Raw genomic sequence first — 55,532 nt, forward strand, 5'->3', positions numbered from 1 at the left:
CCGGACACCTGGTGGGGCGTTCGGACAAGTTGTGCGGTGTCCGCACCCCCGACATCTTGTCCGAACCCCCGGCGACCTGCCCGAACCCGACTCGGGTCCCTGAACACCGACCCGGGTCCCTGAACACCGATCCGGGTCCTCGAATACCGACCCGTTTCCCCGGACACCTGGTGGGGCGTTCGGACAAGTTGTGCGGTGTCCGCACCCCCGACATCTTGTCCGAACCCCCGGCGACCTGCCCGAACCCGACTCGGGGTCTGAACACCGACCCGGGTGTCCGGACCCCCGGCGTACTGGCCGAACCTCTCCGGCAGGGGGGCCTGGGCCGGGGTGTGTTGGTGTTCACCCCCGGGTGGGGGTGGGGCTGGCACCAGGGTGGAGTCGGTGGCTTCCTGCATGGTGGGGGACCCCTGCTTTGGCGAAGGCTGAGACCTGTTAGCCAGTGCGGCGTCGGGCCGGGCTGGGAGGGTTGCGCCGAGGGGGCGCAGAGGGGCAGGAACCATGGCCAGGGGACAGATCACGGTGCGGGCGGCACGCTGGAGCGCCACCCATCCGTGGCGGGCGATCGCGATGTGGGTCGCCGTCGTGATCGCATGCTTCGCGCTCGGCTCGGTGACGGGCACGAAGCAGTCGGACAACGAGGGTGACATCGGCGAGGTGACCCGGGCCGACAACATCGTGAAGTCCGGCAACTTCGACGATCCGGACGTCGAGAGCGTGCTGATCACCGCACCCTCGGGCCAGCTGGACAAGGCGGCCGCCGACAAGGTGGCCGGCGTGGTGACCCAGCGGATGCGTGCACTCGGGGGAGTGGCCGACGTCGCCAAGCCGATGCTCTCCCCGAACAAGGAAGCCCTGATCGTCAGGGTCACCCTGAAGGACGGCGACTCCGCCGACCGGGTCCAGCCGCTGCTCGACACCACCGCGAAGATCCAGCAGGAGACCCCGGGCCTGCGCGTCGAGGAGGTCGGCGGCGAGTCGATCGACAAGGCGCTGAACGAGACGCTGGGCAAGGACTTCAAGCGGGCCGAGATGTTCAGCCTGCCGGTCACCCTGGCGATCCTCCTGGTCGCGTTCGGTGCACTGATCGCCGCGTCGGTCCCGCTGGTCCTCGCACTGTCCGCAGTCGCCGCAGCGATCGGCCTCTCCGCAGCAGCTTCACAACTGATCCCGGCAGTCGACGCGGTGAACAGCGTCATCCTGCTGATCGGTATGGCGGTAGGCGTCGACTACTCGCTCTTCTACCTCCGCCGCGAACGCGAGGAACGCGCCAAGGGTCGCGGCCACGTCGATGCGGTCGAGATCGCCGCCGCAACCTCCGGCCACGCGGTCGTCGTCTCCGGTACGGCGGTCATCATCTCGATGGCCGGCCTCTTCCTCGCTCGTGACGCCGTCTTCTCGTCCTTCGCCGTCGGCTCGATCCTGGTCGTCGCGGTTGCCGTCGTCGGTTCGCTGACCGTCCTGCCGGCCATCCTCGCCAAGCTCGGCCGTTGGGTCGACAAGCCGCGGATCCCGCTGCTCTGGCGCCTGACGGCGAACAACCGCAAGCCGCGGTTCTGGCCGACCATGCTCAAGCCGGCTCTGAAGCACCCGATCGCCACTCTGCTCGTCTCGGTGACCGCGCTGCTGGCAGTCGCTTCGCCCGCCCTGGGGATGCAGCTGAAGTTCCCGGGCACCGAGGACCTGCCGCGTGACACCGCGGTGATGAAGGCCTACGACCGGCTCACCGCTGCTTTCCCGAGCACCGGCACCAGCCACGAGGTCGCAGTACGGGCTCCTGCCAACCAGCAGCCGGCAGTGCAGGCTGCGCTGGCTGACCTGGTCAAGCGGACCCAGTCCGACAAGCTGTTCGCACAGGACGGCCTGGAGGAGCCGCGGGTCTCCAAGGACGGCACTGTCACCACGCTCGAGGTGGCTACTCCGTACGAGGGCGGTAGCCAGCAGGCGCGCGACTCATTGACCAAGCTGCGCAAGGACCTGATGCCGGAGACGGTCGGCAAGGTGTCGGGTGTCGAGTACGCCGTCGGTGGGTTCGTAGCAGCCGACGTCGACTATGCAGCGCACACACGAGACAAGCTGCCGTTGGTGATCGGTTTCGTCCTGCTGCTGACGATGATCGTGATGATGGTGACCTTCCGCTCGGTGGTCGTCGCGGTCACCGCGATCCTGCTGAACCTGCTCAGCGCCGGCGCGGCGTACGGAGTGGTCACGGCGGTCTTCCAGAACCACTGGGCCGAAGGCATCCTCGACTTCAAGTCGAACGGCGCAGTCGTCTCCTGGTTGCCACTGTTCCTTTTCGTGGTCCTGTTCGGGTTGTCGATGGACTACCACGTGTTCGTCGTCAGCCGGATCCGCGAAGCCGTACTGCGCGGCGTGCCGACCAAGCAGGCCGTTGCCGAAGGCATCACCGGTTCGGCGGGTGTGGTGACAAGCGCGGCAGCCGTGATGATCGGGGTCTTCGCGGTCTTCGCCACCCTGAGCACGCTGGACATGAAGCAGCTCGGCGTCGGCCTGGCGGTCGCGATCCTGATCGACGCGACCATCATCCGGGCGGTCGTCCTGCCGAGCATCATGACGCTCCTCGGCGACGCCAACTGGTGGGCCCCGAAGTGGCTCCGCGGCAAGCAGCCGAAGCACGCCGCTCCCACCGCAGCCCCCGAGGAGGAGCGCGAACTCACCCCGGTCGGCTAACCCGCCACCCCCGTACGACGTAACGCCCCGCCGCGGACCTCCCCGCGGCGGGGCGCTGCACGTCATCTCAGCTAGCCGGTTCCAGGCGGACTGTCAGACCCTTGGCAACGGGGGTATTGCTGCCCTTCGCCAAGTCGTCGGCGGACATCAGTACGTTGGTCTCCGGGTAGTACGCCGCCACGCAGCCCCTCGCCGTCGGGAAGGACACCAACCGGAACCCGGCGGCACGCCGTTCGACACCCCGGAACTCGCTGACGATGTCGACCTTGTCCCCGTCGCGAAGACCGAGCTCGGCCAGATCGTCCGGATTCACGAAGACCACCTCGCGCGTCCCGTTCACCCCGCGATACCGATCCTGCAGACCATAGATCGTCGTGTTGAACTGGTCGTGACTCCGCATCGTCTGCAACAGCAGGCGACCCGGCTCGGTCGGCAGCCATGACAAGTCGTTCGCACTGAACTGGGCCTTCGCGTCAGACGTCTTGAACTCCCGCTTGTCCCGCGCCGCATGCGCCAGCAGGAACCCGCCCTCGTTGGCCCGCAGCCGGCTCTCGAAGTCCTCGTACCCGTCGCAGACCCGCCCGATCCGCTGCCGGATCAAGCTGTAGTCGTCCGCGAAGTCCGCCCACGGAATCTCGCCGACCGACGGCACCACCAAGGCCGCGATCCCGCAGATGATCCCGATCTCCGACTTGATTTCAGGGGCTGGAGGCAACAAATTGCCGGTCGACAGGTGCACCGCACCCTGCGAGTCCTCCACCGTCACCGACTGCGGACCCTTGGCCGTGTGGTCGTGGTCCGTCCGCCCCAAGGTCGGCAGGATCAACGCCTCCCGCCCGGGCACGGTGTGCGACCGATTCAGCTTGGTCGACACGTGCACGGTCAGATCGCACTCCCGCAAACCCTTGTGCACAACGGCAGTGTCCGGCGTCGCCATCGCGAAGTTCCCACCCATCGCGAAGAAGACCCGGACGGCACCGTCGCGCAACCGGTGCACTGTCTCGGCAGCGTCGACCCCGTGTTCCCGGGGCGAGGTGAACGAGAACTCCGCGTCCAGCCGGTCGAGGAACGCGTCCGGCATCTTCTCCCAGATGCCCATGCTCCGGTCACCCTGCACGTTCGAGTGCCCACGCACCGGACACGGCCCCGCACCCGGCTTGCCGATATTCCCCTGCAGCAGCAGCACGTTGACGATCTCGGTGATGGTCGCCACCGCCTCGCGATGCTGCGTCAGCCCCATCGCCCAGCAGATCACCGTCGCCTTCGACTTGATGAACCGCTGCGTGAATTCCTCGATCTCCGCCCGGCTCAACCCGGTCGCCAGCTCGACCGCCGCCCAGTCCAGCTCCGCGTTGTGTTTCGCGTACAGCTCATACCCACTGGTGTGCGAGTCGATGAAAGCCTTGTCCAGCACGGTCCCCGGTGCGGCAGCCTCGGCCTCCAGCAGTAGGTGGCCGACGGCAAGGAACAACGCCTGGTCCCCGCCGATCCGGATCTGCAGATGCTGGTCCGCCAGCGCGGTGCCCTTGCCGACCCAGCCGGAGGGCCGCTGCGGGTTCTTGAAGTTCATCAATCCCGGCTCGGGCAGCGGGTTGACCGAGACGATGTCGGCGCCGCGCTTCTTGGCGACCTCGAGATGGCTGAGCATCCGAGGTGCGTTCGTCCCGGGATTCTGGCCGACAACGACGATCAACGAGGCTTCCTCGAGCATCTCGAGGGTGACCGCACCCTTACCGCTGCCGATCACCCGCGACAACGCCGTACCGGATGATTCGTGGCACATGTTGGAGCAGTCGGGCAGGTTGTTCGTGCCGTAGGCGCGTACGAAGGTCTGGTAGAGGAACGCGGCCTCGTTGCTGGTCCGGCCGGAGGTGTAGAAGACAGCGTCGTTCGGGTCGTCCAGGGCCTTGAGGTGCCGCGCCACCACATGGAACGCCTCGTCCCAGCCGACCGGTTCGTAGTGGGTGGCGCCCGCGCGCAGCAGGTACGGCTCGGTGATCCGGCCGAGCTTGCCCAGTTCGTACTCCGGGATCTCCTGCAGCTGATCGATCGAGTGCTCCGCGAAGAACTCCCGCGGAACCCGCTTCCGGGTCGCCTCCCAGGCGACCGCCTTGGCGCCGTTCTCGCAGAACTCGGCCGCGTGCTTGCGCTTGGAGTCCGGGTCCGGCCAGGCGCACGACGGGCAGTCGAAGCCGCCGTCCTGGTTCATCTTCAGGAAGACTTTGCCGGTCCGGGTCGGCCCCATCTCACGAAACCCGAACTTGAACGACGAGAGCACCGCCGGTACGCCGGCGGCCTTCTTCTTCGGATGTTCGATGTCGACCATGGTTCAACCATAAATCGTCCTATCACCAGAGGCAGGTTTGATAGGCGTCGAGGTGCCCACGTGGCAGCTGAGCCCACTCCTCAGCGGTCGACTGTGTAGCGCGATCCCATAGTGCGCGGCGGCGCGGATTTCTAGAGTCCTGGGCCATGGAGACCCGTCGAGCACTTGTCACCGGAGCCGCGTCCGGCATCGGCGCCGCCTGCGCAAGACGGCTCGCAGCGGACGGCGTACAGGTGATCGCTGTCGACTATGACGCCGACGGCTTGGCAGAGCTGGTCACACCCGGCATCGAGCCTCTCCAGGCCGACTTGTCGGATCTGGACGGCCTGAGCAAGCTCCCGACCGACATTGACATCCTCGTGAACAACGCAGGCGTGCAGCAGGTTGCCCCGGTGGAGCAGTTCCCACCGGAGCGGTTCGGCTACATCCTGCGCCTCATGCTGGAGTCCCCGTTCCGTCTGATCCGTCAGAGCCTTCCGTACATGTACGGGCGCGGCTGGGGACGGGTGGTCAACATCTCCTCCGTCCACGGGCTGCGGGCCAGCCCGTTCAAGGCGGCGTACGTCGCTGCCAAGCACGGACTGGAAGGACTCAGCAAAGTAGTCGCCCTGGAAGGGGCGGCCCATGGAGTCACCAGTAACTGCGTGAACCCGGCATACGTCCGTACGCCGCTTGTCACGGCCCAGCTAGCCGACCAGGCAGCCACTCACGGGCTGACCGAGGCGGAGGTGCTGGACAAGGTCCTGCTCGAACCGGTCGCAGTGAAGCGGCTGATCGAGCCGGCCGAGGTGGCCGAGCTGGTCGCACTGCTCTGCGGCCCCTCCTCGGCCTCACTCACGGGGAGCTCACTCGTCCTCGACGGCGGCTGGACCGCCCACTAACAAGGAGCCCGCCCATGGCAACCTCAACAGAACCCACCAGTACCAGGACTCCGATCATCAGGGTCGTCGGTGCCAGCCTGATCGGCACCACCGTCGAGTGGTACGACTTCTTCCTGTACGGCGTGGCCGCATCGGTCGTGTTCGGCGACCTGTTCTTCCCCAAGGGTGAGCAGCTCACCGGAACGCTGCTGAGCTTCGCTACCTTCGCTGTCGGGTTCTTCGCCCGGCCGATCGGTGGTGTCGTGTTCGGCCACTTCGGCGACCGGCTGGGCCGCAAGAACCTGCTGGTGCTGTCCCTGCTGATGATGGGACTCGCCACCTTCGCGATCGGGTTGCTACCGACGTACGCGCAGGTGGGAGCACTCGCACCGGTGCTCCTCACGCTGCTGCGGCTCGTCCAGGGCTTCGCGCTCGGTGGTGAGTGGGGTGGCGCAGTACTGATCGTGTCCGAACACGGTGACCCGGCGAGGCGTGGCTTCTGGTCGTCATGGCCGCAAGCGGGTGCTCCTGCCGGACAGCTGATCGCGAACGGCGTACTGGCTGGGCTGGCTGCTTTCCAGAGCGACGCTGCGTTCGACAAGTGGGGTTGGCGGATCCCGTTCCTGCTGTCCGCAGTACTTGTACTGGTTGGGCTGTGGGTGCGGCTGCGGATCGAGGAGTCGCCACTGTTCAAGCAGGCGAGGGCCAAGCAGGAGCCGTCGGACAAGCTGCCGTTCGTGGAGGTCATCACCAAGTATCCGCGAGAGGTGCTCACCGCGATGGGCGCCCGGATGGCGGAGAACGTCAGCTACTACATCTTCACGATCGTGATCGCGACGTATGCGAAGGAACACCTGAAGCTGGACAAGTCGTTCGCGCTGAACGCCGTACTGATCGGCGCCGCGATCCACTTCTGCGCGATCCCGTTGTGGGGCGCGCTGTCGGACCGGATCGGCCGCAAGCCGGTCTACTTGTTCGGCGCGATCGGCGTCGGGATCTGGGCGTTCGTCTTCGTGGCCCTGGTGAACACGAAGAACTTCGCACTCGCGGCGCTGGCCGTCACGGTCGGGCTGATCCTGCACGGCGCGATGTACGGACCGCAGGCGTCCTTCTTCACCGAACTGTTCGGCACCCGGGTCCGGTACTCCGGCGTCTCGGTCGGCTACCAGCTCGCCTCGATCATCGCCGGCGGACTCGCCCCGTTCATCGCGATCGCGCTGCTGAAGGCCTACGACTCCGGCTTCGCGATCTCGGTCTACGTCGCCGTCTGCGCGGTGATCTCGATCGTCGCGGTCACCTCGTACGCCGAAACCGGCCGCCGGGACCTGACCGCGCTGTGAATCTCTTGCGTCCGAAGAACCGGAGGGACGTCTCGTCCCCTTCTTCGGACGCAAGGGACGGAGGAGTGCGATGATCACGCAGATGGAGGATCTGCGGGCGTTACTGGAGGCGAGCAAGAAGCGCGAGGCCGAACTCTCGGCACTTGTGGACGTCGCGCGCGAACTCGCCTCCACCCGCGATCCCGGCCGGGTCCTCGACACGATCGTGCACCGCGCCCGCACGCTGATCGGCACCGACGTCGCCTACCTCACCCTGTACGACGCGGCGCACGGCGACACCTACATGCGCGCCACCGACGGGTCCGTGTCGGCAGCCTTCCAGCAACTCCGCCTTCCCCTCGGCGCCGGTCTCGGCGGCCTGGTCGCCGAAACGCACAAGCCCTACTGGACCGCCGACTACCCCGGCGACCACCGCTTCCGCCATACCTCGCCGATCGACAACGCGGTCGGCGAGGAGGGCCTGGTGGCGATCTGCGGTACGCCGCTCATCGTCGACGGCGCCTTCGTCGGTGTCCTCTTCGCCTCCAACCGAACCCGCCGCCCCTTCAGCCGCGAAGAAGTCTCCCTCCTCGGCTCCCTGGCCGCCCTGGCTGCCGTCACCATCGTCCAGGTCCGCGCCGCCGCCGAAACCGCCGCCGCCCTCGACCAACTGTCCATCGCCCATGCCGGCGTCGAACACGCCGCCGCAGCCCACGACCGCTTCGCCGAAATCATCCTCTCCGGCGGAGACGTAGACGCCATAGCCGCCGCCCTAGCCGAACTGCTCGGGGCCCAGGTCACCCTGGTAGATGCCCAAGGCAACGAACTCGCCAGCGCCGCCATCACCACACCCGGCGCCCCCGCCTCCACCACCGCGTCCGCTCCTACCAGCCCCGCCGCGCCCTGGGCTGACTCGACCGGGCGGTTGACCAGGGTGGGGGACCAGTGGGTAGTTGCGGCGACGGCGAAGGGAGAACGTCTTGGTGCGTTGGTGATTGGTGGGGTTGAGGAGCTTTCTGGAGCTGACCAGCGGATTGTGGAGCGTGCTGCTGTGGTGACGGCCCTGGTGTTGCTGTTCCGTCGGCAAGCAGCTGAGCAGTCCCGCCGGGCGCGAGCAGACATCCTCGCCGACGCCCTCACCGGTACGACGGACCCGCGCGCCCTAGCAGACCGCCTGCGCCTCCTGGATCCACCACCGCCCACGGGAAGCAGCCTGATTGTCGCCGTCTGCCGAGGCGACCACACCGCAGTACGCCTACCCGCCCGGCTAGAAGACAAGCTCGTACTAGCCGGCCCGTACTCCGGCGACCTCGTGCTCCTCCTCCAGCGCCCAACCACCGCAGCCGACCTCAGCGACCTGGCCCGTCGCGCGAACCTCACCATCGGCGTCACCGGCCCAGTCACCTGGGGACCGACGCTGGTAGAAGCACACCGGCAAGCAAGCAGACTCGTCACCACCATGCAACGCCTAGGCCGGTCAGCAGAGGCAGCGACTCCCGACGATCTAGGAGTCGCTGGCCTCATCGGTGCCGCACAGGTCGACGTACAAGCCCACGTGCGCCACCTGCTGGGCGCAGTACTCGACTACGACCAACAGCGCGGCACAGATCTCATCGGCACTCTGCAGGCGTACTTCGCTGCCGGCCAGAGCCCAACCAGAGCTGCCGGAGAACTCCACCTCCACCCCAACACCGTGCAGCAGCGCATGGACCGGATCACTGCCCTGCTAGGTCAAGGCTGGCAACAACCAGACCGGGCCCTGGACATCCAGGTAGCCCTCCGCCTGCTTCAAGTCCTCAAGGAATAAGCACCAGCCGCCCGCGAACGCCACCCTTAGCCAATCGCTCGTACGCCGTACGCGCGTTCTCCAATGAGTACGTTTCGGCAACCCTGGTAGAGATAACGCCTGCCTCGGCCAACCGCACCAGCTCCTCCAAGTCGGCCCGGTTGGCAGCGGCGAAGATCGGGAACACCGTGATCCCACGCAGTGAGGTAGGCGGCGTACCGGCGACTACATGTGCATGCACGCCACGGTTGCGCACCGACTCCTGTGCGCCCACTCCGATCACTGCAGCATCCACCAGCCCGTCCACACCAGCCGGAACTACCGCATGCACACCTGCAGTGAGGTCCGCTGAACGTGGTACGAAATGGTCCGCACCAAGCGACCCGACGAGCTGCTCATCGTCCTCACCCGCTGTGGCGATCACCGTCAGCCCCCGGTGTTTACCGAGTTCGACCGCGTAGCCACCGACGCCACCCGCAGCACCGGTGACGAGCAGCGTCTGCCCGGCGCTCAACGCCAGTGCATCCAGCGCCTGGTGAGCGGTCAAAGCGTTCAGCCCGAACGTCGACGCTGCTGCGAGGTCCAGTCCTTCTGGTGCAGCCGCAGCCGCCGATGCATTCAGTACGACGTACTCGGCGTGTGTCTTCAACGGTCGGCCGAGCAGATCGGCGACCCCGATGACCGCAGTACCGACTGGCAGGTCGGCACCGGGTCCGACGGCGTCGACGGTTCCCGCAACGTCCCAGCCGATGCCGAACTGCTCCCGCGGTGCGGAGAGGTTGTAGTTGATCAGGGTCCCGTCGGTGGTCGCGACGTCGACCGGGTTGACCGCTGCGGCGGTGACCTTGATCCGGACCTGACCGGCGCCCGGCTCCGGCATCGGGGTCTCGATCAGCTCAACGGTTGCCGGTCCGTCCAGGCGTCGAGCCACAAGTGCGCGCATCGCAGTGTTCTCCTCTGGTGGAAGTTGTTGGTAACACAACCCTTGGAGAGCTACTCTCTTTTCGGAAGTAGGCACTTCGAAGTGCGTACCGAACCCAGGGGAGAGCCATGCCGACGCGTAACGCCGCTCAGCAGCGCGAGGAACTGGCCCAGGAGTACGACGCCTATCTCGCGTCCTGCCCGGCGCGGCAGCTGGTCAGCCGGATCAGCGACAAATGGGTCACGCTGGTCATCTCCGCGCTCGCCGATGGACCGCAGCGGTACTCCGACCTGTCCCGCCGGCTCGCCGGCGTCAGCCAGAAGATGCTCACCCAAACCCTCCGCAGCCTGGAACGCGATGGCCTCGTCAGTCGCGAGGTCACCCCGTCGGTACCGGTCCGGGTCGACTACGAACTGACCGCGCTCGGACTGACCCTGATGCCGCTCATCGTGCATATCAAGCAGTGGGCCGAGTGCCACATGGAACAGGTCGCAACGTCGCGCGCGAGCTACGACGCCGGCAAGTAACCATCCGCTGCCGGATCGTGGATCGCGGCGGCTCGTCTGTAGGTCATTCGTAGGACAACGGTCGCCCGATCGGTCAACCGGTTGTCACCTTCTGTCACCCGTTCACCCGCTGTGACGAAATCTGGCCCGGTCCCACTCTTGAGGCGGGATCGACGCCTGAATCGATAACACAGAGTGTCGACTCCCTCCACAAGCGGCGGGGGGTGCGGGATGGCGAACGGGCAGATCATCACGGTCTTCGCGGCCAAGGGCGGCTGCGGCAAGACCACCCTGGCGACGAACCTCGCCACCGTCCTGCACGACCGCGGCACGCACCGGGTCTGCCTTTTCGACCTCGACCTGGAGTACGGCGACGTCGCCGGCGTCCTCGGTCTCCGCTCCGAGCGCAGCATGATCGACGCGCTCGCCAACCCGGCGGCGACCGGTGACCCGTCGTACCGGGACCCGGCGGCGACCGGCGACCCGTCGTACCGGGACCTGACCGCGGCCCAGGTCTTCCGGATGATGACATCGTACCGACCGGGACTCGATTGCTTGCTCGCTCCGACTCGTCCCGGTGAAGCCGCCCTGATCCCCGTCGCACTGGTCAGCCGGCTGCTGGAGCTTCTTCCGCTGCTCTACGACTTCGTCGTCGTGGACACCCCGAGCGGGTTCAGCACCCAGGTCCTCGCGGCCCTCGACGCCGCGGACCACCACGTACTGGTGACGACACCGGATCGCCCGGCCTTGAAGAACCTCCGGGCGACCATCGACATGCTCGACCTGCTGCAGTACGACCGGACCGCGCGCTCGATCGTGGTCAACCGATCGGACGCCGCGGCGGACCTGCCCGACGTCCTGGACCAATTGGTCAGGAACCCGATCGCCGGCTACCTCCCCAGCTGGAACGGCGTACCGGCCTCGATCAACCGAGGCGAACCACTCACGGCAGCCGACCGCGACCACCCGGTCAGCCTCGCCATCCGCCAGCTAGCCGCCACCCTCCTCCCCGCCGACGGGAGGTGCAGCCGCGACCCTCCACCCGGCTAGGCACCTTCCCAGCAAGTCCAAATCCCTTTGAAAAAGAAAGCGATCCATCATGCTTCAGCAACTACGCAGTGCCCGCAAGAACGAATCCGGCTTCACCCTCATCGAACTCCTCATCGTCATCGTCATCCTCGGCGTCCTGTCAGGCATCGTCGTCTTCGCCGTCCAGGGCATCAACGACCGTGGCAACGCGGCGGCCTGCAAGACGGACAAGTCGTCCGTCATCACGGCCGTCGAGGCCTACTACGCCAAGACCGGCGGCTACCCCACCGGAGCAGACTCGGCGGCCCGATTCGCCAAGTTGACCACGGCACCCGACCAGTTCCTGCGCACTGCGCCGACAGCGACCCTCGTCAACGGCGGCTACGTGATCACGTTGACCGACGACATCGGGACCGTCACCGCCGCGGGCGCCTGCACCTGATCGATCTCGGTGGTGGGGCAGCCCACCACCTACCGACCACTGCCGGGGAAGGCCGACCCCCCAATGGCCTCCCCGGCAGTGTTCCACCCGCTCACCTCGGAGGAGTTCTGATGAAAGGTCTTGCTCGCGGTAGCCGCGTCGACGTGCTGCTGGAGGAGCTGTGGAACGCCGGCGGCACCGACCTGCTGCTCACCGTGGGCATGCCGCCACAGATCCGCGTCCACGGCGACCTGCACTCTGTCATCGGTGCCGCAGTCCTGAGTCATGACGACACCGACGAACTGCTGGCCGAGCTCTTCACGCCGACACAGGCCGAGGCGTGGTGCAACACCTTCGAACTCGACTTCTCCTTCTCCTGGCGTGACAACGCCCGCATCCGCGGCAACGCCTTCAGCCAGCGCGGCGACAGCACGATTGCGCTCCGGATGATCCCGCGGACGGTCCCGACGATGGCCGGGCTCGGCCTGCCGCCGGTCCTCAGCGAATTCGCCAAGCAGCATCAGGGCCTCGTCCTCATCACCGGCCCGACCGGCTCGGGTAAGTCGACGACGCTCGCCGCAGTAATCAACCAGATCAACACCGATCGTGCCTGTCACATCATTACGATCGAGGACCCGATCGAGTACGTGCACGACCACAAGCGCTCAGCGGTCAACCAGCGCGAGGTCGGCAGCGACACCGCCTCTTTCCCGGATGCGCTGCGGTCGGCGCTCCGCGAAGACCCCGACGTCCTGCTGGTCGGTGAGATGCGTGACCTCGAATCGATCCGCTTCGCGCTGACCATCGCCGAGACCGGTCACCTCGTGTTCGCCACCCTGCACACGAACGACACCGCACAGTCCCTTGCCCGCATCATCGACGTCTTCCCGGCCGAGCAGCAGTCCCAGGTCAGGGTCCAACTCGCTGCTGCGCTGAGCGGAGTCGTCTATCAGCGCCTGATCCCGCGCGTCGGCGGCGGCCTGATCGCGGCGTACGAGGTGATGGTCGCGAACTCCGCGATCCGCAACCTGATCAAGGAAGGCAAGACACACCAGTTGCGCAACTCCGTCGTCACCGGACAACGGGAAGGCATGCTCACGCTGGAGCAGTCCCTGTCCGCGCTCGTCCAGGCGGGGACGGTCACGTACGACGATGCAGCCGCGCGCAGCCTCTATCCCAAGGACATCGAGACGCGGCCGAGGCTGCGGGCGGGAGTGCCGGCATGAGGCACCGTAGGCGTGAACAAGACGCGGAGGTCGTGACGCTGGCGACCCGGCCCGAGGTGCGGCCCGCAGCGACCGCCGACGACCTCCAGATCGAGCGGAACCGCGCCCGGCAGATCGCCGAGCAGCACGGACTTGCCCAGGTCGACCTTCGCACCGTCAGCCCGGATCCCGCGGCGACGGCGCTGATCGACGAGCAGACCGCTCGCGCCCTGACGGCGATCCCGTTGTCGGTCGACGCGGACCAGATCACGGTCGCCGTCGCCGATCCCGAGGTGCGGACCGAGCTGCAGACTGTGCTCGGGCTCCGGGTGGCTGTGCAGATCGCGGCACCGACCGACATCCTGAACGCGATCGGCAACAGCTTCCGTGCGCTCACCGGGATCGATTCGCGGGTCAAGGTGTTCGAGGCGCGCGATGTCATCCGCAAGGACCTGAACCGGGTCGACATCGCCACCGCCAACGACGATGCCCCGGTCGTCCAGGTCGTCCAGCTGATCATCACCCAGGCGTTGCGAGACCGGGCCTCCGATGTTCACATCGAGCCGCATGACGATCGGGTCCGCGTCCGGTTCCGCGTCGACGGTGCATTGCACGACCAGCTCGAGTTGCCGGGTTCGATCGGTCCGGCGGTGGTCAGCCGGATCAAGATCCTGGCCGACATGAACATCGTCGAAAGGCGTCGTCCCCAGGACGGCCAGATCGGGATGGATGTCGAAGGTCGCGAGGTCGACATCCGGGTCTCCACGACGGCGGTGGTCGGCGGTGAGAAGGTCGTCATGCGGCTGCTTGACAAGAGCCGACCGCTGCTCAAGCTGGAGCAGCTCGGCATGCCGCCAGAGATGGCTGAGCGCTACTCGGCCTTGCTCAGATCCCCCTTCGGGATGGTCATCTGCGCCGGCCCGACCGGGAGCGGCAAGACGACCACGCTGTACGGATCTCTCGGCGAGATCAACACCCCTGAGCGCAACATCATGACCATCGAGGACCCGGTCGAGTACACCTTCCCGTCGATCAACCAGATCCAGATCAACGAGTCCGCCGGCATCACCTTCGCCGGTGGTCTTCGGTCGATCCTCCGCCAGGACCCCGACGTCATCCTGGTCGGCGAGGTCCGCGACGTCGAGACGGCGCGGATCGCCGTACAGTCCGCCCTCACCGGCCACTTCGTTCTCTCGTCCCTGCACGCGACGGACGCTGCAACTGCGCTGCATCGACTTCTGGACATGGGCATCGAGAACTTCCTGATCGCATCCTCCGTGACAGCGGTGGTCTCCCAACGCCTCGTACGCCGGGTCTGCGACAACTGCCGCGAGTACTACCAGCCGCCCGCCGAGGAGCTCGCGTTCCTCGACACCTTCGGCGGTCATGTCCCGGCCGGCGGCTTCGTCCGCGGAGCCGGCTGTAACTTCTGCGCACACACAGGGTTTCTGGAGCGCACCGGCGTCTATGAACTGATGCCCGTCACCAACGCGATCCGCGAGTTGGTCGTGGACCGCGCCTCACACGACGAGATTCGCAAGGTCGCCCGGTACGAGGGCATGCGCACCTTGCAGGAAGAGGCGGTTCGGATGGTCGGCCAAGGAGTCACGACCATCGGCGAGGTCGTGCGTTCCATCTACGTGGTCGGGAGCTGAGATGACCAGATTTGCGTACGTCGCCGTCGCGCCCGACGGCCAGCGCGCCAAGGGCGTCACCAAGGCCGACAGTCGCGAGGAGGCCGAGCTGGCTCTGTACGAGCGTGAGCTCCGCGATATCCGGGTCACGGAGAAACGCAGCGTGCTCCAGTTCGAGATCACCGCTCGCCGGGTCAAGCGGGAAGAGGTCATGCACCTGTCCCGCCAGCTCGGCGCGTTCATCAAGGCCGGCCTGCCGCTGATCGACGCCGTGCACAGTCTGGGCCGGGAGGCCGACAACTCGTCGGTGCGCCGGATGATGGCCGAGGTCGAGGAAGGCCTGCGTGGTGGCGAGACACTCTCCGACTGCTTCGACCGGCATCCGCGGATCTTCCCGGAGTTCTACCGGGGAATCCTGCGGTCCGCCGAGTTGAGCGGCCAGCTCGACTCTGTCCTCGCTCAGCTTGCGAAGTACCTGGAACGTGACCTCGAGGCCAGGCGGAAGATCAAGCAAGCGATGATCTATCCGACCATCGTGGCGATGATGTCACTCGTCACCGTGGTCGTCCTGGCCGCCTTCGTACTGCCCCGCTTCAAGGACTTCTTCGGCAGTTTGCATGCCACCTTGCCACTCCCGACCCGCATGCTGCTGGCCGTCACGGACTTCCTCACCGCCTGGTGGTGGGCGATCGGTATCGGCGGTACTGCGCTTGCCCTGCTCGTGTTCGGAATCACCCGGACTCACGGCGGCCGCTACGCGCGGGACCGTCTCTTCCTGGCGTTGCCCGTGCTCGGTGGCACGATCCAGTTCGCTTTGGTGGAAAGGTTCTGCCGCATCCTCTCGTCGATGGTCACCGCCGGCGTACAACTGCCAGAGGCTCTGCGGGTCGCAACCGGGTCGCTGCCCAACCTGGTCTTTCGTCGGTCGCTCAGCGCAGCCGGTGAGGCCCTTCTCGAAGGACAAGGCCTTGCTCGCCCGCTGGCAGCCACGGGTCTGTTCCCGACAACTGCCGCGCAGATGATGCGGGTCGGCGAGGACACCGGAACCCTCGACACCCAGCTCGAGGTCACCGCGGAGTACTACGAGGGTGAGCTGGACTACAAGCTGAAGAAGCTGCTCGGACTGTTCGAACCCGCCGTCATCATCGTCATGGGTGTCGTCGTCGGCTTCGTGGCGGTCGCCCTGGTCTCCGCGATGTACGGCATCTTCCGTCAGGTCCAGGGCTGATGACGGGCCGCCACCGGATCGCCGACGAGCGAGGAGAGACCTTGGTCGAGATACTGCTGGCGGTCGCGATCATGGGAATCGTCGCGGTGGCGCTGATGGCCGGCCTGGCCACAAGTGTGCTGATGTCCGACATCCACCGCAAACAGGCCACCGCAGGTACTGCGGTCCGCGACTACGCCGAAGCCCTCCAGAACTACGTTGCCGACGGCCACTATGTCGACAACTGCCTCTCGCCGGCACCGTACGCGCTCAGCTCCATCGTCGATTCTCCAGGCTTCCATCATCTGGTGGTCCCAGGATCGATTCGTTACTGGGACGGCACCACCTGGCAGCCGACCTGCACGACAGACAAGGGTTTGCAGAAGCTCACCGTCCGGGCATACACCGATGACGGCCGGGCGAGCGAGCAGCTGGTCGTCGTACTGCGAAAGCCCTGCAAGCTGGGGGAGACGCTATGCAGCTAAGAGACCGGATCCGCTCCGAAGGCGGGTTCACCCTGGTCGAGCTGCTGGTGGCGATCGCCATCATCGGCATCATCACGATCCCGTTGTCCGGCACGATTGTGAGCGCGCTGAAGAACTCCGGCACCACCCAGGACCGGATGGCGTTGTCGCACGACGCGCAGCTCAGTTCGTCGTACTTCGCCCGCGATGTGGCCGGCGTCGGCATCCGGGACTACGACAACGTCAACGGCAACTCGCTGCCGTTCAAGGCGTCGATCCAGCTGAACGCGGCCTACAACCAAGGTGGTTACAGCTGTGGACCAGCCGGTACGCCGACCGCGGCGCTCCGGCTGTTGTCCGATGCCTGGGATCCGGCGCACTCGATGACAGCCCCGGAGACGGTGGTCGTCGCCTACTACCTGAAGACGGTTGCCGGCTCCACCGAACTGCATCGGCTGAAGTGCTCAGGGAGCGATACCCCGTTCGACGTCCTGATCGCCCACAACGTGAAGCCGGGCAGCGTCACGGCGACCTGCTCGTCGAGCTGCGAGGCGGCAGCGGTGCCGGATGAGATCACTCTTCGGCTGACGGCGACGAGGCCCTCGGTCGGCGACTACCCCATCACGCTCAACGGTCAGCGGAGGCAGTCATGACGTCCCGGTTCGCTCGCGCCCGCCGGGAGGACGGTGCCGCGCTGGTCCTGGTCCTGATCCTGGTCACGGTGATCGCTCTCGGGCTGGCCGCTCTGGTGACCAGATCCGATACCGGCCTGCGGGCAACGGTCGGACTCCGCGACCAGGCAGCGGCGACGTACAACGCCGACGGAGCCCTGCAGGCCTCGATCAACAACCTTCGCAACAGCACCTACAACGATGCGGCCGGCCAGAAGTGCTTCGGTGCCTCGAACACCCTGCAGCTGAACGGCTTCTACGGTGCCGACTCGGCCGCCGTCACCTGCTCCGCCGATCCGAAGAAGGTACTGATCCAGTGTCCTTCGTTGTCCCAGTGCAACCGCCCGGGCAACGCGATCCTCACCCTCGGCAAGGTCAGCGGTGAAGACGGGCTCAACATCCAGCAACCGACCGGCTCCACCTTCCGCGTCCGCGGCAACGTCTTCTCCAACTCGAACATCAACGTCGTCAACGGCGCCCTGAACACCAACGCCTCCGTCTGGGCCCGCACGGCCTGCGCCGGCACGATCCAGAGCACACCGGTGAAGTCCTGCAACTACGGCAGTACGCCGAACGTGCTCGGCGACGACCCCAACTACACGCCTGCGGCAACGGATCCGCCCGTGCACCGGGACCTGCCCTCGTGCACGGCGGCCAACTCCGTGGTGGCCTTCCTACCCGGCACCTACGACAACGTGGTCGGGCTGAACGACATGATGAAGGGCAACAGCTCCTGCAAGCACAGCACGTGGTGGTTCAAACCGGGCGTGTACTACTTCGACTTCCGCAACAATGGGGTGAACTCCAACCCTCTGCTTCCCGCCGGACCCGACGGCAACACCTGGACGGTCAACGACGGCCAGTTGGTCGCCGGCACACCGGTCAACTCGGCCGGCGCCGTCATCGCGAGTCCGCCCGTGCCCGCCACCATCCCAGGCTCGTGCGACAACCCGATCAAGAACGCCTCCGCCGTCGGCGTGCAGTTCATCTTCGGCGCCGACAGCAGGATGGCGGTGAAATCCGGCGAGGTGGAGATCTGCGGCACCTACCACGTCGACAAGGCGCCGGTCGCCATCTACGGACTGAAGACCGGAGTCGACACCACAACGAGCTGGACCGGTGCCAACGCGTTGGCGATGACCGCGGTCGACACCGCCGGGTCGTTCACGAACCCGGCCAACATCGCCAGTCCCGACGGGCAGCTGTCAACCTGGACGAAGAGCGGCACCAGCACCCAGACCGGTACGGTCACGGTCACGGGCTACCCGCCGTCGAGCGCGATTCCCGAGGGTTCGGTGCTGAAGTCCGCGAAGCTCGTCGCAGTACACGGCAACTCCGCCGGATCGACCCAGGACAGCCTGTCGGTGCAGATCAGCCCGACCGGCGGCACGCCGTACACCGTGACAGTTCCCAGCTACAACGACACAGCAATGCACACTGACTCGATCGACATCTACCAGAGCGGGACCGGAACGCTGGCCCAGCTGGCCAACAAGGGGACGTACGCCGGCGGCAAGCTCGCCTACTCCGCGGTCGTCAAACACGCCGGCATCGAGCGGATCGACTCGCTGCGGCTGGAGCTCGCGTTCATACCCCCGACCTTCCGAGGCGCCGGCGGCTGCGTCACGAACACCCCTTATCTCGGCGGCGGTGAGGCTGCGGCCAACTGCTCTCTGGTCACGGCAGTGAACAACTCAGGCAACCAGTTCTACGTGCAAGGGACGACGTACGCGCCGAAGGCAGCGCTCGACATCACCTTGAACAACGCGGCCGAGCAGGTCTTCCGGTTCGGGGTGATCGCCCGTTCCCTGTGGGTCAAGGAGACCGGCAGCTTCTCGTACACGGGCGTGGTGATCGAGGTGCCGGACGACTCACCGGGTTTCGTCTTCAGCATGTACCTGTCGGTCTACCTCTGTCCGAAGTCACCAACCTGTACGCCGGCCGGGTCACCCGCGCTGCGTTCCAAGGTGGCGCTGGTGGACAGCGATCCCACCACTCCGCACGCAGGCGCCCGCCAGGTGACGATCCTGAGCTGGTCCCGTCCGGGCTAGGTGACTCAAACGGATGATTCGTTACTTAAAGTGACACATTGGTGAGGAGGATCGTTAGGACGGCGGCGACCATGACGGTAGCGGAGGGTAGTGCGGTCTTCCGGGTCGCTCGGTCGGCAATGGCGAGGACGAAGGAGATGAGACCGCCGATCACTAGGGCGGACCAGGACAGGTAAGCCAGTACGCCGCCCAGCAGTCCGGCGAGTTTGACGTCGTCCCAGCTCCTCCTTGCCGGAGCGATCAGTGCCAGTAGTAGGTAGAGCCCGAGCATGGCTGCTCCGCCCAGACCGGCCCTTGCCAGGGGCAACCAATCGTGTTGCCAGGCGGCTGCGCCGGTCAGCAGGACCGCCAGCACCGGGTACGACGGCAGGACGATTGCGCTCGGCAACTTCTGCAGCTCCAGATCGATCAGCGCTAGAGCGATCCCGATCGCCGCGAAGCAAAGGTATGCAGGTACGGCGGGCAGGCGGTCGAGCCGGTCGAGTCGCCAGGTGAGGGCGGCGAAAAGCACGCCGGTGCCGAGTTCGACGAGCGGATAGCGCGCGCTGATCGGCGTACCGCAGTACGCGCACCGGCCGCGCAGGATCAGCCAGCCGAGGACCGGAATGTTGTGGCGGGCCCGGATCGGCCGGCCGCAACGGGGACAGCGGGAAGCGGGACTGACCACCGATTCACCGCGGGGAACCCGATGGATGACGACGTTGAGGAACGAGCCGACGGCAAGCCCCAGCAGCAACACGAGCACCAGCAGTGCGACGACCATCTGTGGCCTCCTCCCGCGATGACACTGGGTAACATCCGAGCCGGAAAGAGCGGTGGAAAACACCGGCCGTTCCGGGGTAACGGATCGTGGAGTTTGAGCGATGATAGTTACAGAAGGTTAATTGCGCGTTCACCCAACCTTCATCGCAGAGTCTGTCGCCATAGATTGCCCGTCCGGTCGTGGAGGGCAATGACAGCCGGGGGGAAACATGGCGAATTCAATCATGGTGGTGGTCATCGACGGCCACACGCTGACCCGCTACGGCCTGGTCGGGCTGGTCGCCGGGGCCGAGGACATCGAGATCGTGGGTGAGTGCGGTTCGGCGGCGGAAGCTGCTGCGGTCGTGGCCGTCGCGATCCCTGATGTCGTGGTTCTCGACGTGGCCTTGCCGGACGGCGACGGGTTGCGGGTTGCCGCGGAGTTGCGCGACCGGTATCCCGAGCTCGGGATCGTCGTACTGACCTCGAATACCGAGGACGACGTGCTGTTCAGAGCGCTGGAGACCGGTGTGTCGGCGTTTGTCTGCAAGACGGCGCCCAATGTCGAGGTGCTGGCCGCGATCCGCCATGCGTCGGTGGCCGCCTGCTCCTTCACCGCGACCGGGCTGGCCGGGGCGCTCGGTCGCCGGAGTTCGATCGTCACCGGTCTGACGCTGAGTCCGCGGGAACAGCAGGTGCTGGCACTGTTGACCGATGGGATGTCGGTGCCGGCCATCGCCCGGTCGATGTTCGTCAGTCCGTCGACGGCCAAGACCTACGTGGCGCGGCTGTACGAGAAGCTCGGCGCCTGCAACCGCGCCCAGGCGATCATGACCGCACTCCGCCTCGGCCTGATCGAACGCCAGTTGTCGATTCCGGCCTGAGTGTCTTTCTGACCGGCACCAGGCCGGTGCCAGCAAGTAACCAAGCGTTGCGCGGAGTGGTTGCGGAGTTGCCCCTCAGTCGGCGAAACGCTTGATCGATCCCTGTCGGCCGTTCGGTGGACAGGTGTCGGCCATCGGGCCGGTGACCTCAGCCGTTCACCCGCTGTGGCAGCGATCCCACAGGGGCAAGTCTGTGACGCGGCAGCTACGGCATTCCGGGGGGATGTGAGCGGGCCACGCTGGATTTACAGGGGTCGAGCGTGTGCCGGTCGTCCGCGACTGCCGCGCCTGCACGACCCCGTGTCTCCGTCGCCTGCCGGAGCATCTGCAAAGGAAGCAGCATGAACGACCGCCTTCGGGTCGCCGTCAACGGTGCCCGAAAAGTCCAGCACGCCCGCAATCAAGCCGACCCTGACCAATCCCGAAGGGTCCATCGCGTTCGACGGCGTACCGAGGCCGGCTTCACCCTGATCGAACTGCTGATCGTGATCGTCATCCTGGGGGTGCTGTCCGGGATCGTCGTGTTCGCCGTCAGCGGCATCCAGGACCGGGGCAACGCCGCCGCCTGCAAGACCGACAAGAAGACCGTCCAGGTCGCGGTCGAAGCGTTCTACGCGAAGAACGGCACGTACCCCAGTGCCGGTGACGCCGGCTGGCTCCAGCTCACCGTCGGCCTGGACCAGATGCTCCGCGAGAAGCCGGTCGGTGAGGGCTACACCATCACGCTCGGCGTCGGCGGCCTGGTCACGGCCAGCGGCGCCTGCACGTAGTACCCCGTTGACGGTGGACCGGCTCGGAGGAGGGCCGGTCCACTGCCTCGAACGTGACCTTGAGGAGGGTCGCAAAAACCGAACCCCGGAAGGGATTCCATGAAAGTTCCCGTGCAAGGTAGCCGGGTCGATCTCCTGCTCGAAGAACTCTGGAACGCCGGCGGTACCGACCTGCTCCTCACGGTCGGCATGGCACCCCAGTTGCGTGTTCACGGGGTCCTGCGCCCGGCCGGCGACAAGGTGAGGCTGACCCGGCGGGACACCGACGACATGCTCGCCGAGGTGCTCAACCCGCATCGCTCGAACGTCTGGCAGACGACGTACGAGCACGACTTCTCCTTCTCCTGGCGGGACAACGCACGGATCCGCGCGAACGCGTTCACCCAGCGCGGTGACACCGCGCTCGCGTTGCGGATCATCCCGCGCAGCATCCCGACCATGTCCGAGCTCGGTCTGCCGACCGTGCTCGGCAGTTTTGCGCGCTTGCATCAAGGCTTGGTTCTAGTCACCGGGCCGACCGGCTCGGGCAAGTCCACGACGCTCGCCTCGATGATTCACCAGATCAACACCGACCGGGCCTGCCACATCATCACCATCGAGGACCCGATCGAGTACGTGCACGAGCATCGTCGCTCGGCGGTGAACCAGCGGGAGGTCGGCAGTGATACGGCGTCCTTCCCGGATGCCCTCCGGGCCGCTCTCCGCGAAGACCCCGATGTCCTGCTGGTCGGCGAGATGCGGGACCTCGACTCGATCCGGTTCGCGCTGACGATCGCCGAGACCGGCCACCTCGTCTTCGCCACCCTGCACACCAACGACACCGCGCAGTCGCTGGCCCGGATCATCGACGTCTTCCCGGCCGAGCAGCAGTCGCAGGTCCGCGTCCAGCTCTCGGCCGCGATCAGCGGGGTCGTCCATCAACGCCTACTGCCACGCGTCGGCGGCGGCCTGATCGCGGCGTTCGAGGTGATGGTCGCCAACGCCGGCATCAGGAACCTGATCAAGGAGGGCAAGACCCACCAACTGCGCAACGCCCTGGTGACCGGTCGCCGCGAAGGCATGGTGACGCTCGAACAGTCGCTCTCGCAGCTGGTCCAGGCTGGCGACATCTCGTACGACGACGCGGTCGCGCGCAGCTCCTATCCGCGCGAGATCGAGGCCCGCCCCCGATCGGTGGTCCGGCCATGAAGCACCGCGGCCAGGTCAGCGCGGTGGAACCGGTGATCGAAGGCGGCAACGCGCTGGCCGGGATCGACGAGCGGGTCCGGATGTTCGAGGCCCGCGACGACGTCGTACGCCGTACGCCGGCCGCCGTGTCGGCCAACACCGAAGCGCCGGTCGTCCAGGTGGTCCAGCTGATCATCACCCAGGGCCTGCGCGATCGGGCCTCCGACATCCACATCGAGCCGCACGACCACCGGATCCGGGTCCGGTACCGGGTCGACGGGGCGCTCCGCGACCAGCTCGACCTGCCCGGCTCGATCGGGCCTGCCCTGGTCAGCCGGATCAAGGTGCTCGCCGATCTGAACATCGTCGAACGACGGCGCTCCCAGGACGGTCAGATCCGGATGCAGGTCGAGGACCGCGACGTCGACATCCGGGTCTCCACGGCGGCGGTGGTCGGTGGCGAGAAGGTCGTACTGCGGTTGCTCGACAAGAGCCGGCCGCTGTTCCGGCTCGAGCAGCTCGGGATGCCCCCCGAGCTGGCCGAGCGGTATGCGGAGCTGCTGCGTACGCCGTACGGGATGGTGATCTGCGCCGGGCCGACCGGGAGTGGGAAGACCACCACGCTCTACGGGTCGCTCGGCCAGATCGACACCCCGGAACGCAACATCATGACGATCGAGGACCCGGTCGAGTACTCCTACGCCTCGATCAACCAGATCCAGATCAACGAGGCGGCCGGGATCACCTTCGCGACCGGGCTGAAGTCGATCCTGCGGCAGGATCCCGACGTCATCCTGGTCGGCGAGATCCGCGATGCCGAGACCGCCCGGATCGCCGTCCAGTCGGCGCTGACCGGGCACTTCGTGCTCTCATCGGTGCACTCGACCGATACGGCGACGGCGGTACATCGCCTGCTGGACATGGGGATCGAGAACTTCCTGGTCGCATCATCGGTTAGTGCAGTGGTTTCACAGAGGCTTATCCGGAAGATCTGTAATAAGTGCCGCCAGTACTACGAACCGCCGGCCGCCGAGCAAGCCTTCCTCGCGTCGGCCGGAAGCGCGGTGCCGATCGGCGGGCTGATCCGGGGAGTCGGCTGCGACGAATGCGCCGGCACCGGCTATCTCGAACGGACCGGTGTCTACGAGCTGATGCCGGTCACCGACGCCCTGCGCGACCTGATCGTCGATCGCGCTCCGCTCGTCGAGATCCGCAAGACCGCCCGCCACCAAGGGATGCGCACGCTGCAGGAAGAAGCGGCCCGGCTTGTCCAGGCCGGCGTGACCACGGTCGCCGAAGTTCTCCGATCCATCTACACGGTGGGGGGCTGACAGTGACTAGATACGCCTACGTCGCGGTGGAACCGAACGGCAGGACGACCCGCGGCACGACCCGGGCGCAGAGCCGCGAAGACGCCGAACTCGCCTTGTACGAAAAGGAATTGCGGCAGATCCGGGTGAAGGAGAAGCCTGGCCTGCTGCAGATCGAGATCACCGCGCGGCGGGTCATGCAGGAGGAGGTCATGCACCTGACCCGGCAGCTCGGCGCGTTCGTCCAGGCCGGGATGCCGCTCACCGACTCGGTGCACAGCCTTGGCCGGGAGTCGTCCAATGCGACCGTCCGGCGGATGATGTTCGAGGTCGAGGACGGGCTCCGGGACGGCGAGAAACTCTCGGACTGCTTCGACCGGCATCCGCGGATCTTCCCGGAGTACTACCGCGGCATCCTGCGCTCGGCCGAGCTGAGCGGCCGGCTGGACACCGTGCTCGCTCAGCTCGCCCGTTACCTGGAACGCGATCTCGAGGCACGTCGCCGGATAAAACAAGCCTTGATCTATCCCTCGGTGGTCGCCGCGATGTCGATGGTGACGGTGGTCGTACTGGCCGGGTTCGTGCTGCCGAAGTTCAAGGAGTTCTTCGCGAGCCTCGACGCGGAGCTGCCGTTGGCGACGCGGATCCTGCTCGGCCTGACCGACTTCGCCACCAGTTGGTGGTGGGCGATCCTGATCGGCTCGGGCTTGTTCATCCTGCTGATGGTGTACGTGCTCGGTACGACGGCGGGCCGCTATCTGCGCGACCGGTTCGTGCTGATGATCCCGGTGGTCGGAGCGACGGTTCAGTTCGCCTTGGTGGAGCGGTTCTGCCGGATCCTGTCGTCGATGGTCAGCGCGGGTGTGCAGCTGCCGCAGGCGTTGCGAATCGCCACGGGATCACTGCCGAACAAGGTGTTCCGGCGCGCGCTGGCCGGCGTACTGGAGGCGATGATGCAGGGGGAGGGGCTCGCCAGGCCGCTGGCCGCTACTGGGATGTTCCCTGCGACGGCGGCGGAGATGCTGCGGGTCGGGGAAGAGACCGGGACGCTGGACAACCAGTTGGAGGTCACTGCGCAGTACTACGAGGGTGAGCTGGACTACAAGCTCAAGAAACTCATCGGACTGTTCGAGCCGGCTGTGATCATCGTGATGGGCCTCGTGGTCGGCTTCGTCGCCGTGGCTCTGGTGTCCGCGATGTACGGCATCTTCGGGCAGGTGCAGGGGTGATGCGGCCACCGCGGGGACGCGGCGATCGCGGGGAGAGTCTGCTGGAGCTGGTAGTTGCAATCACGCTCATGGGAGTGGCGATCGTCGCCGTCATGTCCGGGCTGACGACGACACTGTTGATGTCGGACATCCAGCGCAAGCAGGCGACCGCGGGCGTCGTCGTACGGGACTATGCCGAGGCGCTGCAGCAATATGTTGCCGCCGGCCACTATGTGTCCTGCGCCTCGTCGTACTCCGTTCCAGGTTTCGTTGCGCCGGAGGGGTTCGCAGCGAAGGTCGTCGCCGGGTCCGTGCAGTACTGGTCTCTTGGTGCGCTGTGGTTGCCACTGTGCTTGCCAGATCGAGGTCTGCAGCGGGTACGGATCTCGGTGGCGAGCAATGACGGTCGGGCTTCGGAGTACTTGGACGTCGTACTGCGAAGGCCTTGTGGTGTGGAGGATCCGCCGTGCAGCTGAAGCGCGGTGAGCGCGGCTTCACCCTTGTCGAGCTGCTGATCACCATCTCCCTGATGGGTGTGGTCTCGCTGGCACTAGGAGACCTACTGATCAACGCACTCCGGGAGATGAGCGCAACCTCGGACCGGATGGACCTCTCCCAGGACGCACAGCTGAGCGCGGTCTACTTCGCCCAGGACGTGGCTGCGGTAGGCCTACGCGACTACACCGCAGGCACTCCCTCTCTACCTTTCAAACCCTCAGTCCAACTGAACACCCAAGACGATTCCTGCGGCCCGCTACCAACCTCCGTACTACGCCTGCTCTCCGACGACTGGACCATCCCCACAACCCGCCGCACAGCCACAGTCGTCTACTACCTACAGGGTGAAGACCTCCACCGAGCTACCTGTCTGAGCCCGGCAACAGTCCCCACCTCTGACGTAGTAATAGTCCAAAACGTAGTCCCCACCAGCGTCTCAGTAACCTGCCCAACCTCCTGCACCGCAGCAACTCTCCCCGCAACAATCACCCTCCACCTGACAGCCAACAAACCCTCCACCGGCGACTACCCCATAACCCTCACCGGCCTCCGGAGACAGTCATGAAGCGGGACGAGCGTGGGTCGTCCCTCCTGCTGGTACTAGTGGTGATCAGCGTTGTGGGGGTAGCTCTGTCGGCTTTGCTGACTCGAGCAGACTCGGCGCAGAAGGTCAGCAACGCTCTCCGCGACCAGGCAGCCACCACCTATACAGCCGACGGCGCCATGCAGGCCGCCATCAACAACCTCCGCAACAGCACCTACAGCGGCGAGTCCGGCCAACACTGCTTCGGCCTCACAGACTCCCTCTCGCTACCGACCTTCACGCCGGCCCGCAACCTCCTGGAGCTTCCAACCTCAGCAGCAGTGACCTGTACTCCGGACCCCAAGCAGGTAGTAGTCCAATGCGACGGATCGACCTGCAACCGCCCCGACAACGCGATCCTCACCGTCGGCCGGATACCCGGCGAGGACGGAATCTCGATCGACCAGCCGGCAGACTCAACCCTCCGCATCCACGGCAAAGTCTTCTCGAACTCCTCAGTCAACGTCTCAGCCGGCCAGCTCAGCGCGTCTGGCACCGTCTCGGCAAGAGGCCTCTGCTCAGGCATCACCTCCGCCCTCTGCAACCTCGGTCTCGGCACACTCCCAGCCGGCGACGACCCCCAGTACTCGTCCCTACTGACCACAGCCCCAGCCCACCGAGAACTCCCGCCCTGCACGAAGGCGGGCTCAGTCGTCACCTTCCTGCCCGGGTACTACGACGACGCCGTCGGACTCACCCGCATGATGAACGGCGCCAGCTCCTGCCACGGCAGCACCTGGTGGTTCAAGCCCGGCGCCTACTACTTCGACTTCCACAACAGCCAGAATCCTTTGCTGGGCAGCGGTTCCGACGTCTGGACCGTCGACGACGGCAACCTGGTCGCCGGTACGCCGGTCAACGCGGCCGGCTCTCCCTTGGCAGCCCCACCCGTGCCCGCCGCGATTCCCGGCGCCTGCGCATCGCCGCTCGCCGGCTCCACGGGTGGGGTGCAGTTCGTCTTCGGCGGCGACAGTCAGCTGGTGATCGGGAACGGCCGGGCTGAGCTGTGCGGCAGCTACTCGTCCTCGGCGCCACCAGTCGCGCTCTACGGACTGGTTTCTGGCGAAGCAGCGTTGACGGACCGAACGGGTGCCGATGCGTTGAAGCCGACTTCGGCGTCTCTGCTGAGCCCCTTCCTCCTCACAGCCACTCCGAGCCGGCTGGCGACAGTGGACGGGGTCGCGGCGACCTGGAAGAGCACGAAGGCTCCGGACACTGCAGTACTTCCCATGAGCGGTTACGCGGCCAGCGCCGTCCCAGCTGGCTCGGTACTGGAGTCTGCGGCGCTGAAGATCACCCATCGGCACAAGGACGTGGCGACGACCGACAAGCTGGCTGTCTCGGTCGATGTCGGGTCGGGAACACCTCTGACCGTGACGGCTGGCGGGGTGCCAGGCGGAACGGCGTACGGGACTGAGACTCTGCCACTGGACGCGGAGCGGACAGGGGCTTTGGCAGGTGCGATCTACGACGGCACGTTTACGGGAGCGAGCCTCACGATGACCGCCGGGTTGGTAGCGAAGGACGACGTCGAGGACATCGACGCTGTGCGGCTGGAGCTCACCTACACGCCACCTGCACTCCGCAAGGCGAGCGGCTGCGTATTAGACGGCCCGTACGCCGGTGGTGGGAGCGCCTGTGCGCTAGTACGAGCCACTGGGCGCTTCTCCGTGGCAGGCAGCATCTACGCGCCGGACGGAGTAGTGGACCTCACCATCAGCTCCGACGGCACCGGATTCCGGGCGGGTGCGGTGATTCGTGCTTTGCGGGTGTCGGTGACGGGCAAGGTCACCGGGGTGACGTTCGACCTGCCAGACGACACGCCTGGGTTCAGCTTGGCGCTGCACCTCAAGGCGTACGTGTGCCCGAACGCGTTGCTCTGCTTGCCGAGTGGTCGCCCGGCGCTGCAAGCGAAGGTCGGCCTGGTCGACACCAACCCGGGTTCACCCACCGCCGGTCGGCGTCAGGTCACCGTGCTCGGGTGGTGGCGCCCGGGCTGAGCTATGGCACTGCGGCCTTGCTGTACCTAGGTTGGTCCTCGGGGGAACTACATGAACGAGCAGGTCAAGGTCGTTGTCGTTGACGGCCACACATTGGTTCGGTACGGACTGGCAGGGCTGGCGGATGCCGAACCGGACATCCAAGTAGTAGGTAGCACCGGCCTGGGGGCGGAAGCAGCAAGCATGGTCGTCTCCACGCGCCCGGACGTACTCGTTCTGGACGTCGTACTGCCGGACTCGAACGGACTAGAGCTCGCCAGAAGCCTCCGCAGCCGGTACGCCGACCTAGGGATCGTCCTGCTGGCTTCGAACGGCCAAGACGATGTGCTGTTCGAAGCACTTGAATCAGGAGTGTCCGCCTTCGTCACCAAGGCAGCGCCTACGGACGAAGTGCTCGCTGCGATCCGCCATGCAGCCGTCGCGGCGACTTCCTTCACAGCAACCGGCCTGGCAACTGCCATGGCCCGCCGGGAACAAGCATCGATGCAACCGCTCCTGAGTCCCCGTGAAGCCGAGGTCCTGGCGCTACTAGGCGAAGGCCTCTCGGTCCGTGCGATCGCAGGCTCTCTCTGTGTAAGCCTCTCCACCGCCAAGACCTACGTAGCCCGCCTGTACGAAAAGCTAGGCGCCTCCAACCGCACCCAGGCCATCATGACCGCCCTGAAGCTAGACCTCATCGCGCCCAAGCCCTAGTCGGCTACTGTCACCCAATGCCCGACTCACCGGACCGACGGGTCGTAGTACTGGTCGTTCCTCCCACCGGCACCTGGGCCCCACCCGGCCGCTCTCCAGAAGCCTGGCGCCTGGCCCTAGCCGAAGACACCTACGAAGTCCTGGCCTCCCTGGACCGAGTAGACGTAGCCATCGCAGTTCCCGGCGGCACAGAGTCCTCTCTCGCAGAGATCTCCGCCCTCACCTGGCCCGACACCCCGGTCTTCTCGGTGGACCCCGCCAGCCCGATCCTCGCCGCAGCCGAATCCGTCGGTTCCGCCGCCGCGATGGTCGCCGTCACCCACGACGCCCCAGACCTTCCAGGCCTACTGATCGGCAAACTCTTCCGAGCCCTGTCCTCAGCCGACCTAGCCGTCTGCCCCTCCGAAGACGGCACCCAAGTAGCCATCGGCCTCAACCTGCCTCCAGCCGCCTGGTTGCTCCCAACGCTGGATTTCGGCATTTCAATGGCAGAACTCGACGAGATCAAGCCGCGACGGCATGCGGTGGCGATCGGGCCTGGTTGGCACAGATTGCGCTCGGCCGGTGACATTGCGCGACTGGATCCGGGCCTGGAGGGCTGGGACGCGACCCGCGCGATACTTCGCCGTGGTTGAGCCGTCACCTTCTTCGTTCCAGCTCGTTTCACCTGCAACGGGACCTGGGGATGTGTCCTCGAGGTCGTCGTCGTGACTGGGTCTGTCGGTGCCGTTCAGGGGCGGTGAGATCGGCAGTACCCAGGGACGGGGGAAACGACGACGACCCGGGGCGCCGTGAACGACCGGGGCGGTGGGGCAGGGAAGGAATTGAGAGCCTGTGCGGACCGGACCACAGGGATCGTCCGCACACCCGTTCAAAGACCCGGTACGCCGCGGGCTCGCTTCACCAAGTCGGCGACCGACCGGTCGACCCCGTCCGGCAGTGCGTCGAGCCCGAACCACGCCAGGTCATGCGACTCCTCGCTGACCACGTAGTCCGTACCGGCCCCGACCGTCACCAAGAACTGCACGTCCAGGTGGAAGACGCCCTTGCATCCACCCGCCAGCAACTCATGCCGCGAGAGCTGCACCGGTTCGGCCGAGATCGTCAGCCCGCTCAACCCGGACTCCTCCGTCGCCTCCCGCAACGCCGCACCGGCCAGCGTCACATCGCCGGCCTCGCAATGCCCACCAAGCTGCAGCCAGAGGTTCACAGTCTTGTGCAACGTGAGCAGCACCCTGGCTCTGGACGGATCCAGAACCAAGGCGCTCGCCGTCAGATGCTCGGGCCGCGAACTCCGCCACATCCCGTCCTCGTGCTGAGCGAGGTACTTCAGGTAGTGCTCCCGCAACTCAGCCTGCTCGGCGTCCGGCGCGTCCCACTCGGTCAGCGTGACGACAGCGTCGTCATGCAGCGTCACTTGCCGTCGTCGTCTTTCGGAGCATCCTGGGGAGCGCCCCCGTCCTCGGGCCCCAGGAAGTCCGTGATGTCGATGTCGGCCAGCTCGCCGGCGTGCTGGGCGAAGCCGATCGGGTCGTCCAGATCAGTGGCGCTCGGCAACAGATCCGGGTGTGACCACAGCTCGTCCCGCCCGTCGACCCCGCGCGCATCCCGTACGGCGGCCCACAGGTTCGCCGCATCCCGAAGCCGCCGGGGCCGGAGCTGCAGCCCGACCAGGGTGGCGAAGGTCTGCTCGGCAGGCCCGCCCGCCGCGCGACGACGGCGTACGGTCTCTGCAAGCTGTACTGCGGCCGGCATCCGATCCTTGGTCGCCTCGCGGACCACGTCGTCGACCCAGCCTTCGACCAGAGCCAATGCAGTCTCCAGCCGAACCAGCGCGGCCTTCTGCTGCTCGGAGTCCTCAGGCTCGAAGAGCCCCTCGGCCAGCGCTTCCTGCATCGCCTCCGGGTTCTGCATGTCCACGTCGGCCATCGCGCGCTCGATCTTGCCGGAGTCGACCTCGATCCCGGCCGCGTAGTCGGCGACCGCGGCGAACAGGTGCTGCCGCAGCCACGGCACGCCCGCGAACAGCCGCTGGTGCGCGCACTCGCGCAGCGCCAGGTAGAGCCGGACGTCCTCGTCGGTGAGTCCCAGACCCTCGGCGAACTTCGCCACGTTGTCCGGGATCAGCACCGCCTGGCCGGCCGGTCCGAGCGGCAGCCCGATGTCGGACGAGCTCACCACTTCACCGGCCAGCTCGCCGAGACCCTGACCGACCTGCGCCCCGAAGATCGAGCCGCCGAGCTGGCGGAGCATGCCCGCCATCGGCCCGGCCAGCTGCTGGGCCTCGGCCGGCAGGGCGCCGCCCATCGCGCCGGCGACGTGTTCGGCCACCGGGTCGACGACGGTCTGCCAGACCGGAAGAGTGTTCTCCACCCACTCGGCGCGGCTCCAGGCCGCGGAGTTGGTGGTTGCCTCCGGCAGCGTGGTGGCCGGGTCGAGCCAGTGCTCGGCCAGCCGGACCGCGTCCGCGACGCGCTCGTTGTCGGTCGGCGTGACGGACCGGTCGCCGGCGGCGGAGACGGTCTTGCGCGCGATGTCCTTGGCCAGGTCCCAGTTCACCGGCTTGCCGTCGGTCGATCCGCTGAGCAGCTGCTGGACCTGAGCGAAGATCGCGTTCAGGTCGGGGGCGCCGCCCGCGCCGGCCGCACCGGAGAACTGCTGGAACATGGCCTCGAACGGAGTTCCCTTGAACGGGTTGTCCGGTTCGTCGCTCATCGGAGTGGGCCTTCCTGTGCAGTGGGGCGTACAACTCCAACGTACTGGTTACCGCGTACCGTTCCTCCATGGGCGAACGTATCCGGACCCTGATTTCGCCCTGAGCATGCTGTGGCCGGGTGACGCAGGCCACCAGCGGTAAGGAAGAGGTATGACAGAGGCGATCAGATTGCTGGACATCCGCGACACCGCGCTGTCCAGCGACGAGGTGCTGGCCGCGATCGCCGACCCCTCGGCCGGCGGCACCGCGCTGTTCATCGGCACCGTCCGCAACCACGACCACGACCGGCCGGTCGACGAGCTGAGCTACGAGGCCCACCCGGACGCGCTGAAGCAGCTCCGCGAGGTCGCCGAGCGGATCTGCGCGGACCCCGGGGTGACCGCGCTGGCCGCCGTGCACCGGACCGGCCCGCTCACGATCGGCGACGCCGCGGTGATCGTCGGTGTCGCCGCCGCGCACCGCGAGCTGGCCTTCGCGGCCTGCCGCCGGCTGATCGACGATCTCAAGGCCGAGGTTCCGATTTGGAAACACCAGCACTTCACCGATGGTGCGAGCGAGTGGGTAGGCACTTGCTGACCCGTACGCTGGGCGCATGAAGGTGGCCCGATGAAGGTCCTGGCGTGGCTGGCGTTCCCGCTGGTCGCCACCGTGCTGGCGATGTGCTGGGCGGCTTGGCGGGGGCGGAGCCGTGGCCCGCGCCGGTCCGGCGGCGCGTTCGCGTCGGTGGAGGACTTCCGCCGCTTCAACGAGGCGGTGGCCGCACCCGGCCCGCTCGCCACTCCCGTACCGCGTGGAGGACTGCGCGGACTCATCCAGAAGATCGCAGGGCAGGGTTCGTGACACGTCGTACCGCCACGCTGGTCACCTCGATCGTCGTGCTCGTCATCTCACTCGGACTGGTGACCGTCTTCCCGGTGCCGTTCGTCTCGTTCAGTCCCGGCCCGGTGAAGAACACCCTGGGAACGGCGCGGAACAAGCCGGTGATCGAGATCACCGGCCACGAGACGTACCCGACCACCGGTGAGCTCGACCTCACCACGGTCTCGGTGACGTCGCCGGATCGCGACCTGACGCTGCCGCAGGCGATGCGCAACTGGTTCGACCCGCACCGCGACCTGTTCCCGCGCGACATCATCTACCCGCCGGAGCAGAGCGCGGACGAGGTGGAGCAGCAGAACACCGCGGAGATGACCGGCTCGCAGGACAGCGCCGTCGCGGCCGCTCTGCAAGAGGTGCCGGTGCCGTTCAGCCCGAAGGTCTCGTCGGTGTCCAAGGGCGCGCCGGCCGACGGCAAGCTGAAGCCCGGCGACGTGGTGCTCGACGTCGACGGGGTGGCCACCACCAAGGTGCCGCAGGTCGGTGAGCTGGTCCGCAAGAAGAAGGTCGGCGAAGACGTCACCTTCCGGATCCGGCGGGCCGGCGTACAGCAGACCGTGGTCGTGAAAACCGCGGCGACGCCCGGTGACGCCTCCCGCCCGATGGTCGGCATCTCGATCGGGGTCGATTCGGCGGTCAAGGTGAGCGTGAACCTCGGCCAGGACATCGGCGGCCCGAGCGCCGGTACGGCGTTCGCGCTGGCCATCTACGACAAGCTGACCCCGGGTGCGCTGCTGGACGGCAAGCACATCGCCGGCACCGGAACCATCGACGCGCTCGGCCAGGTCGGCGCGATCGGTGGCATCCAGCAGAAGATCGCCGGCGCGAAGGCGTCCGGCGCCACGGTCTTCCTCGTCCCGGGACCGAACTGCGCGGCGGCCCTGCACGCCGGCGTCAAGGACATCCGGCTGGTGAAGATCACCACCCTGCACGAGGCGATCGGCGCATTGAAAGCACTGGCCAGTGGAACTGGAGACGTCCCGGCATGCACTCCGTAGAACCTGCTTTGAGTCAGGCGGTCATCGAGATCGAGAAGCACGTCAGCAGTGCGGGCTGGGATCAGCCCGCGCAGTTGTTCGCGCTGGTCCCGACCGACGAACTGCTCCGCGCGGAACCGCAGCTCGCGGCCGAGCTCGGCGCCGACGACGCGGCCCAGCCGCTCACCCCGGTGGCCCAGGGCGAACTGCCCGGCGGGATGGACGACGAGCACATCGCCGACGCGCTGGCCCGGATCGAGTGGCCCGAAGGGGTCAGCGGCTGCGCCCTGGTCGTCGAGCGGATCGTGCTGCCGGCCGCGGTCGAATCGGGCCTGCAGGACGCCGAATCCGATGCCGAGCTGGCCCGGCTCGCGGGCAGTGATCCGCGCCGCCACGAAGTACGGATGGTGGCGGGCGTACTGCGCGAAGGCGACCGCTTCGGGGCCGTCCGGTTGCGCTCGCACGACGAGGACACGGCGGTGCTCACCGGTGTCGACTTGGTCCCCACGCTTTGCGAAGTACTGTCATTGACATTCGAGCCGTCGGCCGGGAGTGCTCCCGCCGGTGGCCCTGGGGTCGGCGGTAGCAGTGACGACGAGGAGAACCGATCATGAGCGACGGCGTCTACGACATGCCGGAGGAGCCGCGAAAATCCCGGCGTACTCCGGGTCAGCGGCCGCGGGCCCTGCTGCCCACCATCGCCACCCTGATCGTGCTGCTCATCCTGTTCAGCGTCTTCACCGACGTCTGGACCCAGCGGCTCTGGTACCGGTCGGTCGACCTCGGTTCGGTCTTCAGCACCGTGCTCGGCACCCGGGTGCTGCTGTTCGTGGTGGTCGGCCTGCTGATGGCCGTGGCCGTGGTCGCGAACGTCATCGTCGCGTTCCGGACCCGCCCTCGGGTCGCGCTCGCCCCGTCGCCGAGCCCCGGCTTCGAACGGTACGGCGAACTGCTCCAGCAGCGCGGCAAGATCGCGATCGGCGTGCTCGCGACGCTGATGCTCGTCTTCGGCGGCTCGGCCGCGTCGGGGGAGTGGAAGGTCTTCCTCGCCTGGCGGAACCGGACCTCGTTCGGCGTCACCGACAAGCACTTCAACAAGGACATCTCGTTCTTCGTCTTCGACTACCCGTGGCTGCGGGTGCTGCTCGGCTTCGGCTACTCGATCGTCCTGCTGTCACTGGTCGCCGCGATCATCACACACTACCTGTACGGCGGGTTCCGGCCGTCCGCGAAGGGCCAGAAGGCCTCCGGCGCGGCCCAGGTGCAGTTCTCGATCCTGCTCGGCCTGCTCGTTCTGCTGAAGGCCTTCAGCTACTGGCTCGACCGGTTCGGCCAGACCACCGCGGACAGCAGATTGTTCACCGGTATCTCGTACACGGGTGATCATGCGGTCCTGCCCAGCAAGGAGATCCTCGCGGTCATCGCGGTTCTCTGTGCCGCTCTGTTCTTCGCGAACGTGGTCCGCAAGACCTGGCTGCTACCGGGCGTCGGCACCGTCGTGCTGATTCTCTCGGCGATCCTGCTCGGTGCGTTGTGGCCGGCGTCGCTGCAGCAGATCCGGGTCCGCCCGAGCGAGCCGGTGAAAGAGTCGGCGTACATCAGCAAGAACATCGCGGCGACCAGGCAGGCCTATGGGCTGGAGAACACCAAGGTCACCGACTACCAGGCGAAGACGACGGCCCAGCCGGACCAGCTGGCCGCCGACGCCGAAGTACTGCCGGGCATCCGCCTGATCGACCCGACCGTGGTGGGTCCGACGTTCGAGCAGTTGCAGCAGGTGCGCGGTTTTTACTCGTTCCCGACCGACCTGGACGTCGACCGGTACAAGATCGGCAACCAGATCCGGGACACCGTGATCGCGGTCCGCGAGGTGCAGGTCGACGCACTGCCGGCCGGCCAGCGCAACTGGAACAACGACCACACCGTCTACACCCACGGCTTCGGCGTGGTGGCCGCGAACGGCAACGACCGCGCCCCGGACGGTACGCCGGTGTTCTCCGAGAAGGACCTGCCGCCGACCGGTCAGCTCGGTGACTACGAGCCGCGGATCTACTTCGGCGAGCAGTCCCCGGACTACTCGATCGTCGGCGGCGCCAAGAACGGATCGCCGGTCGAGCTGGACACCCCGGAGGCACCGGGCCAGAAGGGTGGCGACCCGACCCTGAACACCTATCAGGGCAAGGGCGGCGTTCCGCTCGGCTCGTTCGGGAACAAGTTGCTCTACGCCACCAAGTTCCGGGACGCGAACATCCTGCTGTCCAGCCGGGTGAACACCGACTCGAAGATCCTCTACGACCGGACTCCGCGCGAGCGGGTCGAGAAGGCCGCCCCGTGGCTGACCCCGGACGGCGACCCGTACCCGGCCATCGTCGACGGACAGGTGGTCTGGATCGTCGACGGGTACACCACCTCGGCGAACTACCCGTACTCGGAGAAGGTCGCGCTGGACGACAGTACTCGCGACACCACCACCGGGCGCGGGACGATCGCGTCCCAGCCGAGCGAGCAGATCAACTACATCCGCAACTCGGTGAAGGCCGTCGTGAACGCCTACGACGGGTCCGTCGACCTGTACGCGTGGGACGAGAGCGACCCGGTGCTAAAGACCTGGATGAAGGCCTTCCCCGGGACGGTCAAGCCGAAGTCGGCCATCTCGCCGTCGCTGAAGTCCCACCTGCGCTACCCCGAGGACATGTTCAAGGTCCAGCGCGACCTGCTGGCGAAGTACCACGTGACCGATCCCGGCACCTGGTACCAGAACAGCGACCTGTGGCGGGTGCCGGCCGACCCGACCCAGGGCACGGCCACGGCGGATACGGCGACCACTTTCCAGCCGCCGTTCTACCTGTCGCTGCGGATGCCGGACCAGAGCGACCCGAAGTTCTCGCTGACGTCGGTCTACGTGCCGAACGCGCAACGGGAGAACCTGACCGCCTTCATGGCAGTCGATTCCGAGGCTTCGTCGCCGGACTACGGCCAGTTCCGGATCCTTCGATTGCCGGGGAACGTGCAGATACCGGGTCCTTCGCAAGTCGCGAACAAGTTCGCGACCGACGACGGGATCAGACAGGCACTGTTGCCGTTCAGCCAGAACAGCGGTACCCGGGTGCAGTACGGCAACCTGCTGACGCTGCCGCTGGGTGGCGGTCTGCTCTACGTGCAACCGGTGTACTCGGTCCGGACGAGTGGTTCAGGTAGCTATCCCGTACTCCGGTACGTCCTGGTCAGCTTCGGTGATCAGGTCGCCTTCGGGTCGTCGCTGCAGGAGGCGCTGACGAAGGTCTTCAACACCCAGGTCAACACGGGCGAGAAGGATCCCAACGGCACCAAGAATCCACCGGCCAACCAGACGATCAAGCAAGCGCTGGCCGAGGCGCAGGCGGCCTACAACGCGGCCCAGGCTGCGCTCAGGAAGAGTGACCTGGGCGAATACCAGGCCCAGGTCAACAAGATGAAGGCCGCCATCGACCGGGCAGCGGCCGCGGGTGCGGGGCCGACGACGCCCACGACCACGCCGACGCCGACCCCGACCGGGACTCCCACCGAGACGCCCACCGGGACGCCGTCCACGTCGACGACACCGTCGAGCCCACCGAGTTCGCCGACCGGCTGATCGCCTGCGCTCTCTTCTCCTGGACCCGCACCCTTTCCTTTGGGTGCGGGTCCTTTGCGTTTGTCCACAGGCGCGAAGTTGGTGGTCGCGATGTGCCGCTTTCGCGGCAACTTCTTAGACAAGAAGGACGCCTGCCCTGCCGTGGGGCAGGCGCCGGCTCCGCCTAGGAGGCAACCATGTCCACCCGTACTACGAGCTCCCGCGTCCGCCGTATCGTTGGCGGCGGCCTGATCGCTGCCTCCGTTCTGGCGGCGGCACCAGCGGCCGCCGTCGCATCCGAACCGCAGTACGGAGCTCATCAGGCTCCGCCTTCGACCCAGCAAAGGGCGTGCACCTTGGACGGATTCGTCATCGACCAGCTGCCCGGCGGCATCGGCTCGCCGAGCGACTTCGCCTACGAGTGGGAGGACGTCAGCTTCCACAGCAGAGTCTGGGAGACCGGGCCCGACCCGGAAGGCGCCACCGTGGTGGACCTGACCGTGAAGACCATCCGCGGCGTCAAGCTGACCGATCTCAGCGAACTGCGCACCTTCCTGACCGAGTACCACGAGCAGGATCCCGACGAGTGGAAGCTCACGCCGGTGACAGTCGGTGCCTTCGATGGGTACCTGGCTGCGGACCAGGTCTTCTACTTCGTATCACCCGGCGTCGGGGCCGAGGTCTCCATCGACCGGGCCCGCTTCACCGAGGACGACCTCCTGAACACCGCGAACGGCTTCCGCCCTGAGAGCTCTACCTCCTGACCACCTTTGATGCTGATGGCAACGAACGGGCGGCGACACCGATTTCTACCGGAGTCGCAGCCCGATCGGGGCGGCAGTTCTAGAGGATGGAGTTCGCGCTGACCGTGAAGCCGGTGTTGACTGCTGCTCCGGAGTTGGTGAAGCAGTTGACGTCCCGGACGATCAGGTCAGGGCCGGTGGTGTTGGTCCAGAAGGTGTTCAGTCCACAGAAGTTCGGGTTCGCCCCGTAGGCCGTCACCTGGACGGTGTTCTGGGTGAAGCCGATCTTCGGGAAGGTCACCATCGACAGTCCGGTGCCGGCCGCGAGGATCGTGTTGGCGCTCAGACCGAGCACCGAGTTGAAGTTGGTGGTCGGTGGTCCGGCCGGCGGCTGGTTCAGGAAGTAGCCGAAGTACTTCGGCGGGATCGCCGCGCCGTACAGGGAGACCTTGTACTGGTAGGTGAGCGTGAATCTGGTGTTCAGCAAGGCGCCGGCGGCGTTGAAGCAGAGCACCTTCACGTCCTGACCGCCGCCGGTGGACGCCCAGCTGCCGACCTTGCAGCGAGCGCCCTGTTGGGGATTGACGGCCGTCGCCTGCAGGCTGCCGTCGAGCGGACCACCTGTCACCAGACCGGGGAAGCGCACCAGCCATTGACCGACACCGCCCGGCGTCGAGGTGTTGGCAGCGCCGGTCGAGTTGAACTGGCTGATCAACGCCCCGGTAGCGGCCGAATCGACGTACCCATAAGGACCTGACGAAGGACCACCGGAGGCTCTCACGAAGAACGCACTGAAGCTGGACACGTCCAGCGCGCCGCCGACGCGGTAGCAACGGATGATGGCGATCTCGTCAGCGCCGGACTGCCCCCAGGTCTCCGCTTGGCACCAGTGCGGTGTGTTGTTGACCGCGGTGACATGGACGACGCCGTTGGGCGCGCCCTGACCCGGGAACTTCACCTGGTACCGCCCGATACCGAGCGGCGTCACGGTGGTGGTGGTCGGCCAGGTGCCGAACGGCACGATCGACGCACTGGTCTGGTTCCACAGGACCCACGCTTTGCGGTCGGGGACTGCGGCGTCAGCCGGGCTGACGATGGTGAGGAACATTGCCAGCATCAACAGACAGGCTGCGAGGCGGGCAGGCAAGAACGATCTGGACATGAATTTCCCCCCATAGGAAACGACTACTGAGGAGATGCAAACATGCACAATCAGCGATGGCAATAGCTCATTGTGAACACTTATCTACAGAGCGTTTGATTCAGTTCAATGCCCGAGCATCCGGTGCAGGCGATGAAACGTTTGGACGAATCCAAGGCTGGGCCAGGCTCTCGACGACAGCAAGTTGGTCACCCGCCAGTCCGTCGCGATGCAGTCGTAACCGGCCTCTGCCGACCAGTTCAGCACCGCCTCACTCAGTGCCCGCCCAGCGCCGATGCCTCGAGCGTCAGGGAACACCGCCGCGTACGAGAGGAATGCGGCATTCTCGGGCTGAGCCAGGCCGCTGTGCGCACTGGACTTGTCCAGCGAGCAACCGATCGCCATGCCGATCACCCGTCCGTTGTCCTCGGCAACGAAGGTCGTGTACGACGGGTCGTCGACGTCTTCCTCCCACTCGGCCAGCGCCTCCTCAATCGTCGGCACCTCACCGGCTGAGAACACCGGCGACATCCCTTGATGCTGTGGCAACACGAGCTCGAGTTCGGCCAGCGCCTGGACGTCATCGCGAGAACACCGCCGCACGATGAGATCCGGGTGCGCCGCGTACGGCGTACTGGGCACTGGCCGTACTGCGTGTGCGTGTTGCGAGCCGAATCCCAAACGGAACCAAGCATCGATGAGGGCTGCATCGTCGGGCACCAACGCGTAGTGCGCGATCAGGCCCTGCTCGTACCAGTTGGTTGCCGCGTCCCCGTAGAGATCTCTGATCTTCTCGGGATCCCTTGCTGCGTGCCCAGCTCGCTCCACCCAGACGTTCGGTCCCCACACACTGCTGCTCTTCGGGGCCCCGAGCAAGTACCCGGTGATCTCGTCGCCCTCCACCAGCACAGAACCCGACGCCCCCTCGGTCTCCCAGACGGCGGTGACCTCTTTGAGAGCGACCGTCTGATCCTCGTACGCAGCCGGCAGCAAGGGATGCCTCTTCCGATGCAGCACATGCCGCTCCGCAAGCAACCGCGCAGCAGCAACCAGATCGGCCCCTTCGAACGGCCGCATCACAACTCGAGCCATACCCGGACGCTACGCCGCACCGTCCGTGCGGCGACACGATTTTTCTGCTCCGCGTTATTCGATTTGTTTACCCGGCCGGGAGTCTCTAAGCTAGGCACACAACGGCGCGGGGTGGAGCAGCTCGGTAGCTCGCTGGGCTCATAACCCAGAGGTCGCATGGTTCAAATCCTGCCCCCGCTACCAAAGAAGGCCCGGACCCTCAAGGTCCGGGCCTTCGTTTTTGCCTGGCCTCCCAGTCCGAAGTGCCCGCAGGCGTCGCGCCTACCGGCGTACCGGTGAGGCCACGCCCGCTGACAACTGCCAGAGCCGACCTCTGGCCGTCGCTGCCGTCTGTCAGAGCAGCCTTTCCTCGCCACCCGCCGACGTCAGCCCCGGATTTGGTCCCACACCAGCTATCTACTAGACTCCTACTTGTAAGAAAGCGGCGCGGGGTGGAGCAGCTCGGTAGCTCGCTGGGCTCATAACCCAGAGGTCGCAGGTTCAAATCCTGCCCCCGCTACTTACCGAAGGCCCGGACCTGGTGGTCCGGGCCTTCGCCTTGTCCCCCCGCAATAACTACGCGCCCGACGCCACGCTCGCTCCTGCGACGCTCCCTCGCCCCGAGCTCCCGCCCGAGGCGCTCGGCCGGCCAGACTCGAAACCACTCGGGCGCGACCGGCCGCCAGTCATCAACCCTCACCGCTTTGCGAGCGGGATTATCGGACGCAGATCGTCTGGAATCGGGGGTAGTTTGCTGGTATGTCCGAGTTCAGGATCAGGGCGCTTACGCCGGAGACATTTGACGACTTCGCCGCTCTTGTCGAGCGGAACAAGGGGATGTTCGCCAGTTGCTGGTGTACGCATTTCCATCCCGACTGCGCGGAGAAGGGCCTGACTGCCGAGGGGAACAAGGCACTCAAGCAACGGCTGGTGGCCGACGGGATCGCGCACGCGGCTCTGGTGTACGACGGCGACCGGGCTGTCGCCTGGGCGGAGTACGGAACACCCGACGAGCTACCCGGCATCCAGCACCGCAAGGAGTACCTGGCTACCGCCGAGCGCCTGCCCGACTACCGGGTCACTTGCATCCTGGTCGAGCGCAGCTTTCGCGGCCATGGCCTAGCGGCGATCGCCTTGCGCGGAGCCGTCGAGCTGATCGCGCAGGCCGGCGGCGGCCTGGTCGAGGGCTACCCGCACGACACCGGCGGCGTACGGAAGAAGAACTCGTCCTTCCTCTACAACGGCACCCGCACGATGTACGAGCGCGAAGGCTTCACCTACGACCGCCCCAAAGGCCTGGGCAACTGCGTGATGGTGCGCGAGGTCGCTCCAACCACGCGCACCTAAGCCACAAGCCAGCCGCCGCGATGCCGGACCCAGGCAGCCACCGTCTCTGTGCACCATCTGAGCACGCTCGGCCGCGAGAAGTACTCAACTCGTGCACTAAGTAGAGATCAGCCGCCGAAACCCACGGTCAGCGTTGCGGCGAGGCCGAGGTGGTCCGACGCGAAGCCTGTTCCAGGAATCTCGTCCGTGAGGATCAGCCGAGCGTCCTTAGCAGTCGTCCCCGCGGAGCACAGCAGGAAGTCGATGCAGCGCGACACCTGCCCAGCCCCCAGGTATTCCGAACGGAACGTCGGCGGACACTCCCCGCCGAACGCATCGCCAAGCCGGCTAGCCGCCATGAAGTCCTCGAACAACGAGCTGTCCCGCGCGACATTGAAGTCACCGCTCACGATCACAGGCCCCGATCCGACAGCAGAAGCGAGCGTCGCGAGTTGCTGACGATGCAATTCGTAGTACCGGCTCTCCGAGGACCAATCGCCGTCGAAGTTTGCGACCAGGTGAGTGTTCATAATCCGTACTCCGGGTTCGGCGAGACGGGTCGTCAAAATACCCTTCAACGGCGCTCCGACCCATGCTCGGAGGGGAATCCGAGCACCGGAGGCCAAAGGGAATCGGCGGAACTCTCTCCCGACAACCCGCCGCCGCGAAAAGGTCGCCAAGCCACCGGCCGGCCCCGCCGCCGACGGCCGCTGTACGGCGCACGGGAATGACGGGAGATGCTTCGTCAAAAGGCGTAGGTGGTAATACGTGAGTACTTCCTGGAAGTTGACGACGTCCACATCGCTCGCCTCGAAGTACTCGCCGATCGCCTGGTACCGTGCGGCCAACCGCGAACCGAACAGCGGCATCCCGCGCGTATTCAGCGATGCAACCGACAACCGCCCGGAAGTGCTCAGCTTGCTGCTTGCTTCACGAGTTCGGCGATCTTCGCCTCGTTGGCGGTGGTCAGTTTCGTCAGCGCGTACGCGGTCGGCCACATCGAACCGTCATCCAGATTGGCCGGGTCGTTGAAGCCGAGCGTCGCATAACGAGCATTGAATTTGCCTGCGCTCTGGAAGAAGCAGACAATCTTTCCGTCCTTGGCATACGCCGGCATCCCGTACCAGGTCTTCGGCGAAAGCGACGGCGCACTGGCCTTCACGATGGCGTGAATCCGCTCCGCCATCATCCGCTCTTCATCCGGCAACTCGGCGATCTTCGCCAGTACTTCGGCCTCACCGTCAGCCTTCTTGGCCGCAGAACCACGACGCGCAGTCGCCTTCAGTTCCTTGGCCCGCTCCTTCATCGCATCGCGCTCTTCGTCCGTGAACCCGTCGTACGACTTCGCCTTCTCCGTGACAGCCATCTCAGTTCCTCCCATGCCGACTAGCGATATCAACGACCCTAGCCATTCCCCCGCCACAAGACTTCTCGAATCCTGATCGATCCGACAACCCCTCGGTCCCCACCAGATTCCTCATCCGACGAACCCCGCGCTGTCTGCTGGCGGGCCGGACGAGTTTGCGGTTGACGGGGACGCCCCGATCGGTCGATCCGGGCCTTGCGCTGCCGATCACGGCCGGGCGATCGTCGGCTGGATCGGGGACCGGTCGAAGTTGGTCTGCTGTGGGTTTCGGTTCGGTCTTGTGCTGGGTACCGGGCGGGAGTTAGATGAGCCGCCCCGTCCGCCGTGTTGTAGGGAGTCTTGATGTTCGCGATCATTGCCGCAGTGATTTTCGGTTTGGCACTCATCCTGGATTGGGCCGACGCCAAGGTGAGTGATGCGTTCACACCGCAGACTTTGCTGATGGCCGGACTGCTCTGTATTGCCTTGCATCTGGCGGGAATCGGTACGTCGACCCGCTGGCGGGGACGCAAGCGCTGAGCAGTCAGCCCCAGAACTTGCCGCCCCGCGCTTCTCGCCGGGCGGCAAGTTTTTCGTGCGCCGGATCAGTGATCTCGGGAGACAGGGATCAACCCCGTCGCGCCGTCCGCCGATTCCAGCCGGTTCGCCTTGAGAATTCGGCGGAGGGTTTCTTCGCTGCCGAGTCCGCTGCGCCTGGCCGCGGCGCCGAGGGTTTCGCCGGCGTCGACCAACGCGAGGGCGGCCTCCCGGCGTACGGAATGGACGTAGGCGGTTGGCGTCATTCCCGTCTCGGCCTTGAAGAGCCGGCTGAGGTGGCGTTCGCTGAGCCCGGCTCGCGCTGCCAGGTTCGGCAAACTGTGATTCAGCCCAGGATCGGCCGCGATCTCGTCGCACAGAATACGCAGCGGATTCCGCTGCGGTCGCGCGGTCCTGGCCGGCACCGACAATTGCGGCTGTGCTCCGCGGCGGCGCATGAAAACGACCAGATCCTTGGCGATCTCGTGCGCCACGATGTCGCCCGCGTCCTCCTCGACAAGCGCCAGCGCCAAATCGATCCCCGCACTCACACCGGCCGACGTCAGTACCCGCCCGTCGCGCACATAGATCGACTCCTCATCGACCGTCACTGTCGGAAACCGACGCCGCAACGTCCCGGTATGCCGCCAATGTGTGGCCGCTCGTTTCCCTTCCAGCAAGCCCGCCTCGGCGAGCGCGAAGGCTCCCGCACAAACAGAGGCAACACGGCGAGCCCCAGGAGCGAGCTGCGCGATCGCAGCCTGCAATGCGGGGTCCGGCCGTTCAGTGACCAGACACTCACCACCCGGTACTACGAGGGTGTCCACCGTCGACAGTGAAGCCGCATCAGCCTGTACTCCGATGCGCAAGCCGCCCGACGTCGTCACATCGCCGCCACCTGGCGAGCACACCGTCACCTGGTGCCCCGTACCCATTGCCGTCGCCACGTCGAAGACCTCTAGCGGCCCAGTAAGGTCCAGCAGCCGAACGCCGTCGAACACCAGCATCGCTACCGGTATGGCCCGTGTCCCGCTCATCCAGCCACTGTAGATCCACTGGTCTCCGCGACGGCGACCTGTAGTCGCCGCACAGCATCCAGATGGTCAGCAGTCCACAGCATCCGTACTGCGGTGCCGGTCCATCGCCCGTCGTCGTCAGTAAGGTCCTGCCGTACCGCGGTAAGCAGCCGCTCTTCGCCATCAGAGTCCCGTAGCACCTGAGCCGGTAGCGTGCCCGCACTGGCCAGGGCGACGGCAGTCTGCTGGTACCACTCCACTAGTGCTCCAGCGGTTTCGAGCAGTTCCGTGCGAGCCGCCGTCCGGTCGCCTGCTGGATTGCGATCGCCAGAGTTCCACAGCTCGAGGATCGCGTCGCCAGTGATGCGCAGTACTGCTACGCCGCTGACCAGGGTGGTCACGTCGGCCAGAGGGAGGTGCTTGGCGCCGCGCTCAGCCAGGTAAGTACGGAAGGCGTCGTCGAGACGTCGGGCTGCAGCGGCTGCACGGCGTCCCTCCTCGAAAGGTTCGGCGACCGGTGGCGAGTGTCCGTCGCAGCGGTTCACGGCGTACTCGACTGTCTGGCGTAGGTAGTGCGCGCTGTCGGAGTAGGCCTCGGCCAGCGCCTGTCGCAAGGCGGAACTCGCGCCGCGCGGCCAGAACAGCACACCGACGAGCAGACTCACTGCTGAGCCGATCGCTACGTCCTCAATCCGCACCAGGCCGATCTCCCAGCCCGCGGGCGAGATGATGTCGAACAGGATCAACAGGGTTGCGGTGAACGCCGCCTGGCCGGCTGCGAAGGAGAACGCGGCAGGCGCTAGACCAGCGAGCGCGACAGCGATCGGCAGGAGCAGCCAGGCGACGGTCGTGTCGGTGCCGATGGCAACTACCAGTCCGCCACCGATGATGATGCCGGCCACTGTGCCCAGCAGGCCGCGTAGTGCGTTCTGACCAGTGCTGAGTGCGTTGGAACGCAGTACGGCCAACGTGCCGAACACGACCCAGAAGGAGTGCTGTACTCCGGCCAGGTCGGCGACCAGCACCGCTAGCGCTAGCCCGACTGCTCCACGGATGCTGTTGTGCAGCCAGACCGAGTGACGCTCGACATGAGCTCCGGCGCGCTCCTGTACTGACGACAGGGGAGAGCCGATGCCTGTCGGAGCGCCTCCCAGCAAGGTCTGCCACCAACTACGCCCGCGAGCGGCGACTGCCAGCTGAATGTTCTCCGCGATCGCCGTGATCGCGAAGCTCATCTCCTGTGCTCTGAAGATCGGCTCTACGCCACTGACGAATGCGGTGACTACTTTGCCGCTTGCTGCGTTGGTCGCTGGCAGCAATGCCGTCACTGTCTCTTCCAGCGCGACCCGTGCTCGCTTGAGCCTGTCCACAGCGGTGGCGAACAGCTGGAGATCGCCCCCGCTGCCTAGGAGCTCGGCAGCTCGCTCCAGTACTACTGCGGCCGACTCGAAGACTTCCGCAAGCTGGGCGTTCACTGGACCCGGCTCGGGGACGCGGAGATGCCGCTGGAGGACCGTCTCCAACCAGATCACCTCGTCGACCACGCGGACGAGAGTGCGGGCTGACGTCGAGAGACCCGTCGGACGGTACGGCGTACCGAAGAAAGATTTGCGGAGCGCAGCCACTGCGTCCGAAGCCTCGTCGATCGAAGTGATGAGTGCTTCCGTCTGAGCTGGGTCGGGGCCGTCTCGGAGACAGGCGAGGCCGGCTCTGAGGCGCTTGGCGATCAGGGCGCAGGCGTGTGCTGTCGGATCGCGTAGTGGTTCGCGGGTTGGTGCAGGCCAGAGCAAGGTGATAGCTACGAGCGACGCTGCTCCGGCGAGGAGCCAGCCGAGTAGACGGTCTGGCAATGAGCTGAGCGGGCCGGCGAGGGTGACCGGCAGGATGAAGGCGGCCAGGAGAGCTGTTGTCGCACTGGCCAAGACGGAGCTGATCACGCCGACGAAGAGCACCACGAAGACGACGACGAGGGTGACCAGCGCGGCAATCCAGGCCGAGCCCGACGCGAGCGTTCCGATCGTGATCAGTACGACGCCGGCTGCCATCAGGCTGACCTGCGCCTGCAGCCGCTCCGTCATCGAACCTGTGAAGTCGACGAACAGCACCATCGCCATCGACCCGAACGACGCGAAGATGCCGATCACCGGATTCCCGATCACCAGCGAAGCGAACGCGAACACCGCCGGCATCACAACCGCCGCCCGAGCCGCCCGCCGAGTAGCCGACAACCCTGCATCCTTGGCCCGCAACCACCCGAGAACCGAGCCCACACCAGCCACCCCCAGAGCGTACGCCCGCCGACGGCCATCCTCGGCAACCCTAATTCGCCGCACCTACCAGTTGGCAACCGATCCGCGCACGTTGTTCAGTGGTTGTTTCTAGTGGTGAAGGATGTCGAGGAAGGCGCGAGTGGCGGGTGATGGGGTGAAGCCGCTGGCGACGGCCGAGTAGACCTGGCGCGGTGGGATGTCCACCGGATGAACCAGAGCCAGCTTGACGTCACGTCGTACCGCGTCCGCCGCCAGCGACGGCACCAGCGTGATACCGATGCCTGCAGCAACGAATCCTTGTTTCGCCATCCAGTCCCGCGCGACGAACCCGATCCGCGGCTGGAACCCGGTCCGCAAACACGAGCTGATCAAGGTGTCCTCAGGTCTCGAACTCCCCGCGATCCACTCCTCGTCGCGAAGATCCGCCAGCCGCACCTGACGCTGCCCAGCGAGCCGATGGCCGGCCGGGAACGCGACATACATGAAGTCGTCGCACACCTTCCGCAAGTCGAACCCGTCGAGATGCTGCGTCTCCGGATAGCTCACCACCGCCACATCGGCATCACCCGAGCCAAGCATCTCCAGCAACGCCGGCGTGAACCCTTCCCGCAACGACACCGCCACCGCGGGATGACGCTGCTGGAACGCCGCGATCGCCTGCGGGACGAGAGCGGCATCAGCCGTCGCAAAGGCCGCCACCCGCAACCGCCCAGTCGCAAGGTCGCGCAGATCGGCCAGCTCCCGCCGGGCAGCGTCCAGTCGATCGAGGACTGCCTGGGCGTGAGCGAGCAGGCGATGACCGGGTTCAGTCAGCCGCACTCCCCGCGGAAGCCGGTCGAAGAGCGCCGTACCAGCCTCTTCTTCAAGGTTTGAAATTTGCCGTGAAATCGCGGACTGGGTGTACCCGAGGACCGGGGCCGCTGCGGTGAACGACCCGAGTCGGGCGACCTCGACGAAGACCCGGAGGAGCGGAGTAGACAACTCATGCGGCTGCGGCATGGATCCCATGCTAGACATTCGCTTTTCACATCTCGTGCGCCTGGCTAACGTCCTCGGCATGGACAAGAACAGCAAGATCGCGTTTCTGGGGCTCGGCTCGATGGGCGGGCCGATGGCACGCCGGGTGGCCGCGGCCGGCTACCCGTTGACGGTCTGGAATCGGTCGTCCGGGCGAGCAGATGGGTTTGCCGAGGTGGCCGAGTCGCCGGCTGACGCAGTACAGGATGCTGATGTCGTCGTCACGATGCTGGCCGATCCAGCCGCGGTGCGGGAGGTCGTCTCTTCTTTCGCGTCTAAGTTGAAGCCGGGCACTGTACTGGTCGAGGCGTCGACGATCGGGCCGGCCGCAGTGCAGGAACTGGCAGGACTGCTTCCCGACGGCGTCACGCTCGTCGACGCGCCGGTGATGGGTAGCGTCGACCGGGCTGCGAGTGGGGAGCTTTCGCTCTTCGTGGGCGGCCACGCCGACGAGGTGATGCCGCTGCTGAAGGTCTTTGGCAGCGTTAACCGGACCGGCGCGGTCGGTACTGGCGCAGCGGTCAAACTGGTGATGATCAATGCGATCGTCAACGGAGTGGCGCTGATCGGCGAGGCGCTCGCCCTCGCCGACGCCCTCGGCATCCCCGAGGAACAGCTCAAGCGAGCGATGGCGGCCTCACCGCTGGCGGGAATCGCCGGCCGGGCGTTCGCCGAGGGCGCCTACTTCCCGGTTCGCCTCGCCGCCAAGGATGTCGCCCTCGCCGCCGATGCCGCCGAACTCCCGATCGCCCGCGCAATCCACGCCCGCCTCACGGCGTACCCGGAGGCCGCAAACGAAGACATCGGTCAGATCACCAAGTACTTCAGAACCTGAACCAAGTCATCTACCGAACCCACCCGCACCGCCCCTTCATCCTCCGCAGGCCGCTCGAACCCCGCCAAATGTTCCTCCAGTACGACGTCCGCCACGTCCCGCCGCCCCCAACCCACCCGATTCTCGGCCAGCCGCCGACGAATCGTGGCGTGATCGACATCCAGGTAAATCAGCGCGAACCCGACACCGAGCTCAGCAGCCAATCCCCGCCACCCATCCCGCAACACCCGCAACGAACTGGTGTCATCGACAACCACCCACCGCGCCCCCGCACCCGATCCCGCGCCCGCACCGAGGAGGTGGGTGCGGACCTTGGCCGTGGCGATCTGGTGGGTGCGTTGCCATTCCTCGACCGGGATCCCGTCGCCGCCCCAGAGCCCACGGCGCTCGTTGATCTCGTCCAAACTGATGATCAAGCCGTGAATCTCCGCCGCCAGCGCCCGCGCGAACGTGCTCCTACCCGAAAACGACGTCCCACACATCAGCACGAGCATGCGGCGATACCACCGGCTCCAGGCCTCGCCGGCAACCGATTTCGGCCTCGGAACACCCCTCCCGGCAGATTCCTTCGCAACTAGGTTCAAGTTGTGGAGGAGATGTTCTTTAAGGCTGCTGAAAGGTTCGGGGTGACGCTGGCTGGAAGAAGGATCGTTTGAGGACCAAAGGGGGAGTTGTAGCCATGGGGAACGAATTTGCGGCCGACGGGCCTGACGACATGCCGCAGGAAGAGCAGGCGGCATTGCTGACCGAGCCCGCCTTCGACCACCGGATCGAGGACGAGGCGGAACTCTTGCTGGCCGAGTTCGGAGCGCCCGACGAGAACGGCTGGTACGGACGGGGGAACGAGTGATGAGCGGCGTCGAGGACATGATCCACCAGGCCGAGATGGACATCGGTCTCGGTGAGCCGAACAAGATCCAGAAGTGGTACCGCGAGCGCAACGGCAACGACTTCGCCGGCAACTTCCCGTGGTGCGACGCCTCGATCACCTTCTGGGCCTGGCATTCGGGCAACGAGAAGGCGGTAACCTTCGGCGGCGACTTCGCCCTGACCACCGCCCATGCCCACGCGTTCAAGAAACACGGCCAGTGGCACGTCGACACCGCAGGCATCATCCGCGGCGACATCGTGTTCTTCGACTGGGGCGGCACCGATCTGAAGGCCAACATCGACCACGTCGGCCTGGTCACCGGCGTCGAGGGCTCGAAGGTCTACACGATCGAAGGCAACTACGACGACGTGTGCGCCCGGCACGTGCGCAAGTCCAACTGGATCGCCGGGTACGGCCGGCCGAGCTACATCCACAACCTGATGGCCCCGCGCCCGGGCAACGTGACCTTCCCCGGGAAGTCGTTCTTCGTGATGGGCCGCCGCAGCCCGATCATCGCCGCGATGCACAACCGGCTGGTGGCCGTCGATTGCGACAAGTACGAGACACAGACGAACAAAGATGTCTGGGGCACCGGCGACCTCGCCTCCTACTCCGCCTGGCAACACAAGCTCGGCTTCGCGGGCGACGTCCAGCACCCCGGTTCCGATGCCGACGGCATCCCCGGCAAGGAAACCTGGGACAAGCTCAAGGTCCCCCGCACCTGACAGACCCCACGATCACCAGACGACCGCCACCGTCTGGTGATCGCGGCCGCCCGCTGCCTTGTAACAAGCCTTGAATTGAAGTGAGGTTGAGGTATGAGGATCTGCCCATGGACATTTCCGGGCAGATCCCAAGTACAGATGACGTAGCTGAGATCGTCGCACTGGTGGCAGCCGTAGAGGACGCGCAGCGACGCGAGGATGCCGATGCCTTCCTCGCACTCTTCCGCGAAGACGCAGTCTGGGTCACCGGCCACGGCAAGCGCCTGTACGGTCGTGCCGCCATCGCGGAGTTCACCCGCCGAGTTCTCCGCGGCGCGACGCGGGACTCGTACGCCGCCTACGCCCCTGACCATCTCCTCTTCGTCCGCCCTGACATCGCGGTCGTCAACGTCAACCAGCACTACACCCGCCGCCCCGACTCCACCGTTCCCCTCCCCGTCGACGCTGGCAGCCCGGTCTACTTCCTCGCCAAAGACAACACCTGGAAGATCGCCGCTGCCCAGAACACAGTCGTAGTACCGGAAGACTGATCGCAACGGCATCAGCTGCGAGAAACTGAGATTGCTTCAGCGATCGAACTGGTTGCCGCGATCAACGAATTGCGGTACTCGAGCGTCTTGTTTACCTGAAGTTCAACTGGGATGGGTCAGTTGGGTAGGCGGCGCGGAAACGTGGGTAGCCAGAGGTGTTGTCCGGCGTACCGGGATGACGTGAAATAGAGGTGCCGGTCCCGGGGGCGGGGCCGGCACCTAAAACGTGAAGGACCTTCAGCGGTTGACGGCGAGCTCGCCGAGTTCCGACCAGTCGGACTGCGGGACCTCGAAGTTGACGATCTTCGGGGTCGAGGCGAGGTGCGGCGGGAGGGTCTGCTGAGCCGCCTTGAAGTGCTCGGACCCGACATGCGCGCCACCGGCGGCGCCGTCGCGGAAGGCCTCGACCAGGACGTACTCGTTCGGGTCGTCGAGCGACCGGGACCAGTCGAACCACAGGCAGCCGTCCTCGTTCCGCGTCGCGGCGGTGAAGTCGGCCGTGATCTCCGGCCAGTTGTCGGCATACTCCGGCAGCACCTGGAACTTGGCCGTGATAAAGATCATGACTTACTCCTCAGCATCAAATAAGGTCCGACAGCTCGATGCTATCGACCCGTCCGCGCCCAGGATGTGTCAATAAGAGACACCCGTACGCCGGAACGCCACGTCGCCGGTGCGAAACCAAGGTGCCGCGCTGCCTGGCATCTGGGCGCGACATGGTGACCGCGGTCTGACCGTGCGGACCAGACGCGAAACCGCCGCCGTCCGGTACCAGGCCGGGCGACGATGGAGCCCGTCACGCGAACTGGCGGGGCGATGGAGTCCGCCATGTGAACCGCCAAGGTGAGGGTCCTGGAAATGCCGCATCCGCCACGCTGGGCGCCGTAGTACGGGCGTCTTGCGTGACGGATGGAGGTGGGAGAGGCGAGTTTCGCCCTCATCAAGCGGCTTGGGCTGCGACGACCCGGCGGCGGTTCTGCTGGGCCCAGACGGCACGCCGGAGCTTGGCCTTGTCGGGGTAGCCGGCGGCTCTGCCGATCTCGTACACGTCGTGGCTGCGCATGTTCACCATCGCCGCGACGAACCACACCGGGTTCCCCTCGGCCAGCATGGTGACGATCATCTGGTCGGTGCTGTTCTCGGACATCTCGATCTCCCTGCCTGGTAGGTGCCTTCACTGATACGTCGGACCAGACAGTGCGAAATCGACATGCTCGGAGAAACTTTTCCGCTGCCCGGTACGGCGTACCCGGTGACCTCGCCCGACCCGTACGCCACCTACGCCGCGCTCCGCGAAACCGACCCGGTGCACCGCATCGCGGGAACCGACGGCAACCCCCGCCTGGCTCGTGCGCTGTACTGCCTGTCGACCGGTCGCTCATGCCCGCCGCCGTCGAGGCGTTGCTTGAGCGGCTGCCGGCGTTGGCGCTCGCAGTACCCGAGGAACTCCATCGAATGGAGAAAGTCACCCGCACCGGCGGTGTCCGCGCTCTCCCGATCAGGTTCTGAAAAAACGAATGCCCCGACCATGGATCGGGGCACTCGCCCGTGCGGGTCCCGGGGGGAGTGGGACCTCCACACGTGGGGGGATCTCGAAACTATCCCGGTTCGAGGGTCATGTCAGAACCATTTCGGCGATTCTCGAAACACTGTCCGCTGAGCGGTTCGAACCCTGCGCCCAACGGTCGCCCAATCACTAGCCAAAACTTGTTTCAAATGCTGGATCAACACCCACAAGAAGCTGCCCCGAGCCACCCCGCATGAACTGCTTCCCCGACCCGACCCGACCCGACCCGACCCGGCCGACCGATCCAAGCGGACCCGACTCGAGTCGACCGCGCCTACCGACCGGACCACGCTGACAGACCCAACCGTGCCGACCGACCCGAGGCGACCACGCCGACCGACCCCGAGGCGACCACGCCGACCGACCCGATGCGGCCACGCCGACCGTACCGCCTGACGGACCGCACAGGAAGACGGGCCCGTCATCACAACGAGCGGCGCCACAGCCATCAGTACAAGCGCGCCGTCGTCGGAACGAGTGCTCGGCCGTTGTCAGGAAAGGTGCAGGATCGCGTCCGCGGCGGACCGGGTCGACGCGATCAACCGCGCGTTCGCCTCGTCGCTGCCGAAGGTCCGCTCATGAGCTTCCGCAGGCGAGCGACCGTACCGCCGGTGCCGCGCCTCGAGCCGCTCGTGCCTGATGTCGTCCGAAAGGTCGATGTACCAGACCTCATCGAGCAACCCCCGAGCCCTTGCCCACGGCATCGAATCGAGCAGCAGGTAATTCCCCTCCGTGATCACCAGGCTCACCTCGGGTGCGACCGGAATACTCGCCGCGATCGAGTCCTCCAGTTCGCGGTCGAACCGTGGCGCCCAGATCGTCTCCTCCGCTGACCTCTTCACCCGTTCGAGCAGCGCGACGAACCCATTCCCGTCGAACGTCTGCGGCGCCCCCTTCACCGCCGCCAACCCGAGTTCCTCAAGTGCCGCCTGTGCCAGGTGGTAGCCGTCCATCGGTACCAACGCCACCTGGTGGCCGAGTCCGATCAGCTCAGCCGTGAGCTGTTCGGCGTACGTCGACTTGCCGGCCGCCGGCGCTCCGGTGATCCCGAGGATCGCGCGGCGCCCACTCGTCGCCAGCTTGACCGCCCGGGTCAAGGCATCGTCTCGATTCAGCTGCACCCGGAGATCTTGTCAGGCCACGGCAAGGCTGCCCAAGTTTGCGCAAGATAGCTCTCGTGCTGCGCGTCCACCAGCCGACGCGCGATCGAGCCGGGTCGTTCGAGCTGCAGCGTCTCCACCGTCTCCGGCAGACGGAAGCCGACCGTGGTCACCGAGTCGAGGCAACGCGCGTCCCCAAGAACTGCCCAACCGGTTCGCGACTCCGGCGCCAGATCCAGATCTTCAACTAAGACGAGTTCGCCGCCGATCTGCGCCCGCAGTACGGCGTGCAGCGTGCCGCCGACCTCGCCGTGCCGCCCGAATACGATCGATTCCCGAAGCGCCGCGGCACAGCCGTCCGCCAGCACGAGTCGAGTCGACCGAGTCACCTCGGCGCCCTCAGCCACCACGAACGGCTCGCCGTACCAGCTCAACCTCGCTCCGCCGCTCAACGTGATGTCGACTTCCCAGCTGCTCGACCCACCCCTGGTCGGATACGCCACCGTCCCGGCCGTCTCCACGATCTCGACTTGTACCAAGCCATGAACCAAGACTTCGACCCGAACCTGATCACCCGCCAGCAGCAACGCTCCCGCGGCAACCAGCGCGATCCGCACCACCCCGTCCTCCGCAGGCAGCCGCCGAGGCGACAACAACCCAGTCACCAACACACACCGATCCCGCACCGGATCAGCCCAAACCTCAATCCGCGTAACCATCACCGCACCCCACCCACCAACCCCACTGCGCCGCACCCCTCGAGCGCCACCCGAGCAACCATCACCCCACCCACCAACCGCGCAGCGCCGCACATTTCGAGCGCCGACCGTGCGCGCCATCGCCCGCGGCCTGCCTTCCCACCAACTCCTCCGCGGCCGGCTCCGACCCGTCCGGCGCCCTTCACACGAGTACCACCTCGCCCGACGTCCACCGAATATGCAGCACTCAGCTCCGCGAGCTTCACCTAGGCACCGACTCGGTCACCGTCTGCAGAAGCCGCGCTGAGTCCGGCGTGGTGTTCACCGATTGCAGCGTGAGGATCGGCCTGCTCGTCGTGCGAGTGGGCGTGGGTATGGCTGATCAGTACGCCGTCTTCACCCACGTGCGAATGGGGTGCCATCGGCCCTGGATCGACCGGTGTGTGGTGGCCGCTGCGGACGACGTCGGTCATCGCGAGAACCCATTGCTTGAGCTTCGCCACCGATTCCAGGTCGGTTCTCGACAACGCCAGCACCGGTTTGCCCCCGCGGGCGGCCTCGGCGTCCTTGACCATCTGGGGTACGTCGACGCCGACGTACGGAGCGAGGTCTGTCTTGTTCACCACTAGGAGATCGGCGCGTGCGATACCCGGTCCACCCTTGCGGGCGACGTCGCCGCCACCGGCGACGTCGAGGACGAAGATCTGCGCGTCGACGAGCGCGGGGGAGAAGGTCGCGGTCAGGTTGTCGCCGCCGGATTCGACCAGGACGACGTCCAGCGGAGCGAAGTCGCGCTCGAGGTCCTCGACCGCGATCAGATTCGGCGTCACATCGTCCCGGATCGCCGTGTGCGGGCAAGCTCCGGTCTCCACCGCGCGGATACGCTCGGGATCCAGCACTCCCGCCGACCGCAGTAACCGCGCATCCTCGTCGGTGTAGATGTCGTTGGTGATCACACCGAGCTGAAGTTCCGAGGCCAGTTCGCGGCAGACCATCGCGATCAACGAACTCTTGCCGGTACCGACCGGACCAGCGACTCCCAGACGAAACGATCGGTTCGTATCAGGCATGGAACAACCTCATTCTCTCGGCAGCATGAGCTTGGGCGAAGGCGTCCACCAGCGGAGCGCCGTACGCCGGGATGTCGTCCGGCACCGTCAGTTCGGCGACGGCTTGAATCAAGTCTTCAATCGACTGGTGAAGCCCAGCCAGCCAGCTCGCAGCCTCCGCCGGATCCACCGGCAACAGCTTGAGCGACGCCGCCACCACGCTCTGCGCGTCGTCGTACCCGATCAGCCGTGCCGTCTGCTCCGCCGTCAGATCGTTGACGGCGGCAACCACTCCGATCACGACCGGTCGTGCCATCTCGGTATCGGCTCGCAGATGTTTGAGCACCTCCGGCCACACGCGGGTCGCAAGCCTGAGATAGGCGCGGCCTTGGCGTCTCGATGCAGCCCTTAATACATGGCTTGGTGTTCGAGCTGCCCAAGCCGCTTCGACAGCCGCGACCGGCTCGCCGTTGAGTGCAACAGCCCGCGCGACAACACCGACCGCCGCCTCGACCCGCGTGATCGTCCGAAGCCGATCCCGGGCATAGTCGGCAACCTCCGCCAACCGCTGCCCTTCCCCACCC

At 66.2% G+C, this 55,532-nt stretch carries 54 protein-coding genes and 2 tRNA genes (1 of these 56 cut by a window edge); 37 read left to right on the plus strand and 19 right to left on the minus strand.

All coding sequences use genetic code 11. The features are described 5' to 3' along the window. The first annotated feature begins 501 nt into the window (after positions 1–501). On the plus strand, positions 502–2,691 hold the full coding sequence (locus ABZ004_RS22940) for an MMPL family transporter (RefSeq protein ID WP_355682525.1): 2,190 nt from the start codon (positions 502–504) through the stop codon (positions 2,689–2,691). Between the two features lie 67 nt (positions 2,692–2,758). Here ABZ004_RS22940 and ABZ004_RS22945 read toward each other — a convergent pair whose 3' ends face one another. Next, a complete protein-coding gene (locus ABZ004_RS22945; protein WP_355682527.1) occupies positions 2,759–5,017 on the minus strand; it encodes an FdhF/YdeP family oxidoreductase in 2,259 nt (752 codons plus the stop codon). A 146-nt stretch (positions 5,018–5,163) separates the two neighbouring features. On the opposite strand from ABZ004_RS22945, the gene ABZ004_RS22950 reads away from it, so the two are divergent. The 3 genes from ABZ004_RS22950 to ABZ004_RS22960 all read left to right on the plus strand — a co-directional run bounded on the left by ABZ004_RS22950 (position 5,164) and on the right by ABZ004_RS22960 (position 9,003). Continuing rightward, positions 5,164–5,898: an SDR family NAD(P)-dependent oxidoreductase gene (locus ABZ004_RS22950; protein WP_355682529.1), complete on the plus strand. Its 735-nt coding sequence runs from the start codon at positions 5,164–5,166 to the stop codon at positions 5,896–5,898. Positions 5,899–5,912: 14 nt separating this feature from the next. Then, entirely contained in the window at positions 5,913–7,217 is a 1,305-nt protein-coding gene (locus ABZ004_RS22955; RefSeq protein ID WP_355682531.1) for an MFS transporter, read from the plus strand. A 70-nt stretch (positions 7,218–7,287) separates the two neighbouring features. After that, positions 7,288–9,003, plus strand: coding sequence for a GAF domain-containing protein (locus ABZ004_RS22960; RefSeq protein ID WP_355682533.1), 1,716 nt, complete (start codon positions 7,288–7,290; stop codon positions 9,001–9,003). On the opposite strand, the gene ABZ004_RS22965 is transcribed toward ABZ004_RS22960, so the two are convergent. Then, a complete protein-coding gene (locus ABZ004_RS22965) occupies positions 8,993–9,925 on the minus strand; it encodes an NADP-dependent oxidoreductase (protein WP_355682535.1) in 933 nt (310 codons plus the stop codon). The genes ABZ004_RS22960 and ABZ004_RS22965 overlap by 11 nt on opposite strands. 107 nt (positions 9,926–10,032) lie before the next feature. Here ABZ004_RS22965 and ABZ004_RS22970 point away from each other — a divergent pair, with 107 nt between their 5' ends. The 9 genes from ABZ004_RS22970 to ABZ004_RS23010 all read left to right on the plus strand — a co-directional run bounded on the left by ABZ004_RS22970 (position 10,033) and on the right by ABZ004_RS23010 (position 19,092). Further along, positions 10,033–10,431, plus strand: a complete 399-nt coding sequence (locus ABZ004_RS22970) for a helix-turn-helix domain-containing protein (protein WP_355682537.1) — start codon at positions 10,033–10,035, stop codon at positions 10,429–10,431. 210 nt (positions 10,432–10,641) lie between these two features. Beyond that, complete coding sequence (locus ABZ004_RS22975; RefSeq protein ID WP_355682539.1) at positions 10,642–11,460, plus strand: P-loop NTPase; 819 nt, start codon at positions 10,642–10,644, stop codon at positions 11,458–11,460. 49 nt (positions 11,461–11,509) lie between these two features. Beyond that, on the plus strand, positions 11,510–11,881 hold the full coding sequence (locus tag ABZ004_RS22980) for a prepilin-type N-terminal cleavage/methylation domain-containing protein (RefSeq protein WP_355682541.1): 372 nt from the start codon (positions 11,510–11,512) through the stop codon (positions 11,879–11,881). Positions 11,882–11,991: 110 nt separating this feature from the next. Beyond that, on the plus strand, positions 11,992–13,086 hold the full coding sequence (locus ABZ004_RS22985) for a type IV pilus twitching motility protein PilT (protein WP_355682543.1): 1,095 nt from the start codon (positions 11,992–11,994) through the stop codon (positions 13,084–13,086). After that, positions 13,083–14,720, plus strand: a complete 1,638-nt coding sequence (locus ABZ004_RS22990; RefSeq protein ID WP_355682545.1) for a GspE/PulE family protein — start codon at positions 13,083–13,085, stop codon at positions 14,718–14,720. Before ABZ004_RS22985 ends, ABZ004_RS22990 begins: the two co-directional genes overlap by 4 nt. 1 nt (position 14,721) lies before the next feature. After that, positions 14,722–15,927, plus strand: a complete 1,206-nt coding sequence (locus ABZ004_RS22995) for a type II secretion system F family protein (RefSeq protein ID WP_355682547.1) — start codon at positions 14,722–14,724, stop codon at positions 15,925–15,927. Further along, positions 15,927–16,391, plus strand: coding sequence for a type II secretion system protein (locus ABZ004_RS23000; protein WP_355682549.1), 465 nt, complete (start codon positions 15,927–15,929; stop codon positions 16,389–16,391). The genes ABZ004_RS22995 and ABZ004_RS23000 overlap by 1 nt, the downstream gene beginning before the upstream one ends. Further along, positions 16,382–17,023, plus strand: coding sequence for a prepilin-type N-terminal cleavage/methylation domain-containing protein (locus tag ABZ004_RS23005; RefSeq protein ID WP_355682550.1), 642 nt, complete (start codon positions 16,382–16,384; stop codon positions 17,021–17,023). The genes ABZ004_RS23000 and ABZ004_RS23005 overlap by 10 nt, the downstream gene beginning before the upstream one ends. Beyond that, positions 17,020–19,092, plus strand: a complete 2,073-nt coding sequence (locus tag ABZ004_RS23010) for a hypothetical protein (protein WP_355682552.1) — start codon at positions 17,020–17,022, stop codon at positions 19,090–19,092. Before ABZ004_RS23005 ends, ABZ004_RS23010 begins: the two co-directional genes overlap by 4 nt. Before the next feature lie 25 nt (positions 19,093–19,117). Here the strand turns inward: ABZ004_RS23010 and ABZ004_RS23015 are convergent, their stop codons facing one another. Then, positions 19,118–19,855: a prepilin peptidase gene (locus ABZ004_RS23015; RefSeq protein WP_355682554.1), complete on the minus strand. Its 738-nt coding sequence runs from the start codon at positions 19,853–19,855 to the stop codon at positions 19,118–19,120. 208 nt (positions 19,856–20,063) lie between these two features. On the opposite strand from ABZ004_RS23015, the gene ABZ004_RS23020 reads away from it, so the two are divergent. From ABZ004_RS23020 to ABZ004_RS23065, 10 genes are all read left to right on the plus strand, one after another. Then, positions 20,064–20,717 (plus strand): response regulator transcription factor, encoded by a 654-nt coding sequence (locus tag ABZ004_RS23020; protein ID WP_355682556.1) that lies wholly within the window; start codon positions 20,064–20,066, stop codon positions 20,715–20,717. 341 nt (positions 20,718–21,058) lie between these two features. Then, positions 21,059–21,487 carry a prepilin-type N-terminal cleavage/methylation domain-containing protein gene (locus tag ABZ004_RS23025; protein ID WP_355682558.1) on the plus strand — a complete coding sequence of 143 codons (429 nt, stop codon included), beginning with the start codon at positions 21,059–21,061 and terminating at the stop codon, positions 21,485–21,487. A 99-nt stretch (positions 21,488–21,586) separates the two neighbouring features. Next, on the plus strand, positions 21,587–22,675 hold the full coding sequence (locus ABZ004_RS23030) for a type IV pilus twitching motility protein PilT (RefSeq protein ID WP_355682560.1): 1,089 nt from the start codon (positions 21,587–21,589) through the stop codon (positions 22,673–22,675). Then, positions 22,672–23,985, plus strand: a complete 1,314-nt coding sequence (locus ABZ004_RS23035) for a GspE/PulE family protein (RefSeq protein WP_355682562.1) — start codon at positions 22,672–22,674, stop codon at positions 23,983–23,985. Before ABZ004_RS23030 ends, ABZ004_RS23035 begins: the two co-directional genes overlap by 4 nt. 2 nt (positions 23,986–23,987) lie before the next feature. Next, the gene (locus ABZ004_RS23040) at positions 23,988–25,193 is read left to right on the plus strand and encodes a type II secretion system F family protein (RefSeq protein ID WP_355682564.1); all 1,206 of its coding nucleotides are present in this window, start codon (positions 23,988–23,990) and stop codon (positions 25,191–25,193) included. Next, positions 25,193–25,648, plus strand: a complete 456-nt coding sequence (locus tag ABZ004_RS23045) for a type II secretion system protein (protein ID WP_355682565.1) — start codon at positions 25,193–25,195, stop codon at positions 25,646–25,648. Before ABZ004_RS23040 ends, ABZ004_RS23045 begins: the two co-directional genes overlap by 1 nt. Then, positions 25,639–26,235 (plus strand): prepilin-type N-terminal cleavage/methylation domain-containing protein, encoded by a 597-nt coding sequence (locus ABZ004_RS23050; protein ID WP_355682567.1) that lies wholly within the window; start codon positions 25,639–25,641, stop codon positions 26,233–26,235. The genes ABZ004_RS23045 and ABZ004_RS23050 overlap by 10 nt, the downstream gene beginning before the upstream one ends. After that, positions 26,232–28,253 (plus strand): hypothetical protein, encoded by a 2,022-nt coding sequence (locus tag ABZ004_RS23055; RefSeq protein ID WP_355682569.1) that lies wholly within the window; start codon positions 26,232–26,234, stop codon positions 28,251–28,253. The genes ABZ004_RS23050 and ABZ004_RS23055 overlap by 4 nt, the downstream gene beginning before the upstream one ends. Before the next feature lie 51 nt (positions 28,254–28,304). Beyond that, positions 28,305–28,946, plus strand: coding sequence for a response regulator transcription factor (locus ABZ004_RS23060; RefSeq protein WP_355682571.1), 642 nt, complete (start codon positions 28,305–28,307; stop codon positions 28,944–28,946). 17 nt (positions 28,947–28,963) lie between these two features. Next, positions 28,964–29,581 (plus strand): hypothetical protein, encoded by a 618-nt coding sequence (locus tag ABZ004_RS23065; RefSeq protein WP_355682573.1) that lies wholly within the window; start codon positions 28,964–28,966, stop codon positions 29,579–29,581. Between the two features lie 236 nt (positions 29,582–29,817). Here the strand turns inward: ABZ004_RS23065 and ABZ004_RS23070 are convergent, their stop codons facing one another. Both ABZ004_RS23070 and ABZ004_RS23075 read right to left on the minus strand, forming a co-directional pair. Beyond that, positions 29,818–30,363: an NUDIX domain-containing protein gene (locus ABZ004_RS23070; protein WP_355682574.1), complete on the minus strand. Its 546-nt coding sequence runs from the start codon at positions 30,361–30,363 to the stop codon at positions 29,818–29,820. After that, on the minus strand, positions 30,360–31,661 hold the full coding sequence (locus ABZ004_RS23075; RefSeq protein WP_355682576.1) for a zinc-dependent metalloprotease: 1,302 nt from the start codon (positions 31,659–31,661) through the stop codon (positions 30,360–30,362). Before ABZ004_RS23075 ends, ABZ004_RS23070 begins: the two co-directional genes overlap by 4 nt. A 151-nt stretch (positions 31,662–31,812) precedes the next feature. Between ABZ004_RS23075 and ABZ004_RS23080 the strand changes: the two genes are divergently transcribed. The 6 genes from ABZ004_RS23080 (at position 31,813) to ABZ004_RS23105 (ending at position 37,871) form a co-directional block, all read left to right on the plus strand. Beyond that, on the plus strand, positions 31,813–32,238 hold the full coding sequence (locus tag ABZ004_RS23080; protein WP_355682578.1) for a molybdenum cofactor biosynthesis protein MoaE: 426 nt from the start codon (positions 31,813–31,815) through the stop codon (positions 32,236–32,238). 30 nt (positions 32,239–32,268) lie between these two features. Then, positions 32,269–32,502 carry a hypothetical protein gene (locus tag ABZ004_RS23085; protein WP_355682580.1) on the plus strand — a complete coding sequence of 78 codons (234 nt, stop codon included), beginning with the start codon at positions 32,269–32,271 and terminating at the stop codon, positions 32,500–32,502. Further along, positions 32,499–33,536 carry a PDZ domain-containing protein gene (locus ABZ004_RS23090; RefSeq protein WP_355682582.1) on the plus strand — a complete coding sequence of 346 codons (1,038 nt, stop codon included), beginning with the start codon at positions 32,499–32,501 and terminating at the stop codon, positions 33,534–33,536. Before ABZ004_RS23085 ends, ABZ004_RS23090 begins: the two co-directional genes overlap by 4 nt. Further along, complete coding sequence (locus ABZ004_RS23095) at positions 33,524–34,129, plus strand: PPA1309 family protein (protein ID WP_355682583.1); 606 nt, start codon at positions 33,524–33,526, stop codon at positions 34,127–34,129. The genes ABZ004_RS23090 and ABZ004_RS23095 overlap by 13 nt, the downstream gene beginning before the upstream one ends. After that, complete coding sequence (locus ABZ004_RS23100) at positions 34,126–37,128, plus strand: UPF0182 family protein (RefSeq protein WP_355682584.1); 3,003 nt, start codon at positions 34,126–34,128, stop codon at positions 37,126–37,128. Before ABZ004_RS23095 ends, ABZ004_RS23100 begins: the two co-directional genes overlap by 4 nt. 176 nt (positions 37,129–37,304) lie before the next feature. After that, a complete protein-coding gene (locus tag ABZ004_RS23105) occupies positions 37,305–37,871 on the plus strand; it encodes a hypothetical protein (protein WP_355682585.1) in 567 nt (188 codons plus the stop codon). Between the two features lie 79 nt (positions 37,872–37,950). Here ABZ004_RS23105 and ABZ004_RS23110 read toward each other — a convergent pair whose 3' ends face one another. After that, positions 37,951–39,012 carry a hypothetical protein gene (locus ABZ004_RS23110; RefSeq protein WP_355682587.1) on the minus strand — a complete coding sequence of 354 codons (1,062 nt, stop codon included), beginning with the start codon at positions 39,010–39,012 and terminating at the stop codon, positions 37,951–37,953. A 105-nt stretch (positions 39,013–39,117) separates the two neighbouring features. Beyond that, the gene (locus ABZ004_RS23115; RefSeq protein WP_355682589.1) at positions 39,118–40,083 is read right to left on the minus strand and encodes a GNAT family N-acetyltransferase; all 966 of its coding nucleotides are present in this window, start codon (positions 40,081–40,083) and stop codon (positions 39,118–39,120) included. 105 nt (positions 40,084–40,188) lie between these two features. On the opposite strand from ABZ004_RS23115, the gene ABZ004_RS23120 reads away from it, so the two are divergent. The 3 genes from ABZ004_RS23120 to ABZ004_RS23130 all read left to right on the plus strand — a co-directional run bounded on the left by ABZ004_RS23120 (position 40,189) and on the right by ABZ004_RS23130 (position 41,409). Beyond that, positions 40,189–40,266: transfer RNA gene (locus tag ABZ004_RS23120), tRNA-Met, on the plus strand. Positions 40,267–40,508: 242 nt separating this feature from the next. Further along, a tRNA-Met gene (locus ABZ004_RS23125) sits at positions 40,509–40,582 on the plus strand. 239 nt (positions 40,583–40,821) lie between these two features. Then, positions 40,822–41,409: a GNAT family N-acetyltransferase gene (locus ABZ004_RS23130; protein WP_355682591.1), complete on the plus strand. Its 588-nt coding sequence runs from the start codon at positions 40,822–40,824 to the stop codon at positions 41,407–41,409. A 107-nt stretch (positions 41,410–41,516) separates the two neighbouring features. On the opposite strand, the gene ABZ004_RS23135 is transcribed toward ABZ004_RS23130, so the two are convergent. Together ABZ004_RS23135 and ABZ004_RS23140 are read right to left on the minus strand one after the other, a co-directional pair. Continuing rightward, complete coding sequence (locus ABZ004_RS23135) at positions 41,517–42,386, minus strand: endonuclease/exonuclease/phosphatase family protein (protein WP_355682593.1); 870 nt, start codon at positions 42,384–42,386, stop codon at positions 41,517–41,519. Then, a complete protein-coding gene (locus tag ABZ004_RS23140; RefSeq protein ID WP_355682595.1) occupies positions 42,302–42,754 on the minus strand; it encodes a DUF1801 domain-containing protein in 453 nt (150 codons plus the stop codon). Before ABZ004_RS23140 ends, ABZ004_RS23135 begins: the two co-directional genes overlap by 85 nt. Before the next feature lie 342 nt (positions 42,755–43,096). On the opposite strand from ABZ004_RS23140, the gene ABZ004_RS23145 reads away from it, so the two are divergent. Next, the gene (locus ABZ004_RS23145; RefSeq protein WP_355682597.1) at positions 43,097–43,273 is read left to right on the plus strand and encodes a hypothetical protein; all 177 of its coding nucleotides are present in this window, start codon (positions 43,097–43,099) and stop codon (positions 43,271–43,273) included. A gap of 65 nt (positions 43,274–43,338) precedes the next feature. On the opposite strand, the gene ABZ004_RS23150 is transcribed toward ABZ004_RS23145, so the two are convergent. From ABZ004_RS23150 to ABZ004_RS23160, 3 genes are all read right to left on the minus strand, one after another. After that, a complete protein-coding gene (locus ABZ004_RS23150; protein ID WP_355682598.1) occupies positions 43,339–44,307 on the minus strand; it encodes an AraC family transcriptional regulator in 969 nt (322 codons plus the stop codon). Then, the gene (locus tag ABZ004_RS23155; RefSeq protein ID WP_355682600.1) at positions 44,304–46,565 is read right to left on the minus strand and encodes an FUSC family protein; all 2,262 of its coding nucleotides are present in this window, start codon (positions 46,563–46,565) and stop codon (positions 44,304–44,306) included. The genes ABZ004_RS23150 and ABZ004_RS23155 overlap by 4 nt, the downstream gene beginning before the upstream one ends. Before the next feature lie 99 nt (positions 46,566–46,664). Continuing rightward, positions 46,665–47,555: a LysR family transcriptional regulator gene (locus ABZ004_RS23160; RefSeq protein WP_355682602.1), complete on the minus strand. Its 891-nt coding sequence runs from the start codon at positions 47,553–47,555 to the stop codon at positions 46,665–46,667. A gap of 58 nt (positions 47,556–47,613) precedes the next feature. Here ABZ004_RS23160 and ABZ004_RS23165 point away from each other — a divergent pair, with 58 nt between their 5' ends. Further along, entirely contained in the window at positions 47,614–48,408 is a 795-nt protein-coding gene (locus ABZ004_RS23165) for an NAD(P)-dependent oxidoreductase (RefSeq protein WP_355682604.1), read from the plus strand. On the opposite strand, the gene ABZ004_RS23170 is transcribed toward ABZ004_RS23165, so the two are convergent. Further along, the gene (locus ABZ004_RS23170; RefSeq protein ID WP_355682606.1) at positions 48,381–48,902 is read right to left on the minus strand and encodes an ATP-binding protein; all 522 of its coding nucleotides are present in this window, start codon (positions 48,900–48,902) and stop codon (positions 48,381–48,383) included. The two genes, ABZ004_RS23165 and ABZ004_RS23170, sit on opposite strands and share 28 nt — an antisense overlap. Positions 48,903–49,087: 185 nt before the next feature. Between ABZ004_RS23170 and ABZ004_RS23175 the strand changes: the two genes are divergently transcribed. The 3 genes from ABZ004_RS23175 (at position 49,088) to ABZ004_RS23185 (ending at position 50,534) form a co-directional block, all read left to right on the plus strand. After that, positions 49,088–49,258 (plus strand): hypothetical protein, encoded by a 171-nt coding sequence (locus ABZ004_RS23175; RefSeq protein WP_355682608.1) that lies wholly within the window; start codon positions 49,088–49,090, stop codon positions 49,256–49,258. Further along, positions 49,258–50,004 carry a peptidoglycan-binding protein gene (locus ABZ004_RS23180; RefSeq protein ID WP_355682610.1) on the plus strand — a complete coding sequence of 249 codons (747 nt, stop codon included), beginning with the start codon at positions 49,258–49,260 and terminating at the stop codon, positions 50,002–50,004. Before ABZ004_RS23175 ends, ABZ004_RS23180 begins: the two co-directional genes overlap by 1 nt. A gap of 107 nt (positions 50,005–50,111) precedes the next feature. Beyond that, a complete protein-coding gene (locus ABZ004_RS23185) occupies positions 50,112–50,534 on the plus strand; it encodes an SgcJ/EcaC family oxidoreductase (RefSeq protein WP_355682612.1) in 423 nt (140 codons plus the stop codon). Between the two features lie 237 nt (positions 50,535–50,771). Here ABZ004_RS23185 and ABZ004_RS23190 read toward each other — a convergent pair whose 3' ends face one another. The 6 genes from ABZ004_RS23190 to ABZ004_RS23215 form a co-directional block, all read right to left on the minus strand. Further along, positions 50,772–51,098: a putative quinol monooxygenase gene (locus ABZ004_RS23190; RefSeq protein ID WP_355682614.1), complete on the minus strand. Its 327-nt coding sequence runs from the start codon at positions 51,096–51,098 to the stop codon at positions 50,772–50,774. A gap of 376 nt (positions 51,099–51,474) precedes the next feature. Continuing rightward, a complete protein-coding gene (locus ABZ004_RS23195) occupies positions 51,475–51,681 on the minus strand; it encodes a hypothetical protein (RefSeq protein WP_355682616.1) in 207 nt (68 codons plus the stop codon). Positions 51,682–52,592: 911 nt separating this feature from the next. Continuing rightward, the gene (locus ABZ004_RS23200) at positions 52,593–53,222 is read right to left on the minus strand and encodes a nucleoside/nucleotide kinase family protein (RefSeq protein WP_355682618.1); all 630 of its coding nucleotides are present in this window, start codon (positions 53,220–53,222) and stop codon (positions 52,593–52,595) included. Then, the gene (locus tag ABZ004_RS23205; RefSeq protein ID WP_355682621.1) at positions 53,213–53,920 is read right to left on the minus strand and encodes an urease accessory protein UreD; all 708 of its coding nucleotides are present in this window, start codon (positions 53,918–53,920) and stop codon (positions 53,213–53,215) included. Before ABZ004_RS23205 ends, ABZ004_RS23200 begins: the two co-directional genes overlap by 10 nt. A gap of 245 nt (positions 53,921–54,165) precedes the next feature. Beyond that, on the minus strand, positions 54,166–54,969 hold the full coding sequence (ureG, locus tag ABZ004_RS23210) for an urease accessory protein UreG (protein WP_355682623.1): 804 nt from the start codon (positions 54,967–54,969) through the stop codon (positions 54,166–54,168). Next, positions 54,962–55,532, minus strand: the 3' portion of a protein-coding gene (locus tag ABZ004_RS23215) for an urease accessory UreF family protein (protein WP_355682625.1). 104 nt of this gene lie beyond the right edge of the window; 571 of the gene's 675 nt are visible here — the last part of the coding sequence; its start codon lies off the right edge, out of view; its stop codon occupies positions 54,962–54,964. The genes ureG and ABZ004_RS23215 overlap by 8 nt, the downstream gene beginning before the upstream one ends.

It is taken from the genome of Kribbella sp. NPDC006257, assembly GCF_040613535.1.
Classification (GTDB): domain Bacteria; phylum Actinomycetota; class Actinomycetes; order Propionibacteriales; family Kribbellaceae; genus Kribbella.

Excerpts from the sequence above, each read along its gene's own strand:
- ABZ004_RS22940 (WP_355682525.1), top strand. The coding sequence starts at position 502 with ATGGCCAGGGGACAGATCACGGTGCGGGCGGCACGCTGGAGCGCCACC.
- ABZ004_RS22945 (WP_355682527.1), bottom strand. The coding sequence starts at position 5,017 with ATGGTCGACATCGAACATCCGAAGAAGAAGGCCGCCGGCGTACCGGCG.
- ABZ004_RS22950 (WP_355682529.1), top strand. The coding sequence starts at position 5,164 with ATGGAGACCCGTCGAGCACTTGTCACCGGAGCCGCGTCCGGCATCGGC.
- ABZ004_RS22955 (WP_355682531.1), top strand. The coding sequence starts at position 5,913 with ATGGCAACCTCAACAGAACCCACCAGTACCAGGACTCCGATCATCAGG.
- ABZ004_RS22960 (WP_355682533.1), top strand. The coding sequence starts at position 7,288 with ATGATCACGCAGATGGAGGATCTGCGGGCGTTACTGGAGGCGAGCAAG.
- ABZ004_RS22965 (WP_355682535.1), bottom strand. The coding sequence starts at position 9,925 with ATGCGCGCACTTGTGGCTCGACGCCTGGACGGACCGGCAACCGTTGAG.
- ABZ004_RS22970 (WP_355682537.1), top strand. The coding sequence starts at position 10,033 with ATGCCGACGCGTAACGCCGCTCAGCAGCGCGAGGAACTGGCCCAGGAG.
- ABZ004_RS22975 (WP_355682539.1), top strand. The coding sequence starts at position 10,642 with ATGGCGAACGGGCAGATCATCACGGTCTTCGCGGCCAAGGGCGGCTGC.
- ABZ004_RS22980 (WP_355682541.1), top strand. The coding sequence starts at position 11,510 with ATGCTTCAGCAACTACGCAGTGCCCGCAAGAACGAATCCGGCTTCACC.
- ABZ004_RS22985 (WP_355682543.1), top strand. The coding sequence starts at position 11,992 with ATGAAAGGTCTTGCTCGCGGTAGCCGCGTCGACGTGCTGCTGGAGGAG.
- ABZ004_RS22990 (WP_355682545.1), top strand. The coding sequence starts at position 13,083 with ATGAGGCACCGTAGGCGTGAACAAGACGCGGAGGTCGTGACGCTGGCG.
- ABZ004_RS22995 (WP_355682547.1), top strand. The coding sequence starts at position 14,722 with ATGACCAGATTTGCGTACGTCGCCGTCGCGCCCGACGGCCAGCGCGCC.
- ABZ004_RS23000 (WP_355682549.1), top strand. The coding sequence starts at position 15,927 with ATGACGGGCCGCCACCGGATCGCCGACGAGCGAGGAGAGACCTTGGTC.
- ABZ004_RS23005 (WP_355682550.1), top strand. The coding sequence starts at position 16,382 with ATGCAGCTAAGAGACCGGATCCGCTCCGAAGGCGGGTTCACCCTGGTC.
- ABZ004_RS23010 (WP_355682552.1), top strand. The coding sequence starts at position 17,020 with ATGACGTCCCGGTTCGCTCGCGCCCGCCGGGAGGACGGTGCCGCGCTG.
- ABZ004_RS23015 (WP_355682554.1), bottom strand. The coding sequence starts at position 19,855 with ATGGTCGTCGCACTGCTGGTGCTCGTGTTGCTGCTGGGGCTTGCCGTC.
- ABZ004_RS23020 (WP_355682556.1), top strand. The coding sequence starts at position 20,064 with ATGGCGAATTCAATCATGGTGGTGGTCATCGACGGCCACACGCTGACC.
- ABZ004_RS23025 (WP_355682558.1), top strand. The coding sequence starts at position 21,059 with ATGAACGACCGCCTTCGGGTCGCCGTCAACGGTGCCCGAAAAGTCCAG.
- ABZ004_RS23030 (WP_355682560.1), top strand. The coding sequence starts at position 21,587 with ATGAAAGTTCCCGTGCAAGGTAGCCGGGTCGATCTCCTGCTCGAAGAA.
- ABZ004_RS23035 (WP_355682562.1), top strand. The coding sequence starts at position 22,672 with ATGAAGCACCGCGGCCAGGTCAGCGCGGTGGAACCGGTGATCGAAGGC.
- ABZ004_RS23045 (WP_355682565.1), top strand. The coding sequence starts at position 25,193 with ATGCGGCCACCGCGGGGACGCGGCGATCGCGGGGAGAGTCTGCTGGAG.
- ABZ004_RS23055 (WP_355682569.1), top strand. The coding sequence starts at position 26,232 with ATGAAGCGGGACGAGCGTGGGTCGTCCCTCCTGCTGGTACTAGTGGTG.
- ABZ004_RS23060 (WP_355682571.1), top strand. The coding sequence starts at position 28,305 with ATGAACGAGCAGGTCAAGGTCGTTGTCGTTGACGGCCACACATTGGTT.
- ABZ004_RS23065 (WP_355682573.1), top strand. The coding sequence starts at position 28,964 with ATGCCCGACTCACCGGACCGACGGGTCGTAGTACTGGTCGTTCCTCCC.
- ABZ004_RS23075 (WP_355682576.1), bottom strand. The coding sequence starts at position 31,661 with ATGAGCGACGAACCGGACAACCCGTTCAAGGGAACTCCGTTCGAGGCC.
- ABZ004_RS23080 (WP_355682578.1), top strand. The coding sequence starts at position 31,813 with ATGACAGAGGCGATCAGATTGCTGGACATCCGCGACACCGCGCTGTCC.
- ABZ004_RS23085 (WP_355682580.1), top strand. The coding sequence starts at position 32,269 with ATGAAGGTCCTGGCGTGGCTGGCGTTCCCGCTGGTCGCCACCGTGCTG.
- ABZ004_RS23095 (WP_355682583.1), top strand. The coding sequence starts at position 33,524 with ATGCACTCCGTAGAACCTGCTTTGAGTCAGGCGGTCATCGAGATCGAG.
- ABZ004_RS23100 (WP_355682584.1), top strand. The coding sequence starts at position 34,126 with ATGAGCGACGGCGTCTACGACATGCCGGAGGAGCCGCGAAAATCCCGG.
- ABZ004_RS23105 (WP_355682585.1), top strand. The coding sequence starts at position 37,305 with ATGTCCACCCGTACTACGAGCTCCCGCGTCCGCCGTATCGTTGGCGGC.
- ABZ004_RS23110 (WP_355682587.1), bottom strand. The coding sequence starts at position 39,012 with ATGTCCAGATCGTTCTTGCCTGCCCGCCTCGCAGCCTGTCTGTTGATG.
- ABZ004_RS23115 (WP_355682589.1), bottom strand. The coding sequence starts at position 40,083 with ATGGCTCGAGTTGTGATGCGGCCGTTCGAAGGGGCCGATCTGGTTGCT.
- ABZ004_RS23130 (WP_355682591.1), top strand. The coding sequence starts at position 40,822 with ATGTCCGAGTTCAGGATCAGGGCGCTTACGCCGGAGACATTTGACGAC.
- ABZ004_RS23140 (WP_355682595.1), bottom strand. The coding sequence starts at position 42,754 with ATGGCTGTCACGGAGAAGGCGAAGTCGTACGACGGGTTCACGGACGAA.
- ABZ004_RS23145 (WP_355682597.1), top strand. The coding sequence starts at position 43,097 with ATGTTCGCGATCATTGCCGCAGTGATTTTCGGTTTGGCACTCATCCTG.
- ABZ004_RS23150 (WP_355682598.1), bottom strand. The coding sequence starts at position 44,307 with ATGAGCGGGACACGGGCCATACCGGTAGCGATGCTGGTGTTCGACGGC.
- ABZ004_RS23160 (WP_355682602.1), bottom strand. The coding sequence starts at position 47,555 with ATGCCGCAGCCGCATGAGTTGTCTACTCCGCTCCTCCGGGTCTTCGTC.
- ABZ004_RS23165 (WP_355682604.1), top strand. The coding sequence starts at position 47,614 with ATGGACAAGAACAGCAAGATCGCGTTTCTGGGGCTCGGCTCGATGGGC.
- ABZ004_RS23170 (WP_355682606.1), bottom strand. The coding sequence starts at position 48,902 with ATGCTCGTGCTGATGTGTGGGACGTCGTTTTCGGGTAGGAGCACGTTC.
- ABZ004_RS23175 (WP_355682608.1), top strand. The coding sequence starts at position 49,088 with ATGGGGAACGAATTTGCGGCCGACGGGCCTGACGACATGCCGCAGGAA.
- ABZ004_RS23180 (WP_355682610.1), top strand. The coding sequence starts at position 49,258 with ATGAGCGGCGTCGAGGACATGATCCACCAGGCCGAGATGGACATCGGT.
- ABZ004_RS23185 (WP_355682612.1), top strand. The coding sequence starts at position 50,112 with ATGGACATTTCCGGGCAGATCCCAAGTACAGATGACGTAGCTGAGATC.
- ABZ004_RS23190 (WP_355682614.1), bottom strand. The coding sequence starts at position 51,098 with ATGATCTTTATCACGGCCAAGTTCCAGGTGCTGCCGGAGTATGCCGAC.
- ABZ004_RS23195 (WP_355682616.1), bottom strand. The coding sequence starts at position 51,681 with ATGTCCGAGAACAGCACCGACCAGATGATCGTCACCATGCTGGCCGAG.
- ABZ004_RS23205 (WP_355682621.1), bottom strand. The coding sequence starts at position 53,920 with ATGGTTACGCGGATTGAGGTTTGGGCTGATCCGGTGCGGGATCGGTGT.
- ureG (WP_355682623.1), bottom strand. The coding sequence starts at position 54,969 with ATGCCTGATACGAACCGATCGTTTCGTCTGGGAGTCGCTGGTCCGGTC.